Genomic DNA, 57,671 nt, shown 5'->3' on the forward strand with positions numbered 1-57,671 from the left:
GCAGGCGGCGCGGGTACTGAACGAGGTGCGCGAGGCCAGACTCGCCGGACAACGTGGGCGGGTCGCGCCCCGGCCGGTGATCGAACAGTCCTGGGGGCGGATGCTGCGCAGCGGCGTCGACCCCGACCACGACTTCCGTTCGGGGCTGCTGTCCGCCGACGAAGTCCGGCGCAGACGTGAGGAGTCACCGCTCAAGGACGTGCTGCCGGTCCTGCGCGAGGGGCTGCTTTCGGTCGCGGACGTCGCCCACCACATCATGGTGGTGGCGGATGCCGACGGCCGGGTGCTGTGGCGGGAGGGTTCGTCGCCGGTACTGCGCAAGGCGGACGGGCTGGGCTTCGAACTCGGCGCCGACTGGCGCGAAGACGTCGTCGGCACCAACGGGGTCGGCACCCCGGCGGTGGTACGCAGGCCCGTACAGGTGTTCGCCGCCGAGCACTTCGTCCGCTCGCACGTCTCCTGGACGTGTTCCGGCGCCCCGATCACGGACCCCCGGGACGGCAGTCTGCTCGGCGTGGTGGACGTCAGCGGCCCGCTGGAGACGATGCACCCGGCCACCCTGGCCTGGGTGAACTCGGTGGCGAAGCTCGCCGAGGCCCGGCTGCGGGAGCTGCACCTGAACGCGCTGGAGCGGCTGCGGGCGGTCGCGGCTCCGGTGCTGGCCCGGCTCGGCGGGCGGGCGCTGGTGGTGGACACCGACGGCTGGACCGCGGCGGTCACCGGCATGCCGTATCCACGGCGGCTCGCGCTGCCCAAGTCACTGTCGCCGGGGCGCCGGTGGCTGCCCGCGCTCGGGCTGTGCGCGGTGGAGCCGCTGGCCGGGGGCTGGCTGCTGCGGGCGGTGGACGAGCCGGCGCCGGCGGGCGGGGGCCGGCTCGTGCTCGACCTGGCCCGGCCGCGCCGGCCCTCCATGACGGTCGGCGGCGGCGCGGGCTCGTGGTCCCGTGAACTCAGTCCCCGACACGCCGAGTTGCTGTACCTCCTGGCGGTGCGGCGCGCCGGGCGCAGCGCGGCCGGGCTGGCCGAGGACGTCTTCGGGGACGCCTCGCGGACCGTGACCGTACGCGCCGAGATGTCCAGGATCCGGCGGTATCTCGGGGCACTTCTCGAACACCGGCCGTACCGCTTCCGTGACGACGCCGAGATCGAGGTGCTGCTCCCCGACGACCCGCGCGACCTGCTGCCGTACTCGACTGCCCCGGCCGTGGCGGCGGGCCGGACGCCGGGCCCGCGGCCCAGATGAAGGTCCCCGCCCCCGGACATATTTAACGCATCCGGGGCATCGGAGGAGGTATCTTCCGCATATTTGCGGGGTCTTCGAGGTACGGCGCCTCCGGCTGCCGTAGCATCCGAGTACGGGCCTCCCCACCTGCTCCTTGGTCAACGCTCGGACCATCAGGCGCAGTTGGCCCGCCTCGGGAGGACACATGAAGCATCGCGGCAGACACCGGCGGCGCAGACGGGGTGCGGCACTGCGCGCAGCCCTGGCCGGGACCGCACTGGCGCTCACCGCGACGGCCACCATCGTCAGCGCCTCGCAGGCCACGGTCGCCGAGGACCCCGGCGCGCTGAAGCCACTGACCTCCACCACCGACATCGCCCCGCTGCAGCTCCAGGAACACCTCGTACCGCGCCGCTCGCTGGACCGGCTCTCCTCCGCGATGGGCGGCACGGTCGGGGTCGCCGACGTGCTGGCGGAGTCCGACCACACCCTGCGTGCGGCGGCCGACTGCGACTCCGACGACCGGGACTCGCTGCCGGTCACCCCGGCCGCCACCGAGGCGTACTGCTGGGACCCCACCGACACCCTCACCGACGACTGGCAGCCGGCCTCGGTGACCACCTCCTCGGAGGCGGACGACGACGGCCTGTGGGGCGCCAACCGTGTCGTCCTGGCCGGCTGGACGCACAGCGCCACCACCGGCCCCGCCGCCTCCCGGGGCCTGGCCAGGGTCGCGGTGATCAACGCGAACGACCCCGCCCACCCCTCCTACTCCTGGGTCCTGCTGACCGTGCCCAGCGCCGACGGCAGCACCTACCGGGGCCTGACCTCGCAGATCTCCGGCATGGCCTGGTACGAGGACAAGCTCCTGGTCACCACCGCCCAGGGCAGTGCCGACGCGCTCTACGTCTACGACCTCAACCGCATCCAGCGCACCTCGGTGCTGACCGACGCGGTCGGCCGGGTGTCCGGCGGCTGGTCGGCCGACGGCTTCCGGTACGTGATGCCCGCCGTGGGCTCGTACCGCTACACCGCCGGAGCCTGCTCCCGGACCGGCGCGCCCTGTCCGAGCGCGCTCTCCGTAGACCGGGGGACGGCCCCGGACAGCCTGGTCCTCGGCGAGTGGACGCCCGCCGACAGCGATCAGCACGCCCGGCTGTGGCGGTACGCGTTCGACGAGAGCCCGAAGCGTGACGGACTGCTCGCCACGGACACCTTCGGCCGGGCGGACGCGGTCGAGGCCTACCGGACCGGGGCCTCGGAGATCCGGGGCGTCCTGTCGTACCGGCCGCCGGGCGCGACGGACTCCGAGTGGTACGTGGGGCATCTGCCCGGCGCCATGGACGGGCACGGCAGTCTGTGGCGGCAGGACTCCAAGGGTGCCCACGCGGCCGGCTGCGGCTCGGACGCCTCGCACCGCTGCTGGGGCGAGGACACCGGCTCGCTCTCCTATGCGCCGGACACGGGCGAGGTGTGGTCGGTCACGAGCCGCATGCTGTTCTCGGTCCCGCTGCGCTCGATCGACGCGTCGCTCGGATAACGGCCGACGGCGCGTCGAACGGCCGGCGGCCGGCGGCGCGTCGCGCCGGCGGACCGCTGTCGACATGCCCGGGGCCGGGATGATTGCCTGGCTCCCATGAGCAGCATCGTCGTCACCACCTGGTCCCTGGAGCAGACCTCCCCGGCCGACCTCCGGCCCGCCGCCGTCCCGGACGGCGACACGGTCGGGATCGTCCGCTCCGAGGTCCCCTCCCCCGAGTTCAGCCGCTTCCTGTACGCCTCGGTCGGCGGCGACATCCGCTGGACCGACCGGCTGGGCTGGAGCTACGCCCGCTGGCAGCAGCACCTGGAGCGGCCGGGCGTGGAGACCTGGGTCGCCTACGACCGGGGCACCCCGGCGGGCTACGTGGAACTCGAGCCGCAGGACGCCGGTGTGGTGGAGATCGTCTACTTCGGTCTGATCCCGGCGTTCCGGGGCCGGCGGATCGGCGGCCACCTGCTCTCGTACGGTGTCGCGCGGGCCTGGGACCTGGCGGAGCGGTGGGACGGGCGGCCGCCGACGAAGCGGGTGTGGGTGCACACCTGCAGTCTGGACGGCGAGCACGCGATGGCGAACTATCAGCGGCGGGGGTTCCGGCTCTTCGACACGAAGAGCGAGGAGGAACCGGACGTCTCGGCGCCCGGTCCGTGGCCCGGGGCGCACACCACCGCGCGGAACGGGGCGTGACCCACAACACTCCGTCTCAGTATTCAGAATAGATTCGTCCGAATCGCGGACAATGGTGGACTGGCCGGAGATCCGCGTGACACGCTTCCGTCATGTCTGGAACTGGAATTGCCTTGGTGAGTCGGCGGCACGTCGACCTCGGCCGCATGTCCAGCGCCATCTGTCCGGCGGGCTGAGAGCACAGCACCGCCGCGCTTTCCTGTCCAGACCTCCCTTGCGCAGTGCCGCGCACACATGCCCCCCGTGCGCCCGCAGGCGCAGGTCAGAGCCGCTTCCCCGCTGTCTGAAGGACGTATATCGCCATGGCCGCCACCCCGCAGAACCCTGCCGCGTCCGCGCCCCGCCGCAAGGTGAGCCGTCACCGCGGCGAGGGGCAGTGGGCTATGGGTCACCACACCCCGCTCAACGGCAACGAGCAGTTCAAGAAGGACGACGACGGTCTCAATGTGCGGACACGCATTGAGACGATCTACTCCAAGCGCGGCTTCGACTCGATCGACCCCAACGACCTGCGCGGACGGATGCGCTGGTGGGGCCTGTACACGCAGCGCAAGCCCGGCATCGACGGCGGCAAGACCGCCATCCTGGAGCCGGAGGAGCTGGACGACAAGTACTTCATGCTGCGGGTGCGGATCGACGGCGGTCGCCTCACGACCCGGCAGCTGCGGGTGATCGGCGAGATCTCGCAGGAGTTCGCCCGGGGCAGCGCGGACGTCACCGACCGGCAGAACATCCAGCTGCACTGGATCCGCATCGAGGACGTGCCGGAGATCTGGCAGCGCCTGGAGGCCGTCGGCCTGTCCACCACCGAGGCGTGCGGCGACACCCCGCGTGTCGTCATCGGCTCGCCGGTGGCCGGCATCGCCGAGGACGAGATCATCGACGGCAGCTGGGCGATCGACGAGATCAACAAGCGGTACATCGGCAGCAAGGAGTTCTCCAACCTGCCGCGCAAGTTCAAGTCCGCGATCTCCGGCTCGCCGCTGCTGGACGTGGTGCACGAGATCAACGACATCGCGTTCGTCGGTGTGGAGCACCCCGAGCACGGCCCCGGCTTCGACCTGTGGGTGGGCGGCGGCCTGTCCACCAACCCGAAGATCGGTGTCCGGCTCGGCGCCTGGGTGCCGCTGGACGAGGTCCCGGACGTCTGGGCCGGCGTGATCGGCATCTTCCGGGACTACGGCTACCGGCGGCTGCGCACCCGCGCCCGGCTGAAGTTCCTGGTCGCCGACTGGGGCGCGGAGAAGTTCCGCCAGATCCTGGAGGACGAGTACCTCAAGCGGAAGCTCGTCGACGGCCCCGCGCCGGCCGAGCCGCTGCAGCGCTGGCGGGACCACGTCGGTGTGCACCGGCAGCAGGACGGCAACTTCTACGTCGGGTTCGCCCCGCGGGTCGGCCGGGTGGACGGCGCCACCCTCGCGAAGATCGCGGACCTCGCCGAGGCGCACGGCTCGGGCCGGGTGCGGACCACCGTCGAGCAGAAGATGATCGTCCTCGATGTCACGGAGGACCAGGTCGAGTCGCTGGTCGAGGCCCTGGAGGCGCTGGACCTCACCGCCCGGCCGTCCTCGTTCCGGCGCGGCACCATGGCCTGCACCGGCATCGAGTACTGCAAGCTCGCGATCGTCGAGACCAAGCAGCGCGGCTCCACCCTGATCGACGAGCTGGAGCGCCGGCTGCCCGAGTTCGACGAGCCGCTCACCATCAACATCAACGGCTGCCCGAACGCCTGCGCCCGTATCCAGGTCGCGGACATCGGTCTCAAGGGCCAGCTGGTCCTGAACGACGCGGGCGAGCAGGTCGAGGGCTTCCAGGTGCACCTGGGCGGCGCGCTCGGCCTGGAGGCCGGTTTCGGCCGCAAGGTCCGCGGTCTCAAGGTGACCTCGGACGAGCTGCCGGACTACGTCGAGCGGGTGCTCAGGCGCTTCCAGGCGGAGCGCGCGGACGGCGAGCGGTTCGCCGCCTGGGCCGCCCGCGCCAGTGAGGAGGCCCTCTCATGAGCGAGCGGGCCGCCCCCTTCTACTGCCCCTACTGCGGTGACGAGGATCTGCGTCCCAGCGAGCAGGGCCACGGCGCCTGGGAATGCGCGGCCTGCAACCGCGCATTCCAGCTGAAGTTCCTCGGGCTGCTCGCCCGGGGGCTGAAGCACTCCGAAGCTGGAGGGGAACCGATATGACCACGGCTCAGGAAGACCGTACGACCGACGACTTGAAGGCGCTGGCCGAGCAGGCCGGCCGCGACCTCGAAGACGCCTCCGCCCTGGAGATCCTCCAGTGGGCGGTGGACACCTTCGGCAAGGGCTTCTGCGTGACCTCCTCCATGGAGGACGCGGTGGTGGCCCACCTGGCGTCCCGGGTCCAGAAAGGCGTCGACGTCGTCTTCCTCGACACCGGCTACCACTTCCCGGAGACCATCGGCACCCGGGACGCGGTCGAGGCCGTGATGGACGTCAACGTCATCACCCTCACCCCGCGCCAGACCGTCGCCGAGCAGGACGCGGAGTACGGCCCCAAGCTGCACGACCGCGATCCCGACCTGTGCTGCAGGCTCCGCAAGGTCCAGCCGCTGGAGCGGGGCCTGAAGAACTACGCCGCCTGGGCGACCGGACTGCGCCGCGACGAGTCGGAGACCCGGGCGAACACCCCGGTCGTCGGCTGGGACGAGAAGCGGCAGAAGGTCAAGATCTCCCCGATCGCCCGCTGGACCCAGGACGACGTGGACGACTACGTCGCCGAACACGGGGTGCTGACCAACCCCCTGCTGATGGACGGCTACACGTCCGTCGGCTGCGCCCCCTGCACCCGCCGGGTGCTGGAGGGCGAGGACGCGCGCGCCGGCCGCTGGGCGGGGCGGGCCAAGACCGAGTGCGGACTGCACGGATGACGACCACCGGGCTTTCGAAGACCCATTCGACGAACCAGGAGAACAACGTGACGACCGGAGCCACCGTCTGGCTCACGGGTCTGCCGAGTGCCGGCAAGACCACCATCGCGTACGAACTGGCCGGCCGGCTGCGCGCGGAGGGCCACCTCGTCGAGGTGCTCGACGGCGACGAGATCCGCGAGTTCATCTCGGCGGGCCTCGGCTTCAGCCGCGAGGACCGGCACACCAACGTGCAGCGCATCGGTTTCGTCGCCGAACTGCTGGCCCGTAACGGCGTCAAGGCGCTCGTCCCGGTGATCGCCCCCTACGCGGACAGCCGTGACGCGGTGCGCAAGCGCCACGACGAGAACGGCACCGCGTACGTCGAGGTGCACGTGGCGACTCCGGTCGAGGTGTGCTCCGTACGCGATGTGAAGGGTCTGTACGCCAAGCAGGCCGCGGGTGAGCTGACCGGGCTGACCGGCGTCGACGACCCGTACGAGGAGCCCGAGACACCCGATCTGCGGATCGAGTCGCAGCACCAGAGCGTCCAGGAGTCCGCGGCGTCCGTGCACGCCCTGCTGAGCGGGAAGGGACTGGCATGACGACGACCGTGGCGGCTCACGGGGAGGGCACGGGCACCCCGTACGCCCTGTCCCATCTGGACGCGCTGGAGTCCGAGGCGGTCCACATCTTCCGTGAGGTGGCGGGCGAGTTCGAGCGGCCGGTGATCCTGTTCTCCGGCGGCAAGGACTCCATCGTCATGCTGCACCTGGCGCTGAAGGCGTTCGCCCCGGCGGCGGTCCCGTTCTCGCTGCTGCACGTGGACACCGGACACAACTTCCCCGAGGTCCTTGAGTACCGGGACCGTGTGGTGGCCGCACATGGGCTGCGCCTCCATGTGGCCTCCGTACAGGACTACATCGACCGCGGTGTGCTCAAGGAGCGTCCGGACGGCGTCCGCAACCCGCTGCAGACGCTTCCGCTGACCGAGAAGATCCAGAGCGAGAAGTTCGACGCGGTCTTCGGCGGTGGCCGCCGGGACGAGGAGAAGGCCCGCGCCAAGGAGCGCGTCTTCTCCCTGCGCGACGAGTTCTCCCAGTGGGACCCGCGCCGCCAGCGCCCCGAACTGTGGAACCTGTACAACGGCCGGCACGCCCCCGGCGAGCACGTCCGCGTGTTCCCGTTGAGCAACTGGACCGAGCTGGACGTCTGGCAGTACATCGCCCGCGAGGGCATCGAGCTGCCGCAGATCTACTTCGCGCACGAGCGCGAGGTGTTCCAGCGCGGCGGCATGTGGCTGACCGCCGGTGAGTGGGGCGGCCCGAAGAACGGCGAGAGCGTCGAGAAGCGCCAGGTGCGCTACCGGACCGTCGGTGACATGTCCTGCACCGGCGCCGTCGACTCCGACGCCGGCACGCTGGACGCCGTGATCGCCGAGATCGCCGCCTCCCGGCTCACCGAGCGCGGCGCCACCCGGGCCGACGACAAGCTCTCCGAGGCCGCGATGGAAGACCGCAAGCGCGAGGGGTACTTCTAAGCATGAGCACCAGCACCACGGAACTCGGCCTCACCGAGACGACCCTGCTGCGGTTCGCCACCGCCGGCTCCGTCGACGACGGCAAGTCCACCCTCGTCGGACGGCTCCTGCACGACTCCAAGTCGGTCCTCACCGACCAGCTGGAAGCCGTCGAGCGCGCCTCCGCCAGCCGCGGCCAGGACACCCCCGACCTCGCCCTCCTCACCGACGGCCTGCGCGCCGAGCGCGAACAGGGCATCACCATCGACGTGGCCTACCGCTACTTCGCCACCCCCAAGCGCCGCTTCATCCTCGCCGACACCCCGGGCCATGTGCAGTACACCCGCAACATGGTCACCGGCGCCTCCACCGCCGAGCTGACCGTGGTCCTGGTCGACGCCCGCAACGGCGTCGTCGAGCAGACCCGCCGACACGCCGCGATCGCCGCCCTGCTGCGCGTCCCGCACGTCGTCCTCGCCATCAACAAGATGGACCTGGTCGGCTACCAGGAGGCGATCTTCGCCGGGATCGCCGAGGAGTTCACGGCGTACGCGACCGAGCTGGGCGTCCCCGAGGTCACCGCGATCCCGATCTCGGCGCTCGTCGGCGACAACGTCGTGGAACCGTCCGCGAACATGGACTGGTACGGCGGCCCCACCGTCCTGGAGCACCTGGAGACCGTCCCGGTCAGCCACGACCTGGCGCACTGCCACGCCCGGCTGCCCGTGCAGTACGTGATCCGCCCGCAGACCGCCGAGCACCCGGACTACCGGGGCTACGCCGGCCAGATCGCGGCCGGCACGTTCCACGTCGGCGAGCCGGTCACGGTCCTGCCGTCCGGCCGCACGACGACGATCTCCGGCATCGACCTGCTCGGCACGCCGGTCGACGCGGCGTGGACCACCCAGTCGGTGACCGTCCTGCTCACGGACGACATCGACGTCTCGCGCGGCGACCTGATCGTGCCGACGAAGGACGCCCCGGCGACCACCCAGGACGTCGAGGCGACCGTCTGCCACGTCGCCGACCAGCCGCTGACCGTCGGGCACCGGGTGCTCCTCAAGCACGGCACCCGCACGGTCAAGGCCGTCGTCAAGGACATCCCGTCCCGGCTCACGCTCGACGACCTGTCCCTGCACCCGCACCCGGGACAGCTCGTCGCCAACGACATCGGCCGGGTGAAGATCCGTACCGCCGAGCCGCTGCCGGTCGACTCCTACGCGGACTCGCGCCGCACCGGCTCGTTCATCCTGATCGACCCCGCCGACGGCACCACGCTCACCGCGGGCATGGTCGGCGAGTCGTTCGCCTCCCCCGAGCCGGTCAAGGACGAGTCCGAAGACGACGGCTGGGACTTCTGACATGACGATGACCGACGTCTACGCGACGTTCGCGAAGGAGGGCGGCCGCGTCGGCAGCGGTGCTCTCGGGAGCGGGCAGGGCGGGGTGGCGCGATGTGCGCGATGACGTACGCGCACTGCCTGCGCGCCCTGGCCCCCCACCCGACGTCCCGGATGCGACGAAGACCTGCCGACCTCCCGGCCACGACCTGAGAGACCGTGACCGCCGGGCCAACGAGAGGAAAACCTCCCGTGCCTGCCAACCGCTCCAAGCTCCTGCGCCGCGGCATAGCCGCGCTCGCCGCGCTCCCCCTGCTCACGCTCGCCGCCTGCGGATACGGGTCGGACTCCGACAAGAGCGACACCACCAAGGTCGCCGCCGGGGCCAAGAAGATCGACGGCCTCGACACCGTCAAGATCGGCTACTTCGGCAACCTGACCCACGCGACCGCGCTGGTCGGCAACCAGAAGGGCTTCTTCCAGAAGGAGCTCGGCGCCACCCAGGCGAAGTACGCGATCTTCAACGCGGGCCCCTCCGAGATCGAGGCGCTCAACTCGGGCTCGATCGACATCGGCTGGATCGGCCCCTCCCCGTCGATCAACGGCTACACCAAGTCCAACGGCACCGACCTGAAGATCATCGGCGGTTCGGCGTCCGGCGGCGTGAAGCTGGTCGTCAACCCGAAGAAGATCAAGTCGCTGGCGGACGTCAAGGGCAAGAAGATCGCCACGCCTCAGCTGGGCAACACGCAGGACGTGGCGTTCCTCAACTGGATCGCCGACCAGGGCTGGAAGGTCGACGCGCAGAGCGGCAAGGGTGACGTCACGGTCGTCCGCACCGACAACAAGATCACCCCGGACGCCTTCAAGGCCGGTTCCATCGACGGCGCCTGGGTGCCGGAGCCGACCGCGTCCAAGCTGGTCGCCGAGGGCGGCAAGGTGCTGCTCGACGAGTCCACGCTGTGGCCCGACAAGAAGTTCGTGATCACGAACATCATCGTGTCGCAGAAGTTCCTGAAGGCGCACCCGAAGGTCGTCGAGGCGGTCCTCAAGGGCTCGGTCGAGACCAACAAGTGGATCAACGCCAACCCGGACGCGGCGAAGACCTCGGCCAACAAGCAGCTGGCGATCGACTCCGGCAAGGCGCTGCCGGACGACGTCCTCAACTCGGCCTGGTCCTCCATCCAGTTCACCGACGACCCGCTGGCCTCCACCCTCAACACCGAGGCCCAGCACGCCGTCAAGGCCGGTCTGCTCACCGACCCGCTGCTGAAGAACATCTACGACCTGACGCTCCTCAACAAGGTGCTGAAGGCCGACGGCCAGAGCCCGGTCGACGCCGCCGGTCTCGGCAGCAGCTGACCCCGGTCCCGACGAGTTCCCAGGAGGTGACGACCATGGCCACGACCACGACACTCGCCAAGGCCGACGAGTCGGTCGAGTACGCGGCACGCCTTGAGCATGTCTCGAAGTCCTTCGCGACTCCGGGCGGGCAGCAGCTCGTCCTGGACGACATCACCCTCGATGTCGCGCCGGGCGAGTTCGTCACCCTCCTGGGGGCCTCGGGCTGCGGCAAGTCCACGCTGCTGAACCTGGTGGCGGGGCTCGACCGCCCCACCGCGGGCTCCATCGCGACGGACGGGCGGCCCGCCCTGATGTTCCAGGAGCACGCCCTCTTCCCGTGGCTGACCGCGGGCAAGAACATCGAACTCGCCCTGAAGCTCAGGGGGGTGCCCAAGAACGACCGCCGGGACAAGGCCGAGCAACTGCTCGAACTGGTCCGGCTGAAGGGCGCGTACGGCAAGCGCGTCCACGAGCTGTCCGGCGGTATGCGCCAGCGGGCCGCCCTGGCCCGTTCGCTCGCCCAGGAGAGCAGGCTGCTGCTGATGGACGAGCCGTTCTCGGCCCTGGACGCCATCACCCGGGACGTGCTGCACGACGAGCTGACCCGGATCTGGGAGGAGACCGGCCTCTCCGTCCTGTTCGTCACGCACAACGTGCGCGAGGCGGTACGGCTCGCCCAGCGCGTGATCCTGCTGTCGTCCCGCCCCGGCCGGATAGCCCGCGAGTGGGAGGTCGGCATACCGCAGCCGCGCCGCATCGAGGACGCGCCCGTGGCCGAACTGTCCCTTGAGATAACCGACGTACTGCGTGGGGAGATCCGCCGTCATGGCCAGCACTGAGACGACGCCGGCCAAGGACGCCGGAAGTGTCGAGGCCGGCCTCGACGCCCTGGAGACGACGGCCACCAGCCGCCCGACCCTCCGCCAGACCTTCACCGGCAAGATCCTGCCCCCGATCATCGCGCTCGCCGTGGTCCTCGTGGTCTGGACGCTGCTCGTACCGGTCGTCGACGACCCGTCCAAGCTGCCCTCGCCGGCCGCGGTGGGCGACGCGTTCAAGGACGCCTGGCTCAAGGGCGACCTGCTCGGCTACATCTGGACCAGCGTCAGCCGCGGCCTGCTCGGCTTCCTCTTCGCTCTCGTCATCGGCACCCCGCTGGGGCTGCTGGTGGCGCGGGTGAAGTTCGTGCGCGCGGCGATCGGCCCGATCCTGTCCGGCCTCCAGTCGCTGCCGTCGGTGGCGTGGGTGCCGCCGGCCGTGATCTGGCTGGGCCTTAACAACTCGATGATGTACGCCGTGATCCTGCTCGGCGCGGTCCCCTCCATCGCCAACGGCCTGGTGTCCGGCGTCGACCAGGTGCCGCCGCTGTTCCTGCGGGCCGGACGCACCATGGGCGCGACCGGCGTCAAGGGCATCTGGCACGTCGTGCTGCCGGCCGCCATGCCCGGCTATGTGGCGGGTCTGAAGCAGGGCTGGGCGTTCTCCTGGCGCTCGCTGATGGCGGCGGAGATCATCGCGAGCTTCCCCGACCTCGGCGTGGGCCTCGGCCAGCTCCTGGAGAACGCGCGCACCGCCAGCGACATGGCGATGGTGTTCGAGGCCATCATCCTGATCCTGTTCGTCGGCATCGCGATCGACCTGCTGATCTTCAGTCCGCTGGAGCGGTGGGTGCTGCGCAGCCGCGGTCTGCTGGTGAAGAGCTGAGGTCCATGCGTACGAAGCCCGTTCTCCTCGTCATCGCCCACGGCAGCCGTGATCCGCGGCATGCGGCGACCGTCCACGCCCTGATGCGCCGGGTACGGTCGCTGCGGCCCGGGCTGCGCGTGGAGACCGGCTTCCTGGACTTCAACATCCCGTCCGTGCACGGGGTGCTGGAGTCGCTGGCGGCGGAGGGCGTACGGGACGTCGTGGCCCTCCCCCTGCTGCTCACCCGCGCCTTCCATGCGAAGGCGGACATCCCGGCCGTGCTGCGGGATGCGCCGCCGCAGCTGCGGATCCGCCAGGCCGAGGTGCTGGGCCCGTCCCCGCTGCTCCTGTCGGCCCTCGAACGGCGGCTGTACGAGGCGGGGTTGACCCCCGCCGACAAGGCCTCGACCGGGGTCGTGCTGGCCTCTGCGGGGTCCAGCGACCCGGAGGCGATCGCGGTGATCGCGGACCTCGCGCGGGAGTGGCGGCACACCGGCTGGTACGCCGTGCGGCCCGCGTTCGCCTCCGCGTCCCTGCCCCGCACCGAGGAAGCCGTACGGGAACTGCGGGAACTGGGCTGCGCCCGGGTGGCCGTGGCCCCGTACGTCCTCGCCCCCGGCTTCCTGCCCGACCGGATCGCGCGGGGCGCGGCGGAGGCGGACGTGCTGGCCGAGGTGCTCGGCCCGGCACCCGAGGTGGCGCGGGTGCTGCTGGAGCGGTACGACGCGGCGCGCACCCCGGCCCTGGCGGCCGTGGGGGCCTGAGCGACGGTTCGGTGTTCGCGGTTCGGTGTTCGCGGTCCGGCGCTCCCCTGTCCGTCGGACCGCGAACAGCCGGCCCGGGGCAGGCTCTCGCAAGCGCTGCGCCGTGACCGGCACTTCCTTCTGCGTCGCGTCCGGCAACCGTGTCACACCAGGGGCTTTACCGGTTCGGGTGCCCAACGGCTTGCGAGTGTCCGGCAGTTGATCAGTCGGCAGCGGTGCCGGCGGCCTCGTCGGCCAGGCGGGTCAGTTCGCCGACCGGCATCGCGCCGGGCGCCCGGCGCTCGCGCGCGAACGTGTTGGCCAGCTGCTGGAGCAGGTCGTTGAGCGGGGTCGGCACGCCGTGCAGGCGTCCCAGCAGGGCGATCTCGCCGTTGAGGTAGTCGGCCTCGATGGTGCCGGTGCCGCGGCTGAGGGACTGCCAGGAGGAGCCGCCGCCGCGCGGGGCGCCGTCCAGCGGGACCAGGTCCACCTTGCGGCCGCGCACCGCCTTCTGCTCCTCGGCGCTCGCGTACGCGATCCCGGCCGCGTCGAGCACGGTCTCGCCCTCGGCCCGCACCCGCCGGAACAGGTTCATGGCCGCGTCGTCGGCTATGGGCCCGGCGACGGCCTCCAGCGCGTTGCCCAGGTTGGACAGCAGTTTGGCGTACTGCCAGCGCGCCACGTCGGGCACGACCGGCGCCTCGAAGTGCGACTTCTCCAGGTCGGCGGCGACCAGCCGGGCGGTCGCGTCGGTGCCGTGGGGGTGACGGCCCAGGTGCAGCATGCCGGTGAGCGGGGCGCCGCCGGCGGAGACGACACCCGGTTCGACGAAGGTCGACGGCAGCCAGACGCAGACGCCGTACACGTGCCGGAAGACGCGCAGGGCGAGGCGCTGGCCCTCCACGCCGTTCTGGGCGCAGAACAGGGGCAGCCGCTCCGCCGCCGTACCGCCGCCCGAGACCGGTGCCGGCCCCCAGGTCCCCAGGGCGGTCACGGTGTCCTGTGTCTTGACGGCGAGGACGAGGACGTCGTCCGCCCGCAACTCGCCCAGTTCCCCGGGCCCGGTGACGGCCTGCAGCCGGTACGTGTACTCGCCGTCCGGCACCTTCAGCCGCAGCCCGCCGTCCCGCAGCGCCGCGTGGTGCGCGCCCCGTGCCACCAGGACGACCTCGTGTCCCGCGCCGGCCAGCCGCCCGCCGATCGCACCGCCGACGGCCCCTGCTCCGATGATGATGTAGCGCATGGGACGAGCCTCGCACAGGCGTTGGCCCCGCCCCTGGGGCAGGGTCATGCCTCCCCGGCTGTGAGCTCCACCAGCTTGACCACCGTGTTCCAGTTCCGGGTGGTGGCGGTCAGCCCCTTGTGGATCCGGGGCCGGGACAGCGCCTCGGCGAGCTTGGAGCGGCCGAGGCCGTCCGGGGCGTAGAGGTAGAGCGCGCGGTCGCCCAGCCGGAACTCCTCCGGGAGGTGGGCGGCGGGGTCGATATCCGCGTAGCGCTCCGGGGCGACCGGCCCGGAGAGGTAGGTGACGTGGAGCTGCTTGGCCGCCAGCTCGGCGGCCGGGAACGGGCAGGCCTCGACGACCGCCTTCAGGTAGGCGTGGTCGCGGACGAGCACGTCGGCGGAGAAGCCGAACCGCTCCTCGATCGCCTTGGCGAGCTCCGCCGCGAGGGACTCGGTGTCCCCGTGGGCGGCGGTGAAGGCGGCCTGCCCGCTCTGCAGATAGGTCTGGACGGAGTCGTACCCCAGGCCGGTCATCAGTGCGCGCAGTTCGGCCATCGGGAGCTTCTTGTTGCCGCCCACGTTGATCCCGCGCAGCAGCGCCGCATACGTCGTCATTCGAACACCTTAGAACGGCCGTCGTGCCCCGTGGGGGTGGGCACGACGGCCGTGCCGGGCAAGCCTGGCTGCCCGAAACTCTGGCCGATCGGACCGGCCCGGAGCAACTCCTACACGCACCTGTGACTTGTTCAACAAGGTTTCGCAATCACAAAGAGGATCCCCGTCGTCGGAAGGGACACCCCTGATCATCACCCCCGAGATGGGTGGATAGATGTAAGGGCCCGACATCCTCCTCGGCGACGAGAGACGGCCGCCGTACTTCACCGGGCAGTACGACGAGTCGTTCTTATCGGCCCCATACCTTCGAATCGAACGAAAGAAGTCGCGAAAGAAACCGTGGCGGCCGGGGCCGTCACCGCACACGAGGGGGCATTCCCGTCATGGATCCCGTCATGGGGAACGGATCGACACGGGTGCGGGGGCTGGCCGCCCGGGCCGGCGGCTGGAGCGCCCGGCATCGCTGGGCCGCCGTCGGCATATGGGTGCTGTTCGTCGTCCTGGCGATGGGGCTCGGCTCGGCGGCCGGCCGGGTCGACGTCAACGAGAGCGACCAGCTGAAGGGCGAGACCCACACCGCCGCGAAGATCATCGACGACGCGGGCATCAAGGAACCGGCGAGCGAGACGGTCCTGATCCAGGCCGAGGACCCGTCGGTCAAGGCCACGGACGCCGCATTCAAGGCCGCCGTCGCGGACGTCGTCAAGGCCGTCGACGGCACCGGCAGGGTCACGGGCGTCACCTCGCCCTACACCACCGGGACGATCTCGAAGGACGGCCGCAGCGCGCTGGTCCAGTTCGACATGCGCGGCGACTCCGAGACCGCCGGCGACCGGGTCGAGCCGGTGCTGGACGCGGTCGCCGGGGTGCAGAAGGCGCACGGCACGCTGCGGATCGAGGAGATCGGCAGCGCCAGCATGAAGAAGCAGTACGACGACGCCTTCGGCAAGGACTTCAAGCGGGCCGAGTACTCCGCCGTGCCGGTGGCCTTCGGCATCCTGCTGATCGCCTTCGGCGCGCTGGTGGCGGCCCTGCTCCCGGTCGGCCTCGCGATCACCGCGATCGTGGCGACGATGGGCCTGATGGGCCTGGTCAGCCATCTACAGCCGATGAGCGACACCGCCAACTCCGTCATGCTGCTGGTCGGCATGGCCGTCGGCGTCGACTACTGCCTCTTCTACCTGCGCCGGGAGCGCGAGGAGCGGGAAGCCGGCCGGGACCCGGGCGCCGCACTCCGCATCGCCGCCGCCACCAGCGGCCGGGCGATCATCGTCTCGGGTGTCACGGTGTGCGTGGCGATGGCGGGCATGCTCTTCACCGGTCTCGCCGAGTTCGAGGCGATGGGCCTGGCCTCCCTGATGGTCGTCGCGGTCGCCATGGTCGGCTCCGTGACCGTCCTGCCCGCCCTGCTCTCCCTGCTGGGCCACCGGGTCGAGAAGGGCCGCATCCCCTTCCTGCGCCGCCGCAAGCGGGCCCACGGGCCTTCCGAGAGCCGCTTCTGGACGGCGGTGCTGCGGGGCGTGCTCGCCAAGCCGCTGGTCTCCGTGCTCGTCGCGGTGGGTGCCCTGCTCGCGATCTCCGCTCCCGCGCTCGGCATGAAGACCTCGCAGCTCACCCTGGACCAGGAGTTCGGGAACTCGCTGCCGATCGTACAGACCTACGACCGCGTCAACCAGGCCTTCCCGGGCGGCTCCGAGCCGGCCGAGGTGGTCGTCAGGGCGAAGGACATCAACGCCCCCGAGGTCAGGCAGGCGCTGACCGACTTCAAGGAGCGGGCGATCAGCTCGGGCGCCTCGCGCGGCCCGATCGACATCAAGCTGCACGACGCGCAGAACGTCGCCCTGATCTCCGTGCCGCTGGTCGGCGGCTCCGACATGGACAAGGCCGGCAAGAGCCTGCAGAAGCTGCGCGACGAGGTACGGCCGGCCACCCTCGGCAAGGTCGACGGCGTGCAGGCGCCGGTGACCGGCAGCGTCGCGGGCAACCAGGACTTCAACGACCAGCTGCTCGGCTCGGTGGTCCCGGTCTTCGCCTTCGTCGTCGTCTTCGCCTTCCTCCTGATGCTGCTGTCGTTCCGCTCGCTGACGGTCGCGATCACCTCGATCCTGCTCAACCTGCTCTCGGTGGGCGCCGCCTACGGCATCCTCGTCGCCGTCTTCCAGCACGGCTGGGGCGCCTCGCTGGTGGGCGCCCAGGGCGTCGGCGCGATCGTCACCTGGCTGCCGCTGTTCCTCTTCGTGATCCTGTTCGGCCTGTCCATGGACTACCACGTGTTCGTGGTCTCCCGGATCCGCGAGGCCCGGCTGCGCGGCCGGTCCACCAAGGACGCGATCCAGCACGGCGTGGTCACCACGGCCGGGGTCGTCACCAGCGCCGCCGTCATCATGGTCGCCGTGTTCGCGATCTTCGGCACGCTGTCCATGCAGTCCATGAAGCAGATGGGCGTGGGCCTGGCGGCCGCGGTCCTGATCGACGCGACGGTCATCCGGGGCGTGCTGCTCCCGGCGGTGATGGCGCTGCTCGGCGAGCGCAACTGGTACCTGCCGAGCTGGCTGCGGTGGCTGCCGGACCTGACGCACGACGAGGCACCGGAGGCGGTGGCGCCGGTGGCGCGGGGCGAGGAGGAGCGGCTGCGCGTCTGAGCCGCGCGGTGCAACACCCTCTGACACAGGGTCCGTTGGTCTCCGGGGGAGCCAGCGGGCCCTGTTCTGCCGGTTCGGGTGCCCGGCGCCGGCCGCGAGCAGATGCGGTCAGCGCTGGTAGCGGGCCAGCACCAGGTTGCCGTCCTTCTCCAGCCGGTGGCGGAGTTCACCGAGGCCGATCGCGCCGCTGTAGTACTCCTGGAGGGCCGGGGTGGCCACCTTGTCCTTCCACTCGGGGTAGCCGCGGACCGTCTGGGCGGGCGCCGGGCTGAGGTACTCGGCGAGGGCGGTGCCGGTGGCCCACCCGTACCTGTCCGTGTGCAGGACGGGGTCCTTGAGAGCCTCGGTGCCGGTGGGCAGCATCCAGTCGCCGAGGGCGAGCCGGACCATGTTCTTCGGCCGGAGCAGGAAGTCGATGAACTCGGCCGCCTCCTTCTTGTGCGGGCTGTCCGCGGCGACGGACAGCGTCTGCGGGCTGACGCCCTGGGCGAGGCCGTCGGCGCCGGCCGGGGCGGGCAGCACCTCCCACTCGAAGCCCTTGGGCGCCTGCTGGACGATCTGCTGTCGGTAGGAGAAGCCGAGCGGGACCATCGCGTACCTGCCGCCGAAGAAGCCCGGCAGGGTGTCCGAGCCGCCGCTGCCCAGGGTGGAGCCGGGCGCGCTGTGGTCCACGTCGACCTGGTCGTGGACGGTGCGCGGCACGACCTGGTCGGCGGCCCCGAAGCGCACGGTCACCTTCCCGTCGGCGCCCCGGTGGAAGAGCCGGCCGCCCGCCGACAGCGACAGGTTGAGCGTGGCGGAGACGGGCTCCTTGAGCGGCCAGGCGACGCCGTACCTGCCGCCGCCGCTCAGCTGCCTGGTGATCTGCCGGAACTCCGCCCATGTCCAGGGGTGTTCGGGGGTGGGTATCCACACGCCGGCCTTCGCGAGCCAGGTCCTGTTGGCGATCAGGACGCGCGGCTCCTGGAGGAAGGGCACGCCGTAGATGCCGTTCCCGAAGGTCGCCGTCTGCCAACTGCGCTGCGGTATACCGGACTTGAGGCGGGCGGACAGCAGGCCGGTCAGGTCGGCGAGGTAGCCGCCGTAGGCGAAGTCCGCGAGGTCGTCGGAGGCGTCGTGGATGATGTCCGGGGCCTCACCGCCCTCGAAGGAGGTGAGCAGCTGGTCGTGGATGCTGTCCCAACTGCCCTGCACGTACTCGACCTTGACGTCCGGATGGGTGGCGTTCCACTCCTTCACCAGCTCCTTGTTGGCGGCGACCGACTCGTCCTGCCAGGCCAGGGACTGGAAACGGAGGGTGATCGGGCCGCCGGTGCGGGATGCGGAGGTGCAGCCCGCTAGCAGCAGGAGGAGTACGGCGACCGCCGTGCCGAGCCTGGTGCGCATCAGCTCTTCACCGCCCCGGTGAACATCCCGCCCGTGATCCGCCGCTGCACCAGCGCGAAGACGAGCAGCGAGGGCAGGGTGGCGAGGAAGGCGGCCGCCGCCAGCGGGCCCAGGTCGGCCACGCCCTCCGCGCCGATGAAATGGGTGAGGACGACCGGCAGGGTCTGTTTCTCCGGTGTCTTCAGCAGCACCAGCGCGAAGAAGAACTCGTTCCACGCGGTGACGAAGGCGAACAGCCCGGTCGCCACGATCCCGGGCGCCAGCAGCGGTGCCGTCACCGACACCAGTGTCCGCAGCCGCCCGGCCCCGTCGACCGCCGCCGCCTCCTCCAGCTCGATGGGCACCGCGCGGACGAAACCGACGAGCATCCAGAGCGCGAACGGCAACGCCCACACCACATAGACCATCACCAGCCCGGCCAGCGAGTCGATCAGCCGCAGGTTCTTCAGCACCAGGAACAGCGGGATCATCACCAGGACGAACGGGAACGCCTGGCTGACCACCACCCACCCGGTCACCGCCCGGGACAGCGCGGTGCGGCGCCGTGCCATGACGTACGCCATCGGGGTCGCGAGGAGGACAGCGATCAGCGCGGCGCCGAGCGCGGCGAGCAGGGAGTTGAGGCCGGCTCGGAGCAGGGGCTGTTCGTCGAAGGCCTGGCGAAAGTTGGCCAGGGTGGGGTGGCGGGGGATCCAGGTGGGGTGCAGACTGCCCAGCTCGGTCGGCGACTTGAAGGCCGTGGAGAGCAGCCACAGCAGCGGGAAGGCCAGGAAGACGAGATAGGCGAGCAGAGCCGCGTACTGGGCGACGCGGGCGCCGGTACGGGTCTTCACGCGTCCTCGCCTCCCCGCAGCCGGCCCGCCAGGAAGACCGCCAGCAGCACCGCGATCACCGCGACCATCGCACAGCCCATCGCCGCCGCGTACCCGAACTGGCCGTAGCGGAAGGCCTCTTCGTAGGCGAAGAGCATCGGCAGCCGGGTCTTGCCGCCGGGGCCGCCGTTGGTGAGGACGTAGACCAGGGCGAAGGAGTTGAAGTTCCAGATCAGGTTGAGGGCGGTGACGGCCAGGGCCACGGGTCTCAGGGCGGGCCAGGTGACCGTGCGGAAGCGGCGCCAGGCGCCCGCGCCGTCCACCGCCGCCGCCTCGTGCAGCTCGCGCGGGGTGTTCTGGAGTCCGGCCAGCAGGGCGACGGTGGTCTGCGGCATCCCGGCCCAGACGCCGACGACGATCACGGCGGGCAGGGCGGTGCCGAGGCCGCTCAGCCAGTCCCGGCCGTCGCCGAGGCCCAGGTCGTGCAGGGTCTCGTTGAGGACGCCCGCGTCCGGGTTGTACACCAGCCGCCAGATGATGCCGACGACGACCTCGGGCATCGCCCACGGGACGATCGCGAGGGCGCGGGCCAGCCGGCGCAGCCGTAACTCCTGGTTGAGGAGAAGGGCGAGGCCGAGCGCGAGCAGGAACTGGGGCACGGTCACCCCTACGGCCCAGACCAGACCGATCCGGAACGACTCCCAGAAGAGGGTGTCGTGCAGCAGGTCCCGGAAGTTGAGACCCCCGGTCCACCGGGTCGCCGCGGTCCGGCCGGACTGGGCGTCGGTGAACGCCAGCAGGATGCCGTAGAGCAGCGGGCCGACGCTCAGCACGAGGATCGGGATCAGGGCGGGCAGCACCAGGAACCAGGCGCCCCGGTCGGTGACACGTGCGGCGACCGGCCGCCTCGTACTCGCCACGTCGGTCACCAATGCCACGGCATCCCCCTTTGCGCGGCCCGGTCGGGCCTGGACATGGTCGTGAAGGCCGGTGACCTCGTCAAGGGACGGCGCCCCCGGTCCGGCCTCCGTGGATGCGAAACTGGCCGCCTGACGACGAAAGGACGACGCCGTGTGCACCCGCACAGCCACGGGCACCCGGGCGTCGGGAACGGACACGGAGGCGGACGATGGACGAGGCAAGGGCGCGGGACGTACTGGCCGCGGCGGATGTGCTGCCCGGTACGGCGGCCGACGCCTCACTCCTGGCCCTGGGCGAGAACGCGGTGTTCGCCGCCGGGGACCTGGTGGTCAAGGTGGGCCGCGACGCCGAGCTCCTGGACCGGGCCCGGCGGGAGCTGGAGATCGCCGGGTGGCTGGCGGAGGCGGGCGTACCGGCCGTACGGGCCGCCGAGCCGAAGGCACTGCTCGTCGAGGGTCACCCGGTGACCGTGTGGCACCGGCTGGCGGATCCGGTGCGGCCGGCCGAGCCGCGCGATCTGGCCGAACTGCTGCGGATCGTGCACGCACTGCCCGCTCCCCCCTTCGCCCTGCCGCCCCGCGAGTTGCTGGGCGGAGTGGAGCGCTGGCTGCGGCTGGCCGGCGACGCGATCGACCCCGCCGACGCGGCGTATCTGCGCGAGCGCCGGGACGGCTTCGCGGCAGCCGCGGCCGCGCTGACGCCGCATCTGACGCCGGGGCCGATCCACGGGGACGCGCTGCCCCGCAATGTGCACGTCGGCCCGGACGGCCCGGTCCTGGTCGACCTGGAGACCTTCTCCTCCGACCTGCGCGAGCACGACCTGGTGGTGATGGCACTGTCCCGGGACCGGTACGGGATGCCGGCCGAGGCGTACGACTCGTTCGTCACGGCCTATGGGTGGGATGTGCGCGAGTGGGAGGGGTGCGGCGTGCTGCGCGGCGCCCGCGAGACGGCCAGCTGCGCGTGGGTCGCCCAGCACGCACCGACCAACCCGAAGGCACGCGCGGAGTTCGAACGCCGGGTGGCGTCGCTACGCGAGGGCGACGAGTCGGTGCGCTGGTATCCCTTCTGACGGCGGAAACGCGCCCCGTAAGGGGCGCGGGACTGTGTCAATTTGCGGCTCCGCCGCGTGGGCGCGACCAGCCCCAACGGCGCCGCAGACGAACGACGAACAACGACGCATCCCGGCACTACCAGCTGAGCGGAACGCTCAAACGGCGTCGACCAGCTCCCGCAACGGCCACGCCCCGTCCACCACCGCGTCGGCCTCCCCCTTGCGCCGCAAGAACTGCTGGAAGTCCGCCGCCCACTCCGCGTACCACTCCACCTGCCGCCGGTGCAGCTCCGCCGGACCCAGCGCCGCGATCTTCGGGTGCCGGTCGGCTATCGCGCGGGCCAGGCGCGCCGCCGCGAGGGCGTCGGCCGAGGCGTTGTGGGCGGCGGCGAGGGTGATGCCGTACTCGGCGCAGACCGCTTCCAGGTTCCGCTTGCCGCGGCGGTAGCGGTCGACCCGGCGGTCGATGGTGTACGGGTCGATGACCGGCGCGGGGTCCAGGCCGCCGAGGCGGTCGGAGAGGGACGGGAGCCCGTGGCGGCGCAGTTCCGCCGAGAGCAGGGTGAGGTCGAAGGTCGCGTTGTAGGCGACGACCGGGACGCCGGTCTTCCAGTAGCCCGTGAGGACGTCCGCGAGGGCGTCGGCGACCTGGTCGGCCGGCCTGCCCTCCGCCGCCGCCCGCTCGTTGCTGATGCCGTGCACGGCGACCGCGTCGGCCGGGATCTCCACGCCCGGATCCGCCAGCCACTCGCGGCGGCCCAGCTCCTGCCCGGCCCTGACCTCGATCACGGCCCCCGTGACGATCCGTGCCTCGCGCGGATCCGTACCCGTCGTCTCCAGGTCGAAGCCGATCAGGAGCTCCTGGTGCCAGCCCATGGGCGGCCCCCCTTCTTGGTGGTGCTTTCCCCCAGTGGTCTCCACCCTCGCATGCGCCACTGACAATCAGATGACCGCGTTCCGCTTACCGGCGCCTCACCGGCGCACACGCGTCAGGACACCGGGCGCGAATCCACCCAAGCCGTCTCGAACTCCTCGCGGTACGTCGGGAAGAGCCCTGTTTCCATGGCGTCGTCCGACTTGACCACCTTGCCGCCGTTGCGGAGCACCAGCACCGGCGACTCCATCCCGCGCGCCCCGCGCAGATAGGACTGGACGACCGCGACGCCGTCCGCGCCGTCGCCGTCCACCAGGTAGGCGGAGAAGCGGGGGGTGTCGTCGTACACCTGGATCTCGAAGGCGCCCGGGTCGCGCAGCCGGGAGCGGACCCGGCGCATGTGCAGGATGTTCATCTCGACCGAGCGGCCCAGCTCGCCCCTTTTCATCCCGAGTTCGCGTTCGCGGCGCTTGACCGCGCTGGAGGCGGGGTTGAGGAAGAGGAGCCGGACCCGGCAGCCGGACTCGGCGAGCCGGATCAGACGGCGGCCGGAGAAGTTCTGCACGAGCAGGTTGAGGCCGATGCCGATGGCGTCCAGGCGGCGGGCACCGCCGAAGAGGTCCTCGGCCGGGAACTGGCGCATGAGGCGGACCCGGTCGGGGTGGACGGCCACGACGTCCGCGTAGCGGTCGCCGACGAGGTCCTCCACCGCGTCCACCGGCAGCCGGCGCGCCGAGGGCACGTCGCCGCCCGCGCCGAGCATCTCCAGGAGCCGGGCGGAGGCGCGCTCGGCCTGGTCCAGGACGGCCCCGGACAGCGCCCGGTTGCGGGAGACGATGTTGCGGGTCACCTCCAGCTCGTCCAGGGCGAGCTCGACGTCCCGGCGCTCGTCGAAGTACGGCTCGAAGCAGGGCCAGTGCTGCACCATCAGCTCGCGCAGCTGCGGCAGGGTGAGGAAGCTGAGCACGTTGTCGTCGGCGGGGTCGAGCAGGTACCCCTTGCGGCGGCTGACCTCGCGGACCGCGGCCGCGCGCTGGACCCACTCCTGGCCGGCCGGACCGGCCGCGGCGATCACCCACTCGTCGCCGTGGACGGGTTCGTAGATGGGCCGCAGCACGGCGGCCACGACCGTGCGCATCCGCTGTTCGACGAGGTTCAGCCAGATGTAGGCCCGGCCGGCCCGCTGGGCGCGCGTACGCACCTCCAGCCAGGCGTCGGCGTCCCACTCCAGCTCCGGCCCGATGGAGCCCGTGGCGTCCATCGGGCGGGCCAGGGACACCGCGCCGGGCGGGACGTCTGTGGAGTTCCCCTCGTGACCCTCGTCACCAGGGGGCAGCTCCAGGCCTCCCGAGCCCACCCGTGCACCGCCTTCCGCTCCCCCGAGCTCTCCCTGTGCCAACGATCAAGGAAGGGTACTCCGGGAGCGGTCGGCGGTGCAGCCGGATGCACAGGTCGTTTCTCAACTACCGTTTCCGGGCTGTCCGTTCTGATCAGCAAGGGCGGCCGGAGTGAGCGGATTCATAGCGGTGACGTCACGCGGGGCGATGGAGAAGCCCTGCCAGTGGACCGGCATCGGCTGCTGGTCCTCGTCGCGCGCGATGTGGTGGAAACCGACGTTCACCCAGACCACGGGGTTGGTGAGGGTCTGCCCGTTGACGAACTTGTCGACGGTCTTGGGGTGACCGCTCGCGCAGCCCGGGTTGTTGCTGGCGAACAGCTCGCACTTGTCGTACTGGGTGAAGTAGACGTCGTGCGAAGTGAACGCGTGGCCCGGGTACTTGCTGCTGGCGCCCCGGACGATCTCGTACGAACGCGCGTGCCCGTCCTTGTTCTTGCCGGCCGTGCTGACCACCCGCCACCAGCGCATGTTCTCGGCGTCACCGGCGAGTTCCTTGGTGACATTGGTACGGGTGGTCTTGTTGGTGGGCGCCTCCTGGCCGTGGGCCGGTGCGCTGACCTTCGAGTCGTACTGCTCGATACGGCTCTTGGAGGAGCCGTCGAGGTCGAAGTCCAGCTTCCAGAACACGTTGTGGGCGTGGCTGGTGGCGTAGGCGTGGGCGCCCTTGCCGATCGGCCAGCCGCGGCCGTCCCCGGCGTCGTAGTCGCCCGGGGAGAGGCTGCCGGTGGCGCCGACGTTCATGTTGATCGTGCCGTCGTCCTGGAACCGCCACTCGGTCATGTACTCGTACCAGCCGACCTTGTTGACGGTGTAGATCAACAGGTCCTTGCCCTGCTGTTGGTACACCCGGTTGCCGGTGTCGGCCTGCATCCGGTAGGCGTGGCCGCGCGAACGGGTGGTGGTGCACAGGCCGTTGACGTTGGGGTGGGCCGGATCCCAGGCCTCGGGGACCTTGACGGTCTTGATGGTGCCGCCGGGGCACTCGGCCGAGTCGAGCGGCACCAGGCCCTGGGCGAAGCCGAAGCCGGTCAGGTCGTCGTACTCGACGCTGCCGTCGTCGTAGGGGACGTCGATCTGGGCGAGGCGGGCGCTGGAGAGCACCTTGATGGGGGCCGGCTCGCCCTTGGGCTGGTAGGAGATGTGCTCCAGGACCAGTCCGGCCTTGCTGTCGTAGCGCCAGCACATCCGCCAGGTGGTGCCGGTGGAGAGCTTCTGCTCGATGCGGTACGCGGCGGAGCAGTCGGCGGCGGCCGCGGCGGCCTTCGGCTGGGCGACGGCGGGTCCGGCCGCGCTGGTCACGCCGGCGGCCAGCGCGGCCGCGGACAGGCCGACGGCGGCCGTCCTGCGGGCACGGCGGATTCTGTTCGGGTGCATGACGAAGTGACTCCTGGTACGGGAGATGCAGGGTGAAAGTGGAAAGGTGAACGGAAGGGCCGGCTCAGCGGCCGAGCTTCACGACCTTGCGCGCGCTGAGGTCGACGATGAGCGACCTGGCGTCGATCCACGGCCCGTTCTTGACCTTCGGGAAGAGCCGCACGCAGCGGTGTTCGCCGCACTTGTCGAGCGCGGCCGGCTGGGCGCCCGGAGTGGCACGGTAGACCGCGCTGTTGAGCAGCAGCTGCTGTTCCGGGTCGGTCAGCTCGGTGCCGGTGGCGTCCTTGAAGTCCGCCTTCAGGCCGGCGCCGAGCGGATCGGCGATCAGCACCTTGAGGGCCTCGACGTTCTCGTCGTGGCTGAGCGGCGGCTGCACGCCCGTGCGGCTGGTGGTCTGCTCGACCTTGCCGGTGTCCAGGTTGACGGTCCGGGTGACGAGGGTGTCGTCCCGGTAGTCGTAGAACGTCACGTCCGCACGGCGCGGCGCGTTCGTGGCGTCCAGTTCGTTCGCGTCCGGCTCGGCGAGATCGACGCTGAGTCGCTCCGGGCCGCGCCGGCCCTCGACGTTCTCCCCGGCGCTGAACATCTGCTTGGTCAGAGCGAGTTGTTCGACGCGCTTGGTCTCGTCGTCGGTCAGCGGGTCGCTGCCCGTGCCCTTCTTCCCCTCGGCCGGCGCCTGTTCCACCACGCCCGGCTTGACGGCGCCCTGGCCCTGCCCCGCCTGCTGCGCGGCCGCCGCCGCGCTCCCGTCACTGCCTCCCGACTCGTTCGCCCCTGCCGTACCCGGCAGGGTGATCCCGACCATCACGGCGGTCCCCGCTACCGCCAGCCCCGCACCGGCCACCACTTTGCCCAGATGGCGATGCACTATCTTGCGCACATCTTCCCCTTACTCCCCCTTGGTCACAGGGAGTACGTGTATGCCCCACTGGTTCGGCACACTTCGCCACATGGGCCACTGTGTGCACTGGTCGCCGGGTAAGAGGGGTGCAAGTCAGATGGGGTTCCATTACTTTCGGGCAGACTCATGACCAAGGCGCCCTCGGGCGCAGGACACACCTGGAAGAGTCGACTTCATGCAGGTCTGGCCTGGAGAGGCATATCCGCTCGGCGCCACGTACGACGGCGCCGGGACCAACTTCGCGGTGTTCACGGAGGCCGCGGACCGAGTCGAGCTGTGTCTGCTGCACGACGACGGCTCCGAGACGGCGGTGGAACTGCGGGAGAGCGACGCCTTCGTCCGGCACGCGTACCTGCCGGGCGTGATGCCCGGGCAGCGCTACGGCTTCCGGGTGCACGGCCCGTACGACCCCGGGCGCGGGCAGCGCTGCAACTCGGCGAAGCTGCTGCTCGACCCGTACGCGAAGGCGATCGGCGGATCGGTGCGCTGGGGCGAGGAGGTGTACGGCTACCACTTCGGCGACCCCGACAAGCGCAACGACCTGGACTCGGCGCCGCACACCATGACGTCGGTGGTGATCAACCCGTACTTCGACTGGGGCGACGACCGGCGGCCGCGCACCGAGTACCACCACACGGTGATCTACGAGGCCCATGTGAAGGGCCTGACCATGCGCCACCCGGGCCTGCCGGAGGAGCTGCGCGGCACCTACGCGGGCCTGGCCCACCCGGCCGTCATCGACCACCTGACGGCGCTGGGCGTCACGGCCCTGGAGCTGATGCCGGTCCACCAGTTCGTGAACGACCACCGGCTGGTCGACATGGACCTGAACAACTACTGGGGCTACAACACCATCGGCTTCTTCGCCCCGCACAACGCGTACGCCTCCTGGGGCGACCGCGGCCAGCAGGTCCTGGAGTTCAAGTCGGCGGTCCGGGCGCTGCACGAGGCCGGGATCGAGGTGATCCTCGACGTGGTCTACAACCACACCGCCGAGGGCAACCACCTGGGCCCGACGCTGTCCTTCCGCGGCCTGGACAACCAGTCGTACTACCGCCTGACGGACGACCCGCGCTACTACATGGACACCACCGGCACCGGCAACTCGCTGCTGATGCGGTCCCCGCACGTCCTCCAGATGATCATGGACTCGCTGCGCTACTGGGTCACCGAGATGCATGTCGACGGCTTCCGCTTCGACCTCGCGGCGACCCTGGCGAGGCAGTTCCACGAGGTGGACCGCCTTTCGTCGTTCTTCGACCTGGTGCAGCAGGACCCGGTCGTCTCCCAGGTGAAGCTGATCGCCGAGCCGTGGGACGTGGGCGAGGGCGGCTACCAGGTGGGCAACTTCCCGCCGCTGTGGACCGAGTGGAACGGCAAGTACCGGGACACCGTGCGCGACCTGTGGCGCGGCGAACCGCGCGCACTGGCGGAGTTCGCGTCCCGGCTGACCGGTTCCTCCGACCTGTACCAGGACGACGGCCGCCGCCCGCTGGCCTCCATCAACTTCGTCACCTGCCACGACGGCTTCACGCTGCACGACCTCGTCTCGTACAACGACAAGCACAACCAGGCCAACGGCGAGGACAACCGCGACGGCGAGAGCTACAACCGGTCCTGGAACTGCGGGGTCGAGGGCCACACCGACGACCCCGCCGTCCTCGAACTGCGCGAACGCCAGATGCGGAACTTCATCGCCACCCTGATGCTGTCCCAGGGCGTGCCCATGATCGGCCACGGCGACGAGTTCGCGCGCACCCAGCAGGGCAACAACAACGCGTACTGCCAGGACAACGAGGTGTCCTGGGTGGACTGGCCGGCTCCCGACGACGACAGCGAGCTGCTGGCCTTCACGCGCGCGATGGCGCGGCTGCGCAAGGAGCACCCGGTCTTCCGGCGCCGCCGCTTCTTCCACGGCCGCCCGGTGGAGGGCACCCACGACGAGCTCTCCGACATCGCCTGGTTCACCCCGGAGGGCCACGAGATGGTCCAGCGGGACTGGGACTCGGCCCAGGCGTCGGCCCTCACGGTCTTCCTCAACGGCAACGCGATCTCGGAACCGGGCACCCGGGGCCAGCGGATCGCGGACGACTCGTTCCTGCTGATGTTCAACGCCTCACCGGACCCCCTGGAGTTCCTGGTACCGGTGAACCACGGCCGCCAGTGGGAGGTGGTGGTCGACACGGCACAGGCGGAGCCGGTGTCGGCCGGACCGAAGATGGACGGCGGCGAACGTCTGACGTTGACGAGCCGAAGCCTGACCGTTCTAAAGAGGCCCGCCTAAACGCGCCCCTTCAGGGGCGCGGGGCTGTATTCGATGTGCGGCTACCGCCGCGTGAGCGCGATCAACCCCCACCGGGCCCGCACTGTGACACAAAAACAAACGAGACGGGTACATACGTCCGCATGACAGCCGAGCGAACTGCCCTCACCACGCCGACGGCCACCTACCGACTCCAGCTCCAGCCCAGCTTCCCCTTCTCGGCGGCTTCCTCGGCCGTGCCGTATCTCGCCTCGCTCGGCATCTCCCACCTCCACCTCTCCCCCGTCCTGGAGGCCGTCCCCGGCTCCACCCACGGCTACGACGTCGTGGACCACGCGCGCGTGCGTGAGGAACTCGGCGGCGAGGACGGGCTCCGCGCACTCGCGCGTACCGCGCGGGAACACGGTCTCGGCCTCGTCGCCGACATCGTGCCGAACCACATGGCCATGTCCCCCCGCCACAACCACGCCCTGTGGGAGGTACTGCGGGAGGGCCCGAAGTCGCCGTACGCGCGCTGGTTCGACGTCGACTGGGAGGCACAGGGCGGGCAGCTGCTGGTGCCGGTGCTGGGCGGCCCGGTCGGCGAGGTGCTCGGGCAGCTGGTGGTCGACGGGGACGTCCTGCGCTACCACGAGCACGCCTTCCCGCTCCGCGCGGGCACCGCGGACCTGCCGCTGCCGGAGTTGCTGGACGCCCAGTGGTACCGCCCGGTGTGGTGGCGGCTGGCCCGTACCGAGCTGAACTACCGGCGGTTCTTCAGCATCTCGGAGCTGATCGGGGTGCGGGTGGAGGACCCGGAGGTGTTCGAGGCCACCCATGGCAAGATCCTCCAGCTGCTGCACGAGGGCGTGCTGGACGGGCTGCGCGTCGACCATCCCGACGGGCTCGCCGACCCCGACGGCTATCTCGCGCGGCTGCACGAGGCGACCGGCGGGCGCTGGACGGTCGTGGAGAAGATCCTGGCCGACGGCGAGCAGCTGCCGGCCGGCTGGCCGGTCGCGGGGACCACCGGGTACGACGCCCTGCGGCACGTGGACGGCCTGTTCACGGATCCCGCGGGCGCCGGTGAACTGCTGGGCCAGTACCGGAGGTTCGCGGCCCCGCAGACGGACCGGGGCGGCGACTGGGCGGCCACCGTGCGGCGGGCGGCGTACAAGGTGATCACGCACGAGCTGGCGGCCGAGACGGACCGGCTGACGCGGGTGGCCACGCGCGCGTGCGCGACCTCGCCGGATCCCGCCCTGCGCGACCGGGCGCCCTGGGCGCTGCGCACCGCGCTGCAGGAGCTGCTGGTGCGGATGCGGGTGTACCGGCCGTACGCCTCCGGTGAGGTGTCCGCCGTGGTCACCGCGGAGGCGGCCGAGGAGGCCCGGCGGGCCTTCGTGGTGCCCGCGGAGGGCGGGGCGGTGGACGTGGTGCGCGGGCTGCTCCTGGCGGGGGACGGGCCGGGGCTCGCGGAGTTCCGGACGCGGTTCGCGCAGACCGCCTCGGCGCTGCGGGCCAAGTCCGTGGAGGACACGGCGTTCTACCGCTATGTGCCGCTGCTGTCGGCGACCGAGGTGGGCGGGGACCCGGGCAGCCCGGGCGTCTGCCCCGACGCCTTCCACGCGTACTGCGCGCGCGTGCAGCGCGACTGGCCGCTGACCGGGACGGTGGTGACGACGCACGACACCAAGCGCAGCGCCGATGTGCGGGCCGCCCTGGCGGTGCTGACGGAGTGTCCGGAGCGCTGGGCGGACGTGCTGACCGAGGTGACCCTGGACGGGGAGGGGGTGCCGGACGCGCAGCTGGCCTGGGCGGCCTGGCAGACGGTGTTCGGGCTCGGTCCTGCGGCCCCGGAGCGGGTGCGGGGAGCGCTGGTGAAGCATGTGCGGGAGGCGGGCCTGTACACGAGCTGGACGGAGCAGGAGCCGCCGTACGAGGAGGCGGTGGTCTCGTTCGTCGCGGCGGGGCCGTGCGGGGTGCCAGGAGAGCGCGTGGCGGCCTTCCGGGCCTCGCTGGGGCCGCACGTCCGGGCGAACGTGCTGGGGACGGCCCTGGTCCATCTGACGATGCCGGGGGTGCCGGACGTCTACCAGGGCACGGAGGGCGAGTACCGGGCGCTGGTGGACCCGGACAACCGGCGGCCGGTCTCCTTCCCGCCGGCACACCCGGGCGAGAAGGACGCGGTGACGGCGGCGGCGCTGCGGCTGCGGGCGCGGCGCCCGGACGCCTTCGGGGACACGGCGACGTATGCGCCGCTGACGGCCGAGGGGCCGGCCGCGGCGCACTGTCTCGCGTTCGCGCGCTCCGGGGAGGTGGTCACGGCGGTGACCCGCCTGTCGCTGCGGCTGGCCTCGGCGGGCGGCTGGCGGGACACGGTCCTGCCGCTGCCGCCGGGGCGGTGGGCCGACGTGCTCGCGCCGGGGCGGGAGTTCACGGGTCACGCGCGCGTGGGCGAGCTCTTCGCGAGGCTGCCGGTGGCGCTGCTGGAGCGGGTGGAAGACGGGAACTGACGACAGAATTCACTCGTACGAGTGAATATGTGGCCGATTCGTCGAATTACTGAAACTCGCCGGGCGCGGACCGCGTCGGTTATCGGCGCGCGGAGTCGTTCCGCGCCCCGTAATGGCTTCGCACCCCCAACAGGCGACAACCGCCCCGCCGGCCGTCCGCACACGCCTCCGGGCGCCCCCTGGAGCCTCCCCCGGGAGGTTCTTGACAGTTCACCTATGCCGTGCGGGACTGGGGAATGCGAAGCCGGGCGGACAAGTCGGGGGTGAGTCTCCTGCCGGAGCTGCGTTACCCCAGTGTTCCCGAACTCGTCGCAACCGCCCGGGCGTTGGCCGCTCACCGGCCCGGCCTGTGCACGTTGCGGCAGATCGGCGTCTCCCGCGCGGGCAGACCGCTGCACCTGCTGTCCGTCGGGCACGCCCGGCGCGCGGTGCTGGTGGTCGCGGGCGCCCACGCCAACGAGCCGACGGGGGGCGGCACCCTCCAGGTACTGGCCGAACGGGTGCTGCACGAGCGGGACCTGCGGGCGGAGAACTCCTGGCACTTCCTGCTGTGCGCGGACCCGGACGGGGCGAGCCTGCACGTCACCCCGGCCCCGCGCAGCCTGCTCGACTACCACCTCGGCTTCTACCGGCCGGCGGGCCCGGAGCAGCCGGAGTGGTCGCCGTCGGTACTGCCGCCGGACCGGCTGCCGCCCGAGACCCGGGCCCTGCTCGGGGTGATCGACGAGCTGCGCCCCTACCTCCAGGTGACGCTGCACGGCACCGATCTGGGCGGCAGCTGGGTGCAGTTGACGAGGGACGTGCCGGGGCTCGCCGAACCGTTCGCCAAGTCCGCGGCGGAGCTGCACATACCGGTGGAGACGGGTGCCTCGGACGCCGCGGGCTGGCCGCACTCGGGGCCCGGAGTGCGGGTGATGCCCGGTCCGGAGACGGGGGTGGCGTACCCGAGCATGCCCGACGACGCGCGGCACAGCACCTGGTACCACGCGCACCGCTACGGCGGTCTGACGGCCGTGGTCGAGGTGCCGATGTGGGCGAGCGACCTGGTCGACGACCCGGCGCCGCACCCGGCGCCGGCGGCGGCGATGCGCCGGCTGGCGCGCCGGCTGCTGCAGGACTCGCGGGAGGTGGAGCGGGTGCTGGCCGAGGTGCTGCCCCGGCTGGACGGCCTGAGCGGCCTGGACGGGCCGCTGCTGCGGGCGGCCCGCTGGGCGCTGGGGCTGATCCCCGGGCTGGCCGAGGACTGGATCCAGCGGCCGCCGGTCGACACCACGATGGCGTACGTCGGCAGCGTGGACGCCTTCGGGCGGCGGCTGCCGTTGCGGGCCGCGTCAATGCTGCTGCGGGTGCTGCGGGAGGCGGACGACCGCGCGGCGCCGCGGCTGGAGGAGCTGGTTGCCTCCTGGTGCGAGGCCTACGGCGAGCGTTTCCGGGCCCGCTGGGTACCGCTGGAACGCCAGGTGGAGCACCAGTCCCGGACGGTACTGGCGGCCGCACAGCACGCGCGTGAGCAGGCGGCGTGAGGCCCGGGGCCGGCCCGGGGGCCGCACGCCGCCGCCGGGGCCGGCCGGTCAGCCGTCGAGGGCGAAGACCGGACCCGTCCGGGCCGCCAGCTGGCAGGAGTTCGAGAACGTCTCGCGGTACTCGATCGGCCGGCCGTTCCACTGCCCGCGCGCCTGGGCGGTCACCGGGGCGTAGACCATCGGGCACAGCGCGTCCTTGGCCGGGGTGACGCGGGCGATGTCACCGCCCACCGCGTCGAGTTCGGCGCACGCCTCGGCCGCGCGGGAGTGCCCCTGCGGCGGGTCGCACAGCAGCAGCGTGCCGCGCGTGTCGCTGGAGTGGCTGTCGCCCTTGGTGACGGTCAGGTACAGGTAGTCGCCGTCACGCGCCGCGCCCGGCGCGGCCTGGGCCGGTCCGGCGGCGAGAAGGGCGGCGGCCGCCAGCAGGGCACCGCCGGCCGCTGTCGCTTTGCTGAGATGCGTCATTCCCCGTGCATCGGCACGACGGGCTCGGTCCCCCAGCCCGGCTCACCCGATCGAGCACGCACGCGCGCGTGGCGGTGGGCCAGTTCGAACGCGCTCAGGACCACACGTGTCTGGTACTCGGCCTGGCGTGCGACCGGGATCCAGCGCGCGCCGAGGGTGTCGTGGTAGTCCGCGCACCAGGTGTCGATCAGCCGGTCCAGGTCGGGCAGGGCGGCGGCGGGGTCGTGGCCGGTGCTGCGCAGGAGCTGGTGCAGCAGTCCGGCGGCGCGCAGGGCCAGCCGCCGCCCGGCGATGCGCAGGGCGGCCAGGTGGGCCGAGCTGAGCGGGGGCAGCGGGCGGGCGCTGCCGGCGTCCGTGTCGGGGTCCCAGGCGTCGGCGAGGACGGGACAGACGAGCAGGTGGTCGTCGACCGGCGCGAGCAGCCGGGCCGCGTCCGGCGCCGCGGACAGCTGCGTCCTGACCCGGGCCAGGACGCCGTCCAGGAGGTCCGTGTCGCGCCGCAGGGTCCGGCTGACGGCGCGCAGCACCGCGTCCCGGTCGGCGGGCGGTGTGCCGTCCTGGACGGCGGCCACGCCCCACATGGGCGCCTCGACGATGGCGGTGACGGTGCCGTGCCGGTACGGGTGGAACCAGGTGGACTCGACGGCGGCCTCGGTGAGGGCGGCGGCCAGGTCGCCCCGGCGGGGCGGCGGGACGCGGTAGACGGCCGGGCCCAGGGTGGGCCAGTACAGGGTGTCGTAGGCGCCCAGTTCGCGGGGGATGCCGAGCCGGGTCGCGGTGTGCGCGAGGCGCCGGTCGAGGCCCGGCAGGTCGCGGGTCAGCTCGACGAAGCCGCCGCCGACGTCGACGCCGTGCAGTGAGCACTGGAGGAACGGCCGCAGCTCGTCCTGGAGGTCGAGCAGCGCCCTGGTCTCGGGCAGTGCGGCCGCGTCCGCCCCGTCGGGCAGCCATTCGGGCTGCTCCAGGAAGCCGGGCCGGAAGAAGTTCCGGAAGTAGTGGCCCAGGGTGTACGGCCCGGCCAGCCAGCCCTCGTTGCGGCGGGCGCCGTCGGGGTCCAGGCACAGCAGCAGGTTCCAGGTGACGTCCGCGTCCTCGGTGAGCCTCGGGTCGGCGAGGACCCGGTCGGCGAGGCGCAGCACGGTGGCACCGCCGACGGGTTCGTTGGCGTGCGGGCCTGCGACGACGAGGACGTGCCGGGCGCCGTGACCGATGGAAAGCAGCCACATCGGCGTGCCCGCGCGGGAGACGCCCGCCCTGCGCAGCCGGGCGTCCCGGGGGCGGTCGGCGACCAGTGCGGCCGCCCGCGAGGCGAGCTCGTCCACAGACGGATAGCGGTGGAGGGGCGGCAGGTCACACCTCCACATTGCGGTGCCGTCGATTCACATGGTGTGCATGGTGCACGCACAGTCAGTCACGACTTGAGGGGTACGTCAACACCACGACGGACAAACACTTTTCGGCCACCGCGCGGGACGGTTCAGATGGCGGGGGACCGGCCCGGGGTTCAGTCGCTCGCGAGCCGGAAGGCCATCCGGCCGAAGCCGACCTGGTCGCCCTCGCGGACGACGGCGGCGCCGGTCACCCGGCGGCCGTTCACGGTCGTGCCGTTGGTGGAGCCGAGGTCCCGCAGGACCCACCGGCCGCCCTGGTGGCGGAGTTCGGCGTGCACCCGGGAGACAGTCTCGTGGTTGAGCCGCAGCCCGTTGGCGGGGTCGCGGCCGATGCGCAGCGGGTGACCGTTGCCCGGCTGCGGCAGCAGCAGCTTGGGCAGCCGCTCGGCCTGCCAGGCCCGGCGCAGCCGTACGGTGAAGCCGGAGACGGCCTCGACCGTGCCGAAGAGCACGCGCGCGAAGCGGCTCTCCTGGGGCAGGTCGGCGGTGAGCGCGGCGAGTTCTTCGGCGCGGCGGGCGGCGAGCGCCAGCTCCATGCGGCGCACGAACGTGTCGTGCGACAGCCGTCCCATGGCGACGCCGTCACGCAGCACGCTCAGCGCCTTGTCACGCTCCGCGTCGGACAGCCGCGCGGGGTAGGTGTGGAACTCGAAGGACGACGTCACGCTGCCGATTCTGAGTCAGTGAACCCCGGGTGTCCAGAAAACGGGGAAACGGCCGTCACGCGCGCGTACGTACGGCGACACCCGCCGGGAAAGCCGGGATTCAAAAGCGGACTGATCGCTTTCGCGGCACGATGGACGGACTACCTCACGATGAGCCAGACGAAGGGGACCGTCCGTGCAGTTCGAGGTGTGGGCACCGCAGGCAGACCGTGTGACGCTCCATTGCGACGGCACCACGCGCGCGTTGGAGCGCGCCCCGGAGCGGCCCGGCTGGTGGACCGGGGAGGCCGACGCCGAGGACGGCACGCGGTACGGGTTCGCCCTGGACGACGGCCCTGTGCTGCCCGACCCGCGCTCACGCCGCCAGCCGGACGGCCCGGACGGGCTCAGCGCGGTCGTCGACCACGGACGCCACGAGTGGCGTGCCACCTGGCCGGGGCGCGCGCTGCCGGGCGCGGTGCTCTACGAGCTGCACGTGGGCACGTACACCCCGGAGGGTACCCTGGACGCGGCCGCCGCCCGCCTCGGCCACCTGCGGGAACTGGGCGTCACGCATGTGGAGTTGATGCCGCTGTGCCCGTTCCCCGGCCGGCACGGCTGGGGGTACGAGGGGGTGTCGCTGTGGGCGGTGCACGAGCCGTACGGCGGCCCCGAGGCACTGAAACGGTTTGTCGACCGGGCCCACGAACTCGGCCTCGGCGTGGTGCTGGACGTCGTGCACAACCACCTCGGCCCGTCCGGCAACTACCTGCCCGCGTTCGGGCCGTACTTCACGGAGACGCACCACACGCCCTGGGGCTCCGCCGTGAACCTGGACGCGCCCGGGTCGGACGAGGTGCGCGGGTATCTGCTGGGCAGCGCGCTGGCCTGGCTGCGGGACTACCGGATCGACGGGCTGCGCCTGGACGCGGTGCACACGTTGCGGGACACGCGCGCGTGCCACTTCCTGGAGGAGCTGTCGACGGCCGTGGCCGCTCTGGCGGCCGAGTCGGGCCGGCCGCTGTTCCTCGTCGGCGAGTCCGACCTGAACGACCCGCGGGTCATCACCCCGCGCGCGGAGCACGGGTTCGGCCTGGACGCGCAGTGGAGCGACGACTTCCACCACGCCCTGCATGCCGCGCTGACCGGCGAGTCCCAGGGCTACTACGCCGACTTCGCCCGCGACCCGTTCGCCGCCCTCGCCAAGACGCTCACCGGCGGCTACTTCCACGACGGCACGTACTCCAGCTTCCGCGGCCGCCGGCACGGCCGCCCGCTGGACCGCGCGCAGGTGGCCGGGCACCGGCTGCTCGGCTACACCCAGACCCACGACCAGATCGGCAACCGCGCCCAGGGCGACCGGCTTTCGGCGATCCTCTCCCCGGGCCTGCTGGCCTGTGCCGCCGCCCTGGCCCTGACCGCGCCCTTCACGCCGATGCTGTTCATGGGCGAGGAGTGGGCGGCCGGCTCCCCCTGGCAGTTCTTCACCGACCACACGGACCCGGATCTGGCGGAGGCCGTACGGCGCGGCAGGCGGCGGGAGTTCGCGGCGCACGGGTGGGCCGAGGAGGACGTGCCCGATCCGCAGGACCCGGCGACCCGGGAGCGGTCCTGTCTGGACTGGTCGGAGCCGGAACGCGAGCCGCACGCGCGCGTGCTGGCCTGGTACCGCCGGCTGATCGCGCTGCGCCACGGGCAGCCGGACCTCACCGATCCCGATCTCGCCGACACCAAGGTGGCGTACGACGAGGCGGCACGCTGGCTGGCGTTCCGGCGCGGGGACGTGCGGGTGGCGGTGAACCTGGGCAAGGAGCCGGCGGCGATCCCGCTCGGCACCGGCAGGGTGGAGGTCCTGGCCGCGTGGGACACCGTGGCGGCACCGGACGCGGACGGGGTGCTGCGGGTGCCGGGCGAGTCGTGCGTGGTACTGACCCAGGCCTGAGCACCGGCCGTCCCGCCACGGCCCGTCGCCGCCGGGCTGCCGCCCCCGCTACAGCTCGGCGTCGTCCTCGGTGTCCTCGCGCAGTTCCGTCACCCGCTCCAGCAGGATCGCCTCCCAGGCGCGCCGGAGTCGGGTGCGCAGCAGCGGCAGGGGGCTGTCGTCGCGGCCTTCGAGACGGTCGGTGAGGCGGATGACGGTGTCGCAGCGGGCCAGCCACAGGCCGCGCAGACAGGGGCGGGCGCCGTAGCCGGCGAGGGTGGCCGCGCGGACGGCCGCGCCGGAGCCGACGGCGAGGGCGAGCCCGGCGATGTCCTCGGCGGGGTCGCCCACCGCCGTGCCGGTCCAGTCGAGGACGCCGCGCACCCTGCCGTCGACGCTGACCACCAGGTGCTCGCCCATGAGGTCGTGGTGGGCCAGTACGGCGGTACCGGGCTGGGCGGCGAGCTGGGCGGCGCCCGGCGGGGTCAGCTGGAGCAGCCGGGCGGGGTCGAACTCGTCAGCGGCGGCGAGGCGTACGGCGGCGCGGACGGCCATGCGGCGCAGCGCCTCCAGGGAGCGCGGCGGGGTGCGCGGCACGCCGAGCGTCTCGGCCTGCCGTACCGGCACCTCGCGCAGCCCGGTGAGCAGCCCGGCCAGGTCCGCCTCGCCGACGGCGGAGACGTCGTGCTCCTCGGCCGTTCCGCCGGGGATCACGGTGTCCAGCGTGTACGTCAGCCCCGGCGCCCACTCGCCGTGTGCGACGCTGGCCGGGACGGCGACGGGCAGGTGCGGCCGGACCAGGTCGCGCAGGCGCAGTTCGCGGCGCTGGCGGGCGGCGGCGTCCCGGTCGGGGGCGAGGCGCAGCACATGGCGGGTGCCGACCCACCAGGTGGTGTGCGCGCCGCCCGCCGCGACGGGCCGGACGTCGATGCCCGAGGTTCCGCCCGCGCCCTCCTTGAGCAGCGAACGGACCAGTCGGCGGACGGTGTCCGCGGTGGGAGTCGGTGCCTGGGTCATGGATCGCGCCGTTGCCGTTCGGGGTGGGGTAGGGGCGAGCTGGTGGTTCCGGGCCGGGGTCGGTCAGCCCACGACGACCATCTCGCGGGTGGTGTTGTTGAAACGACGGCCGCCGTCCTCGGTCACCGTGACGATGTCCTCGATCCGCACCCCGAAGCGGCCCGGCAGATAGATGCCCGGCTCCACGGAGAAGCACATCCCGGGCACGAGCGGCTGCTTCTCGCCCTCGATCATGTACGGCGGCTCGTGCGTGGTGACGCCGATACCGTGGCCGGTGCGGTGGATGAAGAACTCGCCGTACCCGGCGTCGGTGATGACCGCGCGGGCGGCCCGGTCGACCTCCTGGCAGGCGGCGCCGGGGCGGACGGCCCGGAAGCCGGCCTCCTGGGCGGCGCGCACGATGTCGTGCACCTCGCGCTCCTCGGCGGTCGGCGGGCCCACGTGCACGGTGCGGGTGGTGTCGGAGCCGTAGCCGTCCTTGAGGCCGCCGAAGTCGAGGACGACCATGTCGCCGTCCTGGATGACCCGGTCGCCGACCTCGTGGTGCGGGTTGGCGCCGTTGGGTCCTGAGCCGACGATGGTGAAGTCGACCTGGTCGTGGCCGAAGCGGCGCAGCAGGTCGGCGAGGTCGTGGCCGACGTCGGACTCGCGGCGGCCGGCGAAGGGAACCTTGCGGATCTCCTCGAACGTTGAATCGGCAGCCGCTCCGGCGGCCGCGAGGAGTTCGAGCTCGGCCGCGTCCTTCACGGCGCGGAGCATGGGCAGCGCGTCGGTGAGGGAGGCGTAGGACGTGTCGGGGAGTGTCTTCTGCAGGCCCAGCAGGTGCATGGCCCACGCGTTGTCGCTGATACCGAACCGGCCGGACCTGCCGAGCAGGTCGGCGGCCACCGCGTAGGGGTCCGTGCCGTCGGTCCAGTCCCGCAGGGACAGCACGGCCGCGCCGTCGGCCTTCTCGGCGTCGGGGGCTTCGAGGGTGGGGACGATCAGGACGGGGTCCCTGCCGGGGGCCAGGACGAGGAGGGTGAGCCGTTCGGTGACCGCGGTGGGGGTGTAGCCGGTGAGCCACACCATGTCGGGGCCGGGGGCGATGAGGAGGCCGGCGAGGCCGGCGTCCGCCGCGGTGTGCGCTGCGCGCGTCATGCGGGACTTGTAGTCGCCGGCATTGAAGGGGGCGGGCGTACTGCCGGTCATCCGAGCCTCCCTGTACGGGTGAGGGGAGTGTAGGGGCCTCGGTGAGCATCCTGCCGGGTGCGGCGGGGCGGCGCGAGCCGGTTTGGGCGGAGCCGCCGTGGTGGGTTGCGGTTGTACTGCCGGTGCGGGTGGGTCGTGGCTGGTCGCGCAGTTCCCCGCGCCCCTTTCGGGGCGCTCGCGCCGGGCTCCCTTTCAGGTCACGACGCCCGGCACCACCGTCAGCTGCTGATACCCCCCGCTCGCGTGCCGGACCGTGAGCTTGGCCTCCTTTCCCGGGCGGGCGTCGTCCACGGCCCGGACCAGGTCGGCCGCGCTGTCGATCCGGCTGGCGCCGAGTTGGAGCAGGACGTCGCCGCGCACCAGCCCCGCGGAGTAGCCCGGCCCCGGCACATGGACGCCCACCACCAGTGCGCCCACCTTCTCGGCGTCCACGGCCTCCAGGCCCAGGGTCGCCGTTGCTGCCGTCGGCGAAGGGGTGGGGGTGGCCTGGTGTGCGGAGCCCGGTGTCGTCGGCGGGGTCTGCTGCCGCAGTTCGGCCAGCTTGGTCATGCCGATCACGGTGGCGCCCACCGTGCCCAGCCCGACCCCGGACAGCACCAGGACCGTGCCGACGAACGATCCGAACAGCAGGGTCCTGATCCGGCGGCCGCGGCGGCGCGCGGCGTGCGGGCGCCGCACCGGGTCGGATGGGGGGTCGTCCCCGCGATCCTGGCCGGGGATCGGCTTGGGACGCAATACGGTCTGTTCCATGGTTCGCCTCCACCCCGAGCCCTACCCGGCGCACGCGGGCGCGACGAGCCACGAACGAGTGAGACTGACCCTGGGTCAGCCGCGGGAAGCCTCAGCCCCCGCCTGCGCCACGGGCACCGTCGAGAAGGCCTGCCACCAGGTCCGCCGCCGCTCCCACGGGTGTCCCGCCGTACACCAGTTCCACCCGGTGGACGAGGCGCGGTGCGGTGACGGGGACGGCGACCGTGCCGGGGACGCCCGTGGCTGTGCGCAGGGGCAGCAGGGTGAGGCCGTGGCCGGCGGCGGTCAGGGCGGTGAGGGTGCGAACGTCGCAGCCGTCGTAGCGCAGGGCCGGGCGGAAGGCGCCGCCGCCGGTCGCGGTGCGCAACCGGCTCAGCGGCGGGGCCGCGTCGGGGGCGTCGAGCCAGCGGGCGTCGGCGAGGTCCGCGAGGCGCAGGCCGGGGCGGCGAGCGAGTGGATGCCCGGCGGGGAGCAGGACGGCGACGGGTTCCTCGCCGACGCCGTATGTGCTCAGGGGGGCCACGTCGGGCAGCCGCAGGGGGTCGCTGGGGGCGGCCAGGCCGTCGAGCAGGCCCAGGTCGGCGGTGCCGGTGGCGACGGCGGCCGGGATCCCGTCGCGGGGCAGGACGCGCAGGGTGACGCCGGACGCGGGGAGCGCGGCGAGGGCTGCGGGGCCGAGTGCGGTCGGGGTGGCGGCGAGGGTCAGGCCCGGCGCGGGTGCGGCGGCCATCCGTACGACGTCCGCGCGGGCCGCGTCCAGGCGCAGCAGCAGCGGGGCTGCGTGTTCCAGGAGCCTTTCGCCGGCCGCCGTCGGGGACACCGGACGACGGGTGAGCAGGGGCGCGCCGAGGTCCTGTTCGAGGGCGGCGATGTGCTGGGAGACCGCGGACTGGGTGTAGCCGAGTTCGCGCGCGGCCTCCGAGAAGGAGGCGAGGCGGGCCACGGTGACGTACGTGCGCAGGAGGTGCGGGTCCATGCCGCACAGGATCGCATCAGTGATGCTTATCGAGAGTCCGTCAATCATCGTTGGACGTGAACCGGAGCGGGCGCCCAGGATGAGCCCCATGACGAACTCCGCAGCTCGGACCGCCACGGTCGCCCTGGTCGGGGACCGCTCCCCCAACGTCGTGTCGCACACCCGGATCCCGCTCATCCTCGACGCGCTCGCCCTGCGCGACCGGCTGGTGCTCGACGCCTACTGGATCCCCTCCGAGGACGCCGAGGCCGCGGACGCGGTGCACGGCTTCGACGCGGTGTGGGTGCTGCCGGGCAGTCCGTACCGCAGCGAGGCGGGCGTGCTGCGGGCGATCCGCACCGCCCGTGAGGAGGGCATCCCCTTCCTGGGCACCTGCGGGGGTTTCCAGCACGCGCTCCTGGAGTACGCCCGCGACGTCTGCGGCCTGACCCGGGTCGCGCACGCCGAGAACGACCCCGACGCCGAGGACCTCCTCATCGAGCCGCTGGCCTGTTCGCTGGTGGGTCACGAGGCCGCGGTGCGCGTCGAGCCGGGCACGCTGGCCGAGTCGGCGATCGGCTCCGGGCGCACGGTCGAGCGCTATTTCTGCTCGTACGGACCCTCCCGCCACCTCGACACCCTGCGCGCGCACGGGCTGCGGCTGTCGGGACACGACGAGGACGGCCATGTCCGCGTCGCCGAACTGCCCGGCCACCCCTTTTTCCTGGCCACGCTCTTCCAGCCGGAGCTGTCGGGTGACGGCTCGCGTCCGCATCCGGTGATCCGGGCGCTGGCCCGGGCGGCGGTCGCCCATGCCGCGGAACGGGTTCGCGCGTCGGCGTGAGGCCGGGGCCGCTCCGCTCCCCGCCGTGGCCGGAGGCCGTTGTCAGTGCCTGCTGTTACGTTCTGTGACATGACCGATGACTGCCTGCGGCTGCTCCGGCAGCACCGCCGCCTGGCCGAACTGGCGGCGTTCCCCTTCGACTTCGACCTGGACCGGGCCGCCCACGGCCATGCCGAGCCGGTCCGCCTCGCCTCCGGTGGCTCCCTGGAGGCGGTGGCGGGCAGCGACACCGGCGGCACCTACTTCGTGTGCGCGGACGGCTCGTTGCTCTACGCGGACTCGGAAGGCTCGGCCGGGATCATAGGGTCGTCCGTGGACGAGGCCCTGGAGGTCGTGATCGGCCTGCCGGGCTGGCGCGACCTCCTGAGTCTGTCTCCGGCGGACGGCGAGGAGAGGATCCTCGCGCGCGTGGCCGAGATCGAGGACGAGATCCGGGAGTACCACGGGATCGACGCCGAGCGCGCCGAACTCCGCACCGCCCTGAGCCTGTCCGACCGCTCCCCCGTCGAGCTGCTCGGCATGCTGCACACAGCCCTGCTGCGCACCGAGCCCGGCTTCCTCCTGCTGAACGCGGACGAGGGCTGCGCCTACGACCTGCTCGACCCGCACCCCCGGCCGCCTCTGTGGGAATCGGTACGGCACAACGTGTCCGGCGACCCGGCCGCCGAGCCGCTGTCCACCTGGACCCGGCTGGCGGCCGAGCAGGGGATGACCGAGCTCGCCCGGGTGGCGCTGATCCGCCGGCTGGACGACATAGACCTGGACCAGGGCCTGCTGCTGCGGCCCGGCAGCAGAAAGGAACTCGACCTGTCGCCGCTGCTCTGGCTGGCCGGGGAGTTCGAGCGGCTGGGCGACCTGCCGCAGGCCGGGCGCGCCCGGCGTCTGCACGCCGCCCTCCAGTAGGAGCCGGGGCGGACGAGCGCTGCCGACCGACCCGTCCACCGCCCCGTCCACCGCGCCGTCAGCCGAGCGGAAGCGCCGGGGCGAGCGGTGGGCGGTCCGGGAGGAAGCCGTGGGCCCGGCAGGCGAGGTGGTCCGCCTTGTAGCGGTCGACACGCTGATGCCAGTTCAGGATGCCGGCCATCCAGTTCTGCAGGTCGCGGACGTAGGCGTGCATGGCCTCGCGTGCCTCGGCCGACAGCTCGAAGTCGTCGTACACGACCGGGAGTTCGCCCGCGACGACATGTTCGAACTGCTGCATCCGCTGGGTCATCAGGTCGTGTACGACGTGCAGCGCGGTCGGGTAGTCGACGCCGAAGAAGTTCTGGACGACGAGGACGGCGTTGTGCAGCTCGCCCTCGTACTGGATCTCCTTCTGGTAAGAGAAGACGTCGTTGACGAGCATGCCGTAGTCGATGGCGGCGTTCTCCAGGGAGCGCACCGGGCCGCTGCGGTACACCTCCGGGGGGATCGCGGGGCCGTGGCCGCGGCGGGCCAGGCTCAGGGTGAGGTCGGAGCCGAAGGTGGCCCGGCGCATCTCCAGGTAGTCGATGGGGTCGGGGATGCGGTTCTGGAGCTGGTTGGACATCTCCCAGAGCCAGCTCTCGGTCATCACGTCGACGGACTGCCTGAGAGCGAGCCGGTCCTCGGGGCTCATCCCGGCAGTCGTGCGGGCCCACAGGTCGGTCAGGCCGCGTTCCATGCCGGTGGCCGGCACGGGCACGGGCTCGTCGGCGAGGGGCATGCAGGCCGAGAGGCGGGCCGTGGCGAGCCGGGCGCCGGCCAGGTCGCGCCGGGTGCCGAAGCAGAGGGGGTAGTAGTCGTCGGCGTAGGTGCCCCAGGCCAGCCACTGGGCGCTGAGGTCGAGTTCCTCGGGGGTGGCGTCGGGGTCGAGGCCGGCGGAGCAGAGCACGAGGTCGGAGGCGGCGAGCCGGTCCTCGTCCCAGACGCCCTCGGACAGCATGCCGGTGCGGTGCATCCAGGCGGTCAGCCGGGGCCGGGCGGCGTCGAGGTTCGGGTTGACCTCGACCTCGTACGGCATGTGGAAGTCGGGCAGGAGGGAGGGGCCGACCTGCTGGAAGGGCACGTGGGAGTAGGCGCGCAAGCGCTCCGCCGCGGCCGCGGCGAGCAGGGCGCCGACGTCGGCCGCGGAGGTGCCGGGGCCGGTGAGGTGCTGCCAGGGGGAGGACGGGAGGGCGCCCTGGTTCATGTAGCGGCTGGAGCGCAGGTGCCATTCGTGACCGCCGGACTGCCAGTCCTGCAGGCCCTTGGTGTAGGCGGCGACCGCCGCGGTCTGGTCGGGGGTGAGGCCCTTCTCGACGGCGAGGGCGGGCACTTCGGTGAGGGCGGTGTGCTCGAACTGGTGGAGGCGGGAGGTGAGGATGTCGTTGACCGCGTCGGCGGCCTCCTGGGTGGTGCAGCCGAAGAAGGTCTCCAGGACCAGCACGCCGTTGCTGTTCTCGCCCTCGTCCTCCACCTCGCGCTGGTAGGAGAACAGGTCGTTGCGCAGGTGGACGGCGTCGGCGAAGGTCTCCATCAGCACCCTGAGCGGCCGCGAGCCGGCGGCGGCCGCGGGCACCTCGGCCGTCGCGTACTCGACGAGCCCCGCGGACCAGGGGGCGCCACCCACCTTGCGGCGCATCTCGATGTACTCGACGGGGTTGGCGATCCGCCCCTCGTTGATGTTGGACAGCTCCCACATCGACTCGTTCAACAGGTGCTCGGTGGCGACCGAGAAGCGATGGCGCCAGTCGGCGGACATCGACGGCACCGTGCGCGCCCACAGATCGGCGAGGCCCGCCTCGACCGGGTTCTGCGGCTCCGGCACCGGCGTCGTCAGGTCGAGCGGCATGAACAGCGGGAGCCGGTCGAGATGGGCCTTGCCGGCGGCGCAGTCCTGGGTGCGCTTGTACATGTCGAGGAAGTGGTCGTCGAAGAAGAACACCCACACGTACCAGTCGGTGATCAGCGAGAGGGCGGGGCCGTCGCAGTCGGGGTGGGTGTAGCTGCACAGCAGGCCGTAGTCGTGTGCCTCCAGGTCGGTCTGGGTCCAGATCCCGGAGCCCTCCAGCATGCCCATCTCGCGGGCCCACTCGGTGGAATGGGCCCGGGCCTCCTCCAGATGCGGGTTGAGCCGCGCGGGATACGGCATGTAGAAGTGCGGGAGTTCGAACGGCTGCGTCATGGCCGGGGCCCTACCCGCGCGCCGCAAAGGCCATCCACCCGGCGGCACATGATCACACCATCGCGTGAACCGGGGCGGAATCCGCTAACTCCGGCCGCTCCCTGTGGCGTTCGACGGCCTTCCGCACCGCGGCCGGCCGGCTCGGCCTCACCCGCGCGCCGAACCCGCATGGGCCCTTCGGGGACGGGCCGCGCATCTGCCTGGGCGCCCGCCTTCACCCGGCTCCGGCTGCGCACTCTCCACGCGCGGGCGTCACCCGGTCCTGAAGCCCGCCGGCCCGGTCGAAGGACTCGTCCCGAACTTCGTCAACTTGCTCAAGTCGCGGCCGGTGTACCCGGGTTGACCTGGATCAGGGCATGGGTACCGGCCGTGCGCCAGCGCGCTGCCTCGGCCGCGTCCAGGGTTGCCTCGGTGTCCGCGGAGAGCCCGGTGATCACATCGGACTTGAGGGTGCGCAGTGCGGCCACCGGGCCCGGGAACCAGGCGGTGACGTCGGCGAAGGGGGTGGTCGGCGGCCAGAGCCGGTCGCCCACCAGACGGCGGTAGTTGAGGTCGCCCTTGAAGATCGTCAGGTCGGCGGAGGCGAACTCGGCGCGCAGGTCGCCGGGCATCTCGGCGTACGGCAGCGGGGCGCAGGAGAAGGGGTGGGCGCGCACGGTGAGGCGGCCGTCGGCCATCGCCGACCAGAGGGTGGTGCCGTATCCGGCGGCGGCGCCCGGGGCGGCGGTGAGCCTGCGCAGGGCGTCGAGCACGTCGGCGGTCGTGGCGTCGGAGACGTAGTACGGGTGGGGCTTGATGTGCAGGACCGCGTGCGCGATGCGGCCGGTGTCCAGGAGGTGGGCGATCAGCAGCAGGTCGGGGACGAGTTCGCGGCCCGCGTTGTCGGCGACGAGGCACAGGGTGCCGCCGTGCAGCAGCGGCCACAGGGCGGTGCTGTCGTCGGCGACCAGGGCGGCGACGGCCTCGCCCGACTCGGCGGCGGAGAGCCGGAAGCCGAGGTCGGCGCGGTTGCCCCAGAGGGAGCCGTGCAGCAGGGCCTGGTCCGGGTCGCCGCCGAGGTCGTCGAGCGCGGCCAGTTCCTCGTCGGTCTCCTTGGCGTCGAGTTCGGCGAGCTTGAACGGGCGGAACGGGTCGATGCCCTGCCAGGGGCCGGGGCCGAAGTAGCCGACGGCGTCCAGGAGCCGGCGGTAGAAGTAACTCTCGGACCACAGCCACGGCACGTCGAACCAGGACCGGCCGGCACAGGTGTCCAGGCCCCAGTCGTGCCAGCCGCTCGCGTCGTCGGGCAGGGGTTCGATCACGCCCTCGGTGCAGTTGTGCAGCAGCGCGTCGAGGGCGCGTTGCTGTGCGGGGCCGTACGGGAAGGCGTCCCGCACCTGGCGGATGATCGCGGGGTGCCGTTCGGCCAGCACGCTGTGCGGGAACGGGCCGGAAGTACCGAGGATCACGGGCGCGGCGGCGGAGTCGGGCATGGGCGCCACGCTATCGCGCGGGCCGCCCGGCTCCGCCGACCCGCGGGGCGCCTGTCACGCCGTTCTGATCTCGCGCTCCAGCTGGGTGGCGAGGGTCAGATAGCGGGCCCGCCGGTGCACCGGGACCAGGCCGCGGATCATCAGGTACCACATCTCGGCGACCCTGCGCGGCAGTCGCCCCACCGGCTCCAGGTTGCGGCCGGCGACCCGGGTGCCGACGAAGAAGCAGACCAGGGAGTGCGCGACCGCGCCGACGTCTATGTCCGGGTGCACGTCGGACTCCTTGACGGCGCCCACGAGTTTGCGTGTGGCGAACTCCAGCCACTCGGTGAACGGATGCCTGAGCGGTGGCCGTACGGTGACGTCCGCGGTGGCGAGGCGCAGGCCGGCGCGCGGGATCGGGCCGTCGACGGAGAGCCGGGCGATCGCGAACGTGGTGCGCATCAGGGCTTCCAGCGAGGAGTAGCCGCGGCTGTCCATCTCCCTCACCAACTGGCTGGAGGTGCGGGACTGGAGCTCCATGATGGCGTGCGCCAGGTCCTCCTTGGCGGCGAAGTGGAAGTAGAGCGCCCCCTTGGTGACCTTCGCGTGCTCGACGATCTCGCTCAGGCTGGTGGATTCATAGCCGTGCCGGTCGAAGAGGTCGGCGGCGGCCGTGATGATCGTGGCGCGGGTCTGCTCCGCACGTAACTGCCTCGCCATCGACTCGACGCTCCTTCACGGCTCCATGACTGCGTTTCAGGGCTTCACGGCTTCCCAAACCGACGGGGCATGCGGTTTGTTTTTTACCCCGTGCACACGATAGCTCACCGTGCGGCAGCGGGAGGCAACTGTGCGGACCCGGCGACGGACATGGGCAAGTCGCGCGTGCGACCACGCGAACGAGGGTCCGCAGTGCACAAACGGACGAGATCAGAACGCGCCCCTCCCTCGTGTTCGCGCCGGTATGCGGAAGCGATGCGGGCGGCCGGGCGGCCATCGGTGATCGCCACGATACGAGCCGGACGGTTGGTTCTCAATGGCGCCTGAAAAGTCAGCAAAACGGACGAGCCGGTCGGTGCCGCACACTTCGACCGGCCCTGCGATCGGGCGCGCTGAACAGTGCGGCCCCGATTCCCGTACTCACCTCAGCAGACCCCGTACCCGCGCCCGCCGAGGAGACGTCCCGGATGACCCGGACGACCGCCCGCCTGAGAGTCATGGGAGCCGCCACCGCGGCCCCGCTTCTGCTCCTGTCGTGGGCGGCGGGGGCCGCCCAGGCGCACGGCGCACCCACCTATCCCGTCAGCCGGGCCTACGCCTGCTCCCCCAGCGGCGGCAGCGCCGCAACGGCGGCCTGCAAGGCGGCGATCGCGGCGAGCGGGCAGAACTTCGTCGCGTGGGACGACGTGCGGGTGGCGGGCGTCGACGGCCGTGACCGGCAGGTGATTCCGGACGGCAGGTTGTGCAGCGGCAACCTGCCGGCGTACAAGGGGCTCGACCTGGCGCGCGCGGACTGGCCCGCGACCGAACTGACTCCGGGCGCCCGGATGACGATGACGTACGCCGCGACGATCGCGCACTCCGGCACGTTCAAGCTGTATCTGACGAAGCCGGGCTACGACCCGACGAAGCCGCTGACGTGGTCCGAGCTGCCCGCGCAGCCCTTCGCGGAGATCAAGGACCCGCAGTTGACGAACGGGGCGTACCACTTCAGCGCGACGCTGCCCGCCGACCGGACGGGCCGTCAGGTGCTGTACACCATCTGGCAGACCAGCAGCACGCCGGACACCTATTACTCGTGTTCCGACGTGGTGTTCACGGCGAAGAAGGCCGCGAGCAAGGGCACGGACAAGGACACGGAGACAGCCGGGGGGAAGGCTGCGGAGAAGGGCGGCGGGGCGACGGCGGGCACGAAGTCGCGGCCGAGTGCGACGCCGGCCCCCGGCGCCTCGACGAGCGCCGCCGCCCGGGCACAGCAGACGGCGACGGCCACCCCGGTCTCCCCAACGACCGGAACCACCGCCGCCGACAGCACTCCCGTGGCCTCCGACACGAACCCCGGTTCGGGCCCGTCGGCGCCACTGGTGGCGGGCGGCGCCGCCGCGGTGCTGGTGCTCACCGGCGGCGCCGCCCTGGCGTTGCGTCTGCGTCGACGCTAACGGCCTTTGTAACAAGGTCAGTTGACGAAGACGGCGGCGCCGTTGTCGGAGACCGGGGCGTACTTGGCGGTGAAGTATCCGGCGGAGGGGCAGAGGATGGAGCCGGACGACTTCGCGAACGCCTGGTTGCTGAAGGCGAGGCTGTTGTCGGTGTTGGAGCTCGTGCCGGTCAGGCTGGCGGCCTGGTAGACACAGGTGATGCTGCCCAGCAGGGTGGTCAGCTTGACCGTGGTCTGGATGGTCGTGCCGCCCGCCGGGGTGACGGTGACGCCGCCGCCCGAGGCGACCGAGGTGGTGTACGGCAGGTTGTCGACCGTGATGCTGGAGACGCCGGTCACGCCGGTCACGTTGCTGGTGCAGCTGCTGAAGGTCTGCCCGGTGGCCGACTCGGTGGCGGTGCCGGAGGCGGCCGGGTTGTCGGTGACCGTCGCGGTGAAGGTCGAGGCCGCACAGGTGATGCCGCTGGTGCTGGTGGCGCTGGAGTAGAGGGTGGCGGTGGTGCCGCTGGCCAGCGACGCGGTGAGGGTGTCGCCGACCGCGACGGCGGTGCCGCCGGCGCTGCCCGTGGTGAGCACGGCGCCGTCGGCGGAGGCGGGAACGGTGGCCGCGACCGAGAGGGCGACGACGGTACCGGCGAGGGCGAGGAGGGATCGCGTACGCATGCGGGTTGCCTCTTTCTTTGGGGGGACTTGCGTGAGGTGAGGTGGGGGGTATGGGGGCGCGTAGACAGCGCCGGCCGTTGCCGGCTCGTCACGCCTTCTCCGTACGTGACGGGCCGGCAACGGCAGCCAGGCCGGACACCGGCCGAAAGCCTGGGGGGTTAGGCCTCCGACCGGGCCGGTCGAGGGCGTTCGGGCACGGCCCCTGGGGGGAAGCGACCGTGCCGACGCCGTGAGCGGAGCGGTGATCGAAGAGGCCGGGAAGCGGTCGATACCGCTCGGCGGATCCGGCGCCACGGATCCGAAGGAAACCAGGGAGAGTTGTAGACCTGATCACCCGTCAACGTCAAGGCCGATCAAGGGAGTTGAGCAATCGATCATGGGAATGCATGGTCGGAACTTAATTGACGCGAATTCAACACCCTTTTTTCACAACTGTCTTGACCCTGAAAAGTAACCGCCGGTAACTTGCGGCTTGGCTACTGCTGCGTAACGAGAAAGCCCTTGCGCCCGCCGGGAGTTGTGAGGAGGCGTGCGCGGCAGCCGCTGTCCGCGCCAGGACAACGTGCCACTGAAGCCCAACCCGCGTGACTAATGCATGGGAGCAGACATGGCCGAGTCCCCGGACGTTCCGTCCGCCGACAACACGCCTGAGAACCCGGGAAGCGGTTCTCTTTCCGAAACACCAGACACCACCGGGGGCACCGGAGGGGCACCGAGACGGGGACGGGTCCGGGCACGCCGCGCCGCGGTGATGGCGATACCGGCCACCCTGGCCGCCGCCGGCCTCGCGGTCTTCACCGCGCAGGGGGTGCTGGGGGTGACGCTCTTCATCTCCGGCATGCCCTTCACGGTCACCGCCAAGTCGCTCGACGGCACCGGCTTCGAGCAGTTCGGCGCGCTCGACCACATGATCCCGGACAGCCCGAACGCCGGTGACACCGGCGGTGATGTGCTGGTCGTCACCTCCGCGATCAAGAAGGCGACTCTGGACAGCCTGTGCCAGAGCGTCGACCTCGGCGGCACCAACCTGCTCATCAAGGCGGGCAGCGGCTCCTCGAAGGTGCAGGCGACCGATCTGACCACCGACTCGACCCTGCTGTCGGGCGACGCGTCCTTCAACAACATCGAGATCGGCAACGACGCGAGCCAGCTCGACAAGGCCGGGGTCCAGGGACCCAAGGGCGTCTTCAGCCAGCAGGCCGACACCGTGCACATCGACAACCTGCGGCAGACCAACTACAAGACCACCGCAGGGACGTTCACGCTTCCCGGCCTGAAACTCAGCTTCAGCGACACGGGTTGCTGATGTCCGGCACAGACACTCCACATCAGGGGTGGCGGCCCGCCTTCCGCGGTTGGCGGGCCCGTCGGCCGTTCTTGGGCGGGCTGCTGCTGACGCTGGGCGGCGGGTGGATCCTGCTCACCGAGAAGGCCGCGCTGTCGGTCGTCATACATGTCGGCGTGCAGGGCGTGGCGGGCTATCTGCTGCCGGTGGTGATGGTGCTGTGCGGCCTGCTGACCCTCTTCAGCCCCTCGCAGCGCCTCTTCTACTCCATCCTCGGCATGCTGTGCTCCCTGGGCAGCTGGGTCACCTCCAACCTGGGCGGTTTCTTCGTCGGCCTCGCCCTCGGGGCCGTCGGCAGCTGCATGATCTTCGGCTGGCTGCCGGACCAGGAGCCGCGGGTGAGCCGGCGCAAGCGACGCAAGGCCGCGCAGGCTGCGGCGCAGGGCTTCGGGGACGGTGCCGGAGAGCCTGCCTGAAGCAGCGAAGAGGCGGACCGACACGTTTCGGTCCGCCTCTTCCGCATGCGCGGACGCCGGGCAGACTCTGCTTCCCGTTGGCACTGCGCCAGGCAGACTCGGCCCCGGGGGAGGCACTGCCACCCGGCCGTGTTCGAACACGGCCGTCCAGTCGTCCGCGACCTCCCGCCTCCAGTGCCTCGGCGAGCCGTCGGCAGGTGTCGTACGCGTAATCGTCGGCGTTGCCGGCGTCGTCGAGCAGGATCGCGGCATCGATGCAGTGCGGGTACTCCCTCAGGATTCGGCCGCACTGACCAATTCGTGGTTCACGGCTCCCGAATTCTCTCCAGCAGAGCACCCAGATCTGCGGTTGCACGGATGCAGAATTCCTGATCGGCACACTTGAGATCCGTCAGGACCCCTACATAACCCTCTGCGGCTTGCGCGAATTCTCGGCTCAGCCTCTGCGGCATGATGACCCAATTTCTGGCCGAGAAGTCCACCACCCATTCGACGTCCCCCTCGAATGCCGCCACAATCCGCTGGAGATCGTCGCGCACCTGATCCTGCGGGTCGACATAGCGCCACGCGATCATCGGCGGACGAACAAGCGCGTCAAGGGGGTCACGCCCGACGGACATCCTGAACCATTGGACCGTCCCTCGGACCCTCAAGGCATGCAGCACGTCCGCGGAGTCGATCATGAAAAGTCCCCGGCGAAACCCGGACGCCCGAACCTGAGACCCGGATTGAGCGACTTGATCATCTTCATGAAATCACCCTGCGGAATCGCTTCGGAGCTCATTCGCGGATCGTACACATAGCGCCCGTCAGTATACACCTGATGATAGTTGTATTCGACGGTGGTGCCGCCTTCAGGGACCAGCAAGGTCTCGCCTTCACCCTTCAGGGAGATTATTTTCCCCTGACCGCCTGCAGCTCTGAGAAGATTTTCCGCGATTTCGGAGCAGTCGAAACCACTCACATGAATGGGCTGCTCTGCCATCGCCCGCATGACGGCTTCGTTCGGCGGATGATTCGGGTTGGGACTACGGAATCCGAGGGGGTTCTCGCCCGACCCGCCCGACCCATCCGGTTCCTCCGGCTCGGACGTGCAGCCGCCGGTCGACGGCGGGTTCGCCGAGCCGCCGCCGGCCCCGCTGCCGGTGCCGCTGCCGGTGGCGGTCTGCGCGGTCGTCGTGTCGTGATCGTCGGTCGCTGTGGAGCTGGTCGCGTCGTGGCCGGCCGCCGCGGCGGCGTCCTCGGCGGGGGTGGTGCCCAGGATCGGGGTGGAGTTGGTGCCGCCGAGGTTCTGGTTCTTGGGGCGGGTGGGGATGCCGTTGGCACCGCAGTCGTCGTCAGCGGAGGCTGCCAGGGCGAAGACTTCCCCGATCGCCCCGACCGCCGCGGCTTCGGGGGCGAAGAAGAGGCTTGCGCCGAGGGCGAGGCCCAGGACGACGGCTCCGCCGACCGCCCAGGCACTGGTGTGTGAGGAGGAGCCGTATGCCAGGGCGCCGCCGGTGGCCACGCCGTGCAGGTGGCCGTTGCTCGTAGTGGAGCCGGACCCGGAGCCCGAGCCCGAGTCATAGTCGTCCGAGGACGGGGAGTGCGAGCGCGGGCTCGAATAGTCCTCGTCCATGGCGTCGTTGAAGTCCTTGTTGAACTGCCGCTCCCAGGCGTCCTGCTGCTGCTTCAGGGCCTTGTCGTCGGCGGCGTTCTTGGCCTCCTGGGCGCGGGCCTTCGCCGCCCCGATCGCCCACTGCTGCTGCGACCACGCGAGCATCCGGCCCATCTGGCCCGCCTGCCAGTTCTTGAGCCAGGCCTGCATCTGCTCGTAGGCCTCCTCCTGGGCCTTGATGTCGTCGCTGGTGCAGGCGTCGTGGCCGCTGGGGTCGATGTTGTCCAGCGGGTCGTCATCGGCGTACGCGTAAGGGTTGGCGTTGACCGCCGGGATGGGCGCGTTGGTGGCCGAGTCGGCGCTGGTGAACGCGCCGTTGGCGGGGTCGTACCAGCGGCTGGCGGTGTTGACCTGGCCGGTGGCGGAGTCGGTCCAGCCGCCCTGGTAGCCGAGGGAGGTCTGGGTGCCGCTGGAGGCGGTGCGGCGTCCGTAGGCGTCGTAGGCGGTCGAGCCGGTGAGGGCGCTGCCGGTGGCGGTGAAGCTGCCGGTGACGTCGCCGTGGCTGTTGGACAGTGCCAGGGCGGAGCCGGTGCCGTCGGCGGCGGAGGTGGACAGGAGGCCGCCGCCCGCGTCGCGACCGAAGTTCTGGGCGCCGTCGGAGACCTGCGTGTTGGTGGCGTCGGCGTAGCTGAAGGTGGCGGTGCGGCTTCCGGAGGTGGCGGTGGCGAGCCGGCCGAGACCGTCGTAGGTGTAGCCGAGGCCGATGCTGGAGGCCGTCACCTGGTCGAAGGCGTCGGAGGTGTAGGTGGTCGTGGTGCCGCCGCCGGTGACACTCGCGGTGGTGCCCCGGGCGGTGTAGCCGTAGCTGGTGGTGGCGGAGCCGCTGGAGACGGAGGTCAGCTGGTTGCGGGCGTTGAAGGTGGCGGTGGAGCTGCCGGCGGTGGTGCGGTTGCCGTTGCCGTCGTAGCCGTAGCCGGTGGTGCCGGATCCGGTGGTCGCGGACTTCAGGCGGCCGGCGTAGTCGTAGTCGTAGCTGCTGGTGCCCGACCCGGCGGTGCCGGTGGTGGTCAGGGTGGCGATCTGGCCGTCCGCGTTGTACGTGTAGGCGGACGATGCCTCGGTCGTCCCGGAGGGGGAGCTCAGGACGTCCGACTTGAGCTGGTGGAGCGGGGTGTAGTCGTAGGCGCGGGTCGCTCCGCCGGTGCCGTAGGCGATGCTCTTGACCTGGCCGACCTTGTTGTAGTCGAGGGTGGCCGTCACCCCGGTCAGCGGGTCCGTCTCGCTGTTGACCTGCTCGTCGGCGTTGTAGCCGAAGGCGGCGGTGCCGGTCTTGTCGGTGCGCGTGGCGATGGCGCCGTTGGCGTTGTAGGTGTAGGCGGCGGTGCCGGACGGGCCGGCCATGCCGACGACGAGTCCGCGGTCGTCGTAGGTGAACGTGTCCGTGCCGCCGGGCGCGGAGACCGCGTTCGGCCGGCCGGCCGCGTCGTAGCCGAAGGTGCGGGCCGTGGTGGCCGCCTCGGCTCCGGTGCCGGTCTGCGAGGTCAGCTCGCTGTTGGCGTCGTAGCCGTAGGTGAGGACCACTCCGCCGGGACGGGTGACGCTGTGCGTTCTGCCGTCGGCGTCGTAGCCGGTGGTGGTGGTCCGGTCGGCGGCGGAGGTGAGGCCGGTGACGCCGGGCAGGACGCTGGTCTCGGGCAGGCCCAGGGAGTTGTAGGTGTAGTAGGTGTTGTTGTTGTCGGCGTCCGTGTAGCGGGTCTCGCTGCCCGCGGCGTCGTAGCCGAAGGAGGTCTTGATGGTGGTGGTGGCGTCGGCCGGCTGGCTCTGGCTCACCATCCGGTTCAGCGCGTCGTAGGCGACGGTGGTGGTGTGCAGCCGGGCGTCGGTGGCCGAGGTCTGGTTGCCGGCGGCGTCGTAACCGTAGGAGGTCGTGCTCAGCGCGTTGCCGGCCGCGTCCAGCTTGGTGGTGGAGGTGAGCCGCCCGGCCAGGTCGTAGGCCTGGGTGGTCTTCGTGCTGTCGGCGGCGGTGGTCGTGGTGAGCGCGCCGGTGGCGTCGTAGGCGTAGCCGGTGACGTTGCCCAGCGGGTCCTTCGTGGTGAGCGGTTCGCCGAGCGCGTCGTACGTCATGGCGGCCGTGTTGTGCAGCGGGTCCTCGACGGAGGTCAGGTCGCCGAGCCCGTCGTAGCCGTACCCGGTGGTGTACGCCGCCGCGGTGGGGGTGCGCTCCACCTGGGTGCTGGTGATCTGGCGTCCGAGCGGGTCGTAGGTGGCCTCGGTGCGGGCCCCGGTCGGATCGGTGGTGTTCAGCGGCTCGCCGTCGGTGTCGTAGCCCGTGTGGGTCACACGGCCGCCGGGGAGGGTCTGCTGCACCATGTCGCCGAGTTGGTCGTAGACGTACGACGTCTGGTTGTGCAGCGGGTCCGTCTTGGTGAGGAGGTCACCCAGCGGGTCGTAGGTGTACGACGTGGTCGGGGTGACAGAGCCGGCGCCGTCCGGGGAGGTGTAGGCGGGCTGGGAGACGGCCGCGACACGGCTGTCGGCGTCGTAGGTGGCGGTGACGATCCGGCCGTCGGGGTCGTCGGACTCCACCTGGTCGCCGAAGGTGTTGTAGCCGGTGCTGGTGACGGCCACGGTCTGCTGGGCCGCCGCACCGCCGGTCTCGGTGCTGACCGGGGGTGCGGCGGTCGTGGTGAGCTGTCCCGCCTCGTCGTAGGTGTAGGTGGTGGTGTAGGCCGCGGCGGTCGCCCCGGCGGCGTTGCCGCGCGGGTCGGTCTCGGTCCTGGGCAGACCGCGCTGGTCGTAGGTCCAGGTGGTGGTCAGCGGTGCGGATCCGGCGGTGCCGCCGGAGCTGTAGAGCGCGGCGGCTTCGGTGGCGGTGAGGGCGCGGTTGTAGACCTGCGCCTTGCCGACCGAGCCGGTGAAGTACTGGGCCGCGGCCCCGGCGGAGTAGCCGCGGCCGATGACCAGCGGGCCGGTGCTGGCGATGGGTGTGGTGTCGGTGGCGGTGCCCTGGGCGGCGCCGTTGACGTACAGCGTCATCTTGCCGGTGCCGGCGTCGTACGTGCCGAGCAGATGGGTCCAGGTGTTGAGGGTGGGCGCCGCCGTCGAGGTGGCGGCCGCCAGAGTGGGCGCGGCCACGTCGGTGGTGGCCCGGTCGAAGGCCCAGCGGCCGGCGGTCGGGTTGTAGTCGAGTGAGAAGCCGGCGGCCTTGGAGCCCTGCTGGGCGATGACGGTCTGCCAGGTGCCGCTCGGTGTGCTGGTGATCTTGGCCCAGGCCCCCACCGAGAAGCTCTTGGAGGTGTCGACGACCTGGCCGGCGGTGGTGATCTGACCGGCTCCGGCGAAGACGGCCGAGCCGCCGTTGTCGGTGGACCAGGTGGTGCCGGTGTTGAGGGTGCCGACGTTGCCGGTGCCGGAGTGGTCGGCGGCGGTCGGGCTCTCGCCGTCGTCCAGCTTCCACCAGCCCGCCGCGCCGAGCGAGGCGGGGGACTCGCCGGTGGTGGTGGCGGAGGTGTACAGCTGCTTGATCTCGTTGTCGCTGAGGTCGCGCTGGTACATCTGGACGTCGCGGATGCGCCCGGGGAAGAAGTTGACGGCGGCCCCGGCCGCCTTGCCCCGGCCGATCGCGACCCCGCTGGTGCTGGCGACAGGGGTGCTGTCCGTCACCTGGCCCGTCGAGCCGCAGGTGGAGCAGGTTCCGCTCACCTGGACGCCGTTGACCCAGAAGTTCATCCACCCGAGGCCGGCCTCGTACTCGCCCACCAGATGGGTCCAGGTGCCGGCCGTGGCCGCCGTGGTGGCGGTGGCGTTGTAACTGGTGGCGGTGGCGGTGTCGTCGCTGGGGCGGACGAAGCCCCAGGTCTTGGTGGTGTGGTTGTACTCGATCTGGAAGGCGCTGTTCTGGGCGCCCTGCTGGCTGACGACCGTGTAGTCCTTGGTCGTGCTGGTGGCGTTCAGATACGCCCACGCGGAGACGGTGAAGTCCTGGGTGGTGTCCACGACCGGGGTGCCGCTGGTGAGGACGGCTCCCGTGGTGCCGTTGAACTGGGCGTAGTTGCCGCCGGACGGGCCCCAGGCCACGCCGGTGTTCGGGGTGCCGGTGAAGCCGTTGCCGCTGGAGTCGGCGGCGGCGGTGTTGCCTTCGTCGAGCGGCCAGTAGCCGGTGGCGCCGGTGTTGTCGGTGCGCACCGACTGCGAGGTGGGGTTCCCGGTGGTGTCGTAGGAGTAGCCGACCTGGCGGGTCTGGCCGTCACCGGTGAGCAGTTGGGACAGGACGTTGTCGTCCGGGTCGAAGGTGTTGACGGTGACCCGGTCGACTCCGGCGGGGTCGACGGCGGTGCGGGTGGTGCGGTCGGCGGCGTCGACGGTGTACTGGGTCTGGCGCATGCAGGAGGTGCTGGTCCAGACGTCGCATTCCCAGGTCAGGTTGCCGGCGGCGTCGTAGTCGTACGCCTTGTCGGTGACCGCGGAGGAGGTGCCGGAGGCGACGGTCTCGGACTGGAGCCGGTCGTCGTCGAAGTAGCTGTAGGCGGTGGTGCGGCCCATGGAGTCGGTGACCGAGGCGAGCCGGCCGGCCGGGTCGTAGGCCCGGGACTCCGTCACGAGGTCCTGTGCGTCGGAGGGCGCGGTGGGGTCGCCGGTGAAGCCGGTGAGCGTGGTGGTGAGGAGCTGGCCGGTCGCCGAGTAGTCGTACCGGTAGGTGTTCCCGCCCGGGTCGGTCTCGGTGGCCTGCCGGCCGAAGTCGTCGTAGGTGTAGTGGGTGACCAGGTTCGCCGGGTCGGTGACGGTGGTGACCCGGTCGTGGTCGTCGTAGCCGTAGCCGGTGGTGCGGGTGGTGTCGTGGCCGGTGGTGTCGGCGGTCGATCTGCCGGTGAGATCGCCGTCCGCGTCGTAGCTGTAGGTGGTCTTGGGGGTGTGGACGATGCTGGTGACGGCATCGGTGGTGGACTGGTCGGTGACGGTCCAGACGCGGTCCAGGGCGTCGTAGGTGTACTTGGTCTGTACGCCGCCGACCAGCGCCCCGGTGGTCGAGTTGAAGGTGACGGGGTAGGTGTCGGAGCTGACCGCCTTGGTGGTCACCCGTCCGAACACGTCGATGCTGTAGTACGTGGTCTGCCCGGAGGGGTCGGTCTGGCTGCACAGCCGTCCGATGGCACCCGAGTCGCAGTACTGGTACCTCGTGACCTGCCCCTTCGGGTCGGTGACCGAGGCGAGCATGCCGTAGAGCTCGGTGTGGACGACGCCGTTTCTGTCGGTGAACTTCTCGCCGCCCGCGTAGTACCGGTATCGGACGGTCCGCCCGTTCGGGTAGTC

General features: G+C 71.6%; 47 protein-coding genes (2 of these 47 running past the window's edge). 25 read left to right on the forward strand and 22 right to left on the reverse strand.

The window, feature by feature from the left end:
* The 14 genes from SSP29_RS33465 to SSP29_RS33530 form a co-directional block, all read left to right on the forward strand.
* Positions 1–1,243, forward strand: the 3' portion of a protein-coding gene (locus SSP29_RS33465) for a GAF domain-containing protein (RefSeq protein ID WP_174856032.1). 35 nt of this gene lie to the left of the window's left edge; only the last 1,243 of its 1,278 coding nucleotides appear in the window; its start codon lies off the left edge, out of view; the stop codon is at positions 1,241–1,243.
* 184 nt (positions 1,244–1,427) lie between these two features.
* Positions 1,428–2,762, forward strand: a complete 1,335-nt coding sequence (locus SSP29_RS33470; RefSeq protein ID WP_089104624.1) for a hypothetical protein — start codon at positions 1,428–1,430, stop codon at positions 2,760–2,762.
* A 96-nt stretch (positions 2,763–2,858) separates the two neighbouring features.
* Positions 2,859–3,449, forward strand: coding sequence for a GNAT family N-acetyltransferase (locus SSP29_RS33475; protein ID WP_089104625.1), 591 nt, complete (start codon positions 2,859–2,861; stop codon positions 3,447–3,449).
* Positions 3,450–3,541: 92 nt separating this feature from the next.
* Positions 3,542–3,625 (forward strand): putative leader peptide, encoded by an 84-nt coding sequence (locus SSP29_RS61355; protein ID WP_309500612.1) that lies wholly within the window; start codon positions 3,542–3,544, stop codon positions 3,623–3,625.
* A gap of 126 nt (positions 3,626–3,751) precedes the next feature.
* The gene (locus tag SSP29_RS33480) at positions 3,752–5,449 is read left to right on the forward strand and encodes a nitrite/sulfite reductase (RefSeq protein ID WP_089104626.1); all 1,698 of its coding nucleotides are present in this window, start codon (positions 3,752–3,754) and stop codon (positions 5,447–5,449) included.
* Positions 5,446–5,625, forward strand: coding sequence for a hypothetical protein (locus tag SSP29_RS56885; protein WP_089104627.1), 180 nt, complete (start codon positions 5,446–5,448; stop codon positions 5,623–5,625). Before SSP29_RS33480 ends, SSP29_RS56885 begins: the two co-directional genes overlap by 4 nt.
* Positions 5,622–6,332 (forward strand): phosphoadenylyl-sulfate reductase, encoded by a 711-nt coding sequence (locus SSP29_RS33490; protein WP_089104628.1) that lies wholly within the window; start codon positions 5,622–5,624, stop codon positions 6,330–6,332. The genes SSP29_RS56885 and SSP29_RS33490 overlap by 4 nt, the downstream gene beginning before the upstream one ends.
* Positions 6,329–6,916: an adenylyl-sulfate kinase gene (gene cysC, locus SSP29_RS33495; RefSeq protein ID WP_089104629.1), complete on the forward strand. Its 588-nt coding sequence runs from the start codon at positions 6,329–6,331 to the stop codon at positions 6,914–6,916. The genes SSP29_RS33490 and cysC overlap by 4 nt, the downstream gene beginning before the upstream one ends.
* Complete coding sequence (cysD, locus tag SSP29_RS33500; RefSeq protein ID WP_089104630.1) at positions 6,913–7,851, forward strand: sulfate adenylyltransferase subunit CysD; 939 nt, start codon at positions 6,913–6,915, stop codon at positions 7,849–7,851. The genes cysC and cysD overlap by 4 nt, the downstream gene beginning before the upstream one ends.
* Positions 7,852–7,853: 2 nt before the next feature.
* Positions 7,854–9,191 carry a sulfate adenylyltransferase subunit 1 gene (locus SSP29_RS33505; protein WP_089104631.1) on the forward strand — a complete coding sequence of 446 codons (1,338 nt, stop codon included), beginning with the start codon at positions 7,854–7,856 and terminating at the stop codon, positions 9,189–9,191.
* A 231-nt stretch (positions 9,192–9,422) separates the two neighbouring features.
* Complete coding sequence (locus SSP29_RS33515) at positions 9,423–10,532, forward strand: aliphatic sulfonate ABC transporter substrate-binding protein (protein WP_089104633.1); 1,110 nt, start codon at positions 9,423–9,425, stop codon at positions 10,530–10,532.
* 35 nt (positions 10,533–10,567) lie between these two features.
* Positions 10,568–11,353: an ABC transporter ATP-binding protein gene (locus SSP29_RS33520; RefSeq protein ID WP_089104634.1), complete on the forward strand. Its 786-nt coding sequence runs from the start codon at positions 10,568–10,570 to the stop codon at positions 11,351–11,353.
* On the forward strand, positions 11,340–12,218 hold the full coding sequence (locus SSP29_RS33525) for an ABC transporter permease (RefSeq protein ID WP_089104635.1): 879 nt from the start codon (positions 11,340–11,342) through the stop codon (positions 12,216–12,218). The genes SSP29_RS33520 and SSP29_RS33525 overlap by 14 nt, the downstream gene beginning before the upstream one ends.
* A 5-nt stretch (positions 12,219–12,223) precedes the next feature.
* Positions 12,224–12,964, forward strand: coding sequence for a sirohydrochlorin chelatase (locus SSP29_RS33530; protein WP_089104636.1), 741 nt, complete (start codon positions 12,224–12,226; stop codon positions 12,962–12,964).
* Positions 12,965–13,166: 202 nt separating this feature from the next.
* On the opposite strand, the gene SSP29_RS33535 is transcribed toward SSP29_RS33530, so the two are convergent.
* Complete coding sequence (locus SSP29_RS33535; protein ID WP_089104637.1) at positions 13,167–14,186, reverse strand: ketopantoate reductase family protein; 1,020 nt, start codon at positions 14,184–14,186, stop codon at positions 13,167–13,169.
* Between the two features lie 44 nt (positions 14,187–14,230).
* Entirely contained in the window at positions 14,231–14,782 is a 552-nt protein-coding gene (locus tag SSP29_RS33540) for a DUF1697 domain-containing protein (protein ID WP_089104638.1), read from the reverse strand.
* Between the two features lie 395 nt (positions 14,783–15,177).
* Here SSP29_RS33540 and SSP29_RS33545 point away from each other — a divergent pair, with 395 nt between their 5' ends.
* Positions 15,178–17,424, forward strand: coding sequence for an MMPL family transporter (locus SSP29_RS33545; RefSeq protein WP_089104639.1), 2,247 nt, complete (start codon positions 15,178–15,180; stop codon positions 17,422–17,424).
* Positions 17,425–17,532: 108 nt separating this feature from the next.
* Here the strand turns inward: SSP29_RS33545 and SSP29_RS33550 are convergent, their stop codons facing one another.
* From SSP29_RS33550 to SSP29_RS33560, 3 genes are read right to left on the reverse strand one after another with little or no spacing between them, the layout of a single operon-like run.
* The gene (locus SSP29_RS33550; protein WP_089104640.1) at positions 17,533–18,810 is read right to left on the reverse strand and encodes an ABC transporter substrate-binding protein; all 1,278 of its coding nucleotides are present in this window, start codon (positions 18,808–18,810) and stop codon (positions 17,533–17,535) included.
* Positions 18,810–19,643, reverse strand: coding sequence for a carbohydrate ABC transporter permease (locus SSP29_RS33555; protein WP_089104641.1), 834 nt, complete (start codon positions 19,641–19,643; stop codon positions 18,810–18,812). Before SSP29_RS33555 ends, SSP29_RS33550 begins: the two co-directional genes overlap by 1 nt.
* On the reverse strand, positions 19,640–20,551 hold the full coding sequence (locus tag SSP29_RS33560; protein WP_089104642.1) for a carbohydrate ABC transporter permease: 912 nt from the start codon (positions 20,549–20,551) through the stop codon (positions 19,640–19,642). The genes SSP29_RS33555 and SSP29_RS33560 overlap by 4 nt, the downstream gene beginning before the upstream one ends.
* A 200-nt stretch (positions 20,552–20,751) precedes the next feature.
* Between SSP29_RS33560 and SSP29_RS33565 the strand changes: the two genes are divergently transcribed.
* Positions 20,752–21,615: a phosphotransferase enzyme family protein gene (locus SSP29_RS33565; RefSeq protein ID WP_089104643.1), complete on the forward strand. Its 864-nt coding sequence runs from the start codon at positions 20,752–20,754 to the stop codon at positions 21,613–21,615.
* A 138-nt stretch (positions 21,616–21,753) separates the two neighbouring features.
* On the opposite strand, the gene SSP29_RS33570 is transcribed toward SSP29_RS33565, so the two are convergent.
* From SSP29_RS33570 to SSP29_RS33585, 4 genes are all read right to left on the reverse strand, one after another.
* Positions 21,754–22,473, reverse strand: coding sequence for a 3'-5' exonuclease (locus SSP29_RS33570; RefSeq protein WP_089104644.1), 720 nt, complete (start codon positions 22,471–22,473; stop codon positions 21,754–21,756).
* A 113-nt stretch (positions 22,474–22,586) separates the two neighbouring features.
* A complete protein-coding gene (locus SSP29_RS33575; RefSeq protein ID WP_089104645.1) occupies positions 22,587–23,828 on the reverse strand; it encodes a DUF5919 domain-containing protein in 1,242 nt (413 codons plus the stop codon).
* A gap of 102 nt (positions 23,829–23,930) precedes the next feature.
* Positions 23,931–25,244, reverse strand: coding sequence for a copper amine oxidase (locus SSP29_RS33580; RefSeq protein ID WP_089104646.1), 1,314 nt, complete (start codon positions 25,242–25,244; stop codon positions 23,931–23,933).
* A gap of 64 nt (positions 25,245–25,308) precedes the next feature.
* On the reverse strand, positions 25,309–26,124 hold the full coding sequence (locus tag SSP29_RS33585; protein ID WP_089104647.1) for a Tat pathway signal sequence domain protein: 816 nt from the start codon (positions 26,122–26,124) through the stop codon (positions 25,309–25,311).
* Positions 26,125–26,320: 196 nt separating this feature from the next.
* Here SSP29_RS33585 and glgX point away from each other — a divergent pair, with 196 nt between their 5' ends.
* From glgX to SSP29_RS33600, 3 genes are all read left to right on the forward strand, one after another.
* Positions 26,321–28,429, forward strand: coding sequence for a glycogen debranching protein GlgX (gene glgX, locus SSP29_RS33590; protein WP_089104648.1), 2,109 nt, complete (start codon positions 26,321–26,323; stop codon positions 28,427–28,429).
* A gap of 122 nt (positions 28,430–28,551) precedes the next feature.
* Positions 28,552–30,903, forward strand: coding sequence for a malto-oligosyltrehalose synthase (treY, locus tag SSP29_RS33595; RefSeq protein ID WP_089104649.1), 2,352 nt, complete (start codon positions 28,552–28,554; stop codon positions 30,901–30,903).
* 263 nt (positions 30,904–31,166) lie between these two features.
* Positions 31,167–32,426, forward strand: coding sequence for a M14 family zinc carboxypeptidase (locus SSP29_RS33600; protein ID WP_089104768.1), 1,260 nt, complete (start codon positions 31,167–31,169; stop codon positions 32,424–32,426).
* A gap of 48 nt (positions 32,427–32,474) precedes the next feature.
* On the opposite strand, the gene SSP29_RS33605 is transcribed toward SSP29_RS33600, so the two are convergent.
* From SSP29_RS33605 to SSP29_RS33615, 3 genes are all read right to left on the reverse strand, one after another.
* A complete protein-coding gene (locus SSP29_RS33605; protein ID WP_089104650.1) occupies positions 32,475–32,891 on the reverse strand; it encodes a subtilase-type protease inhibitor in 417 nt (138 codons plus the stop codon).
* Entirely contained in the window at positions 32,888–34,255 is a 1,368-nt protein-coding gene (locus tag SSP29_RS33610) for a M14 family zinc carboxypeptidase (protein WP_089104651.1), read from the reverse strand. Before SSP29_RS33610 ends, SSP29_RS33605 begins: the two co-directional genes overlap by 4 nt.
* A 140-nt stretch (positions 34,256–34,395) precedes the next feature.
* Positions 34,396–34,947: an FHA domain-containing protein gene (locus SSP29_RS33615; RefSeq protein ID WP_089104652.1), complete on the reverse strand. Its 552-nt coding sequence runs from the start codon at positions 34,945–34,947 to the stop codon at positions 34,396–34,398.
* Positions 34,948–35,122: 175 nt separating this feature from the next.
* Between SSP29_RS33615 and treZ the strand changes: the two genes are divergently transcribed.
* Complete coding sequence (gene treZ / locus SSP29_RS33620) at positions 35,123–36,868, forward strand: malto-oligosyltrehalose trehalohydrolase (RefSeq protein WP_089104653.1); 1,746 nt, start codon at positions 35,123–35,125, stop codon at positions 36,866–36,868.
* Positions 36,869–36,916: 48 nt separating this feature from the next.
* Here the strand turns inward: treZ and SSP29_RS33625 are convergent, their stop codons facing one another.
* The 4 genes from SSP29_RS33625 to SSP29_RS33640 all read right to left on the reverse strand — a co-directional run bounded on the left by SSP29_RS33625 (position 36,917) and on the right by SSP29_RS33640 (position 40,781).
* On the reverse strand, positions 36,917–37,864 hold the full coding sequence (locus SSP29_RS33625) for a phosphotransferase family protein (RefSeq protein ID WP_089104654.1): 948 nt from the start codon (positions 37,862–37,864) through the stop codon (positions 36,917–36,919).
* Between the two features lie 63 nt (positions 37,865–37,927).
* On the reverse strand, positions 37,928–39,055 hold the full coding sequence (locus SSP29_RS33630) for an aminopeptidase P family protein (RefSeq protein WP_089104655.1): 1,128 nt from the start codon (positions 39,053–39,055) through the stop codon (positions 37,928–37,930).
* Between the two features lie 192 nt (positions 39,056–39,247).
* Positions 39,248–39,805, reverse strand: a complete 558-nt coding sequence (locus SSP29_RS33635; protein WP_089104656.1) for a PDZ domain-containing protein — start codon at positions 39,803–39,805, stop codon at positions 39,248–39,250.
* A gap of 91 nt (positions 39,806–39,896) precedes the next feature.
* Positions 39,897–40,781 carry a LysR family transcriptional regulator gene (locus SSP29_RS33640; protein ID WP_089104657.1) on the reverse strand — a complete coding sequence of 295 codons (885 nt, stop codon included), beginning with the start codon at positions 40,779–40,781 and terminating at the stop codon, positions 39,897–39,899.
* 88 nt (positions 40,782–40,869) lie between these two features.
* On the opposite strand from SSP29_RS33640, the gene SSP29_RS33645 reads away from it, so the two are divergent.
* On the forward strand, positions 40,870–41,604 hold the full coding sequence (locus SSP29_RS33645) for a CTP synthase C-terminal region-related (seleno)protein (RefSeq protein WP_089104658.1): 735 nt from the start codon (positions 40,870–40,872) through the stop codon (positions 41,602–41,604).
* A gap of 69 nt (positions 41,605–41,673) precedes the next feature.
* Positions 41,674–42,507 carry a hypothetical protein gene (locus SSP29_RS33650; RefSeq protein ID WP_150135407.1) on the forward strand — a complete coding sequence of 278 codons (834 nt, stop codon included), beginning with the start codon at positions 41,674–41,676 and terminating at the stop codon, positions 42,505–42,507.
* A 58-nt stretch (positions 42,508–42,565) separates the two neighbouring features.
* Here SSP29_RS33650 and cyc2 read toward each other — a convergent pair whose 3' ends face one another.
* The 3 genes from cyc2 to SSP29_RS33665 form a co-directional block, all read right to left on the reverse strand.
* Positions 42,566–44,728, reverse strand: coding sequence for a germacradienol/geosmin synthase Cyc2 (gene cyc2, locus SSP29_RS33655; RefSeq protein ID WP_089104659.1), 2,163 nt, complete (start codon positions 44,726–44,728; stop codon positions 42,566–42,568).
* 314 nt (positions 44,729–45,042) lie between these two features.
* Complete coding sequence (locus SSP29_RS33660; RefSeq protein WP_089104660.1) at positions 45,043–46,200, reverse strand: damage-control phosphatase ARMT1 family protein; 1,158 nt, start codon at positions 46,198–46,200, stop codon at positions 45,043–45,045.
* A gap of 54 nt (positions 46,201–46,254) precedes the next feature.
* Positions 46,255–46,902 (reverse strand): ScbR family autoregulator-binding transcription factor, encoded by a 648-nt coding sequence (locus SSP29_RS33665; protein ID WP_089104661.1) that lies wholly within the window; start codon positions 46,900–46,902, stop codon positions 46,255–46,257.
* Between the two features lie 467 nt (positions 46,903–47,369).
* Here SSP29_RS33665 and SSP29_RS33670 point away from each other — a divergent pair, with 467 nt between their 5' ends.
* Entirely contained in the window at positions 47,370–48,341 is a 972-nt protein-coding gene (locus tag SSP29_RS33670; protein WP_089104662.1) for a lytic polysaccharide monooxygenase, read from the forward strand.
* 17 nt (positions 48,342–48,358) lie between these two features.
* On the opposite strand, the gene SSP29_RS33675 is transcribed toward SSP29_RS33670, so the two are convergent.
* On the reverse strand, positions 48,359–49,003 hold the full coding sequence (locus SSP29_RS33675; protein WP_089104663.1) for a Tat pathway signal sequence domain protein: 645 nt from the start codon (positions 49,001–49,003) through the stop codon (positions 48,359–48,361).
* A 607-nt stretch (positions 49,004–49,610) separates the two neighbouring features.
* On the opposite strand from SSP29_RS33675, the gene SSP29_RS33680 reads away from it, so the two are divergent.
* Together SSP29_RS33680 and SSP29_RS33685 are read left to right on the forward strand one after the other, a co-directional pair.
* Entirely contained in the window at positions 49,611–50,309 is a 699-nt protein-coding gene (locus tag SSP29_RS33680; RefSeq protein WP_089104664.1) for a DUF6230 family protein, read from the forward strand.
* Positions 50,309–50,764 carry a DUF6114 domain-containing protein gene (locus SSP29_RS33685; protein ID WP_150135409.1) on the forward strand — a complete coding sequence of 152 codons (456 nt, stop codon included), beginning with the start codon at positions 50,309–50,311 and terminating at the stop codon, positions 50,762–50,764. Before SSP29_RS33680 ends, SSP29_RS33685 begins: the two co-directional genes overlap by 1 nt.
* A gap of 305 nt (positions 50,765–51,069) precedes the next feature.
* Here the strand turns inward: SSP29_RS33685 and SSP29_RS33690 are convergent, their stop codons facing one another.
* Both SSP29_RS33690 and SSP29_RS61000 read right to left on the reverse strand, forming a co-directional pair.
* Entirely contained in the window at positions 51,070–51,447 is a 378-nt protein-coding gene (locus tag SSP29_RS33690; RefSeq protein WP_089104666.1) for a hypothetical protein, read from the reverse strand.
* Positions 51,444–57,671, reverse strand: partial view of a LamG-like jellyroll fold domain-containing protein gene (locus SSP29_RS61000; RefSeq protein WP_145968979.1) — the 3' portion only. 4,659 nt of this gene lie beyond the right edge of the window; the window shows 6,228 of its 10,887 coding nt (coding positions 4,660–10,887); its start codon lies beyond the right edge, outside the window — the gene reads right to left on this strand; it ends in the stop codon at positions 51,444–51,446. The genes SSP29_RS33690 and SSP29_RS61000 overlap by 4 nt, the downstream gene beginning before the upstream one ends.

The sequence above is a fragment of the Streptomyces hyaluromycini genome (assembly GCF_002217755.1).
Lineage (GTDB): Bacteria > Actinomycetota > Actinomycetes > Streptomycetales > Streptomycetaceae > Streptomyces > Streptomyces hyaluromycini.

Coding starts and splice junctions, on each gene's coding strand:
- SSP29_RS33545 (WP_089104639.1), top strand. CDS start 15,178: ATGGGGAACGGATCGACACGGGTGCGGGGGCTGGCCGCCCGGGCCGGC.
- SSP29_RS61355 (WP_309500612.1), top strand. CDS start 3,542: ATGTCTGGAACTGGAATTGCCTTGGTGAGTCGGCGGCACGTCGACCTC.
- SSP29_RS33670 (WP_089104662.1), top strand. CDS start 47,370: ATGACCCGGACGACCGCCCGCCTGAGAGTCATGGGAGCCGCCACCGCG.
- cysD (WP_089104630.1), top strand. CDS start 6,913: ATGACGACGACCGTGGCGGCTCACGGGGAGGGCACGGGCACCCCGTAC.
- SSP29_RS33570 (WP_089104644.1), bottom strand. CDS start 22,473: ATGGGCTGGCACCAGGAGCTCCTGATCGGCTTCGACCTGGAGACGACG.
- SSP29_RS33470 (WP_089104624.1), top strand. CDS start 1,428: ATGAAGCATCGCGGCAGACACCGGCGGCGCAGACGGGGTGCGGCACTG.
- SSP29_RS33565 (WP_089104643.1), top strand. CDS start 20,752: ATGGACGAGGCAAGGGCGCGGGACGTACTGGCCGCGGCGGATGTGCTG.
- SSP29_RS33640 (WP_089104657.1), bottom strand. CDS start 40,781: ATGGACCCGCACCTCCTGCGCACGTACGTCACCGTGGCCCGCCTCGCC.
- SSP29_RS33635 (WP_089104656.1), bottom strand. CDS start 39,805: ATGGAACAGACCGTATTGCGTCCCAAGCCGATCCCCGGCCAGGATCGC.
- glgX (WP_089104648.1), top strand. CDS start 26,321: ATGCAGGTCTGGCCTGGAGAGGCATATCCGCTCGGCGCCACGTACGAC.
- treY (WP_089104649.1), top strand. CDS start 28,552: ATGACAGCCGAGCGAACTGCCCTCACCACGCCGACGGCCACCTACCGA.
- cyc2 (WP_089104659.1), bottom strand. CDS start 44,728: ATGACGCAGCCGTTCGAACTCCCGCACTTCTACATGCCGTATCCCGCG.
- SSP29_RS33520 (WP_089104634.1), top strand. CDS start 10,568: ATGGCCACGACCACGACACTCGCCAAGGCCGACGAGTCGGTCGAGTAC.
- SSP29_RS33675 (WP_089104663.1), bottom strand. CDS start 49,003: ATGCGTACGCGATCCCTCCTCGCCCTCGCCGGTACCGTCGTCGCCCTC.
- SSP29_RS33650 (WP_150135407.1), top strand. CDS start 41,674: ATGACCGATGACTGCCTGCGGCTGCTCCGGCAGCACCGCCGCCTGGCC.
- SSP29_RS56885 (WP_089104627.1), top strand. CDS start 5,446: ATGAGCGAGCGGGCCGCCCCCTTCTACTGCCCCTACTGCGGTGACGAG.
- SSP29_RS33660 (WP_089104660.1), bottom strand. CDS start 46,200: ATGCCCGACTCCGCCGCCGCGCCCGTGATCCTCGGTACTTCCGGCCCG.
- SSP29_RS33480 (WP_089104626.1), top strand. CDS start 3,752: ATGGCCGCCACCCCGCAGAACCCTGCCGCGTCCGCGCCCCGCCGCAAG.
- SSP29_RS33630 (WP_089104655.1), bottom strand. CDS start 39,055: ATGACCGGCAGTACGCCCGCCCCCTTCAATGCCGGCGACTACAAGTCC.
- SSP29_RS33610 (WP_089104651.1), bottom strand. CDS start 34,255: ATGTGGAGGTGTGACCTGCCGCCCCTCCACCGCTATCCGTCTGTGGAC.
- SSP29_RS33525 (WP_089104635.1), top strand. CDS start 11,340: ATGGCCAGCACTGAGACGACGCCGGCCAAGGACGCCGGAAGTGTCGAG.
- cysC (WP_089104629.1), top strand. CDS start 6,329: ATGACGACCACCGGGCTTTCGAAGACCCATTCGACGAACCAGGAGAAC.
- SSP29_RS33685 (WP_150135409.1), top strand. CDS start 50,309: ATGTCCGGCACAGACACTCCACATCAGGGGTGGCGGCCCGCCTTCCGC.
- SSP29_RS33490 (WP_089104628.1), top strand. CDS start 5,622: ATGACCACGGCTCAGGAAGACCGTACGACCGACGACTTGAAGGCGCTG.
- SSP29_RS33550 (WP_089104640.1), bottom strand. CDS start 18,810: ATGCGCACCAGGCTCGGCACGGCGGTCGCCGTACTCCTCCTGCTGCTA.
- SSP29_RS33625 (WP_089104654.1), bottom strand. CDS start 37,864: ATGACCCAGGCACCGACTCCCACCGCGGACACCGTCCGCCGACTGGTC.
- SSP29_RS33505 (WP_089104631.1), top strand. CDS start 7,854: ATGAGCACCAGCACCACGGAACTCGGCCTCACCGAGACGACCCTGCTG.
- SSP29_RS33690 (WP_089104666.1), bottom strand. CDS start 51,447: ATGATCGACTCCGCGGACGTGCTGCATGCCTTGAGGGTCCGAGGGACG.
- SSP29_RS33605 (WP_089104650.1), bottom strand. CDS start 32,891: ATGACGCATCTCAGCAAAGCGACAGCGGCCGGCGGTGCCCTGCTGGCG.
- SSP29_RS33475 (WP_089104625.1), top strand. CDS start 2,859: ATGAGCAGCATCGTCGTCACCACCTGGTCCCTGGAGCAGACCTCCCCG.
- SSP29_RS33530 (WP_089104636.1), top strand. CDS start 12,224: ATGCGTACGAAGCCCGTTCTCCTCGTCATCGCCCACGGCAGCCGTGAT.
- SSP29_RS33665 (WP_089104661.1), bottom strand. CDS start 46,902: ATGGCGAGGCAGTTACGTGCGGAGCAGACCCGCGCCACGATCATCACG.
- SSP29_RS33540 (WP_089104638.1), bottom strand. CDS start 14,782: ATGACGACGTATGCGGCGCTGCTGCGCGGGATCAACGTGGGCGGCAAC.
- SSP29_RS33580 (WP_089104646.1), bottom strand. CDS start 25,244: ATGCACCCGAACAGAATCCGCCGTGCCCGCAGGACGGCCGCCGTCGGC.
- SSP29_RS33535 (WP_089104637.1), bottom strand. CDS start 14,186: ATGCGCTACATCATCATCGGAGCAGGGGCCGTCGGCGGTGCGATCGGC.
- SSP29_RS33645 (WP_089104658.1), top strand. CDS start 40,870: ATGACGAACTCCGCAGCTCGGACCGCCACGGTCGCCCTGGTCGGGGAC.
- SSP29_RS33680 (WP_089104664.1), top strand. CDS start 49,611: ATGGCCGAGTCCCCGGACGTTCCGTCCGCCGACAACACGCCTGAGAAC.